This window comes from Kangiella japonica, assembly GCF_039523535.1.
GTDB lineage: Bacteria > Pseudomonadota > Gammaproteobacteria > Enterobacterales > Kangiellaceae > Kangiella > Kangiella japonica.
The window spans coordinates 1-43552 of record NZ_BAAAFM010000008.1; the positions used below are offsets into that span (position 1 = coordinate 1).

Genomic DNA, 43552 nt, shown 5'->3' on the forward strand with positions numbered 1-43552 from the left:
GCGGACAAGTCAGCAAACAAACATAGAAAGAAAAGCGTGCTGAATACTGCAAACATCTTACTTACAGATTTATACTTCTTCTGCCAAATTATTAAGACTTGTCGCTTCCTAGCGGAAGCAGGTCAAGCTTAACATTGTTCCTGACAATGTTATGCACTTCCTCCCTCTGTGGAGGTCGTATCCAAAAGTTTTTGCTTGGCGACCATAGAGAGTTGGAACCACCTGATCCCATGCCGAACTCAGAAGTGAAACGACTCATCGCCGATGGTAGTGTGGGGCTTCCCCATGTGAGAGTAGGTCATCGCCAAGCGCTTAACACCAAAGCCCTAGCAGCAATGCTAGGGCTTTTTTGTTACTTGTTCGAAAAGCTAATACCATATTACTTGGGCTCTCGCTGATATTACTCCTGCAATATCTAGCACTTCCACCATCCCTGGTGGTCGTACCACGGGCACTTCCGCTGGGCGTGTGATAAATTTGTCTGGAGTAAATTTGGTTGGACTTTGGCCCGCCTGAAGGCTTAGTGACAGGATGTCGTGCATCATTATAGGTCATACCCTATGGGGCAGACTGTCGCCATACCCTAAAGGGCACGTGAGCGCTTATACCAAAACCCCAGGCGATGGTTGGGTTTTTTTTTATGCCTTTTCGAAAAGCTAATATCATATTACTTGGGCTCTCGCTGATATTACTCCTGGTAATATCTAGCACTTCCACCATCCCTGGTGGTCGTGTGACAAAGTTGCGTCGAGTAAATTTGGTTGGACTTTGGCCCGCCTGAAGGGTGAGCGACAGGATGTCGTGCATCATTATAGGTCATACGCAAGGGGGCAGACTCTCGCCATACCCTAAAGTGCACGTGAGAGCTTATACCAAAACCCCAGCCGAAAGGTTGGGTTTTTTTATGCCTGTAATTTATTACAGTTTGTCATTTTAAGCTTATATCAGTTAATTGTGCTTCTAGATAAAGAATTGTAACGGATAGATTATTGATTTTTATGCTATATTTAGACTTTATCTAAATGAGGGGTTATGTCCATGAGTATTTCCATTTTTGATCTTTGGTTAGCTATTATATTGAGTGGTTTATTTGCTTGGATTGCAAGCGCAATAATTCACATGGTTATTAAGTATCACAATTCTGACTATAAGCGGTTGAGTGATGAGAATGCTGTCTCAGACTCTTTATCAAAGTCTGCAGATAAGGCCGGTCTTTATACATTGCCTCATTGCGCAGATTTTAATGAAATGAATGATCCTGCAGTTCAGGCAAGATTTAAAAAAGGTCCAGTTGCGATTGTTACTATTTTTGAAAAGGGTTTACCTCCGATGGGGAAGCTTTTATCTCTTCAATTTTTGTATTTTGTTATTGGTAGTTTCTTGATAGGTTATATTGGTACGATTGGGTTAGCTCCTGGTGCAACTACGTTAGAGATATTTAAATTACTTTTTGTTACTGGCTTTATTTGTTATGGATGGGCCTCTATCCCTTATAGTATTTGGTTTGGCCATCCCTGGCTTGTCACTATCAAGTACCTTATCGACTCGGTTATTTACTCTGTTGTAACTGCTGCGACTTTTTGCTGGTTTTGGCCTTAAGTAATTATATCCCTTTCAAATGAACATCCTATCGCGTGAATTATGGGAAGAATAAAGGAAGTTATAACCACTTTACTCCTACTTAGTCTTGTGGCCTGTTCAGATCCATTTTTAATGCCGGTGGATGATCAAAGGGTTGCCTCAGAAGATGGAAGTGTGTGTAAAAAAAGCGCGCCTTTCAAGACAGAAAGATATGTTGGCTATTCTTATGCGACCGGTGGCTCATGTAACCTATGGAAAGGACGGCTTTATAATGATAGTAATTACACCATTAAATGTGACAATTTTATAGGTGGAGTGAAAGCTAACTCTTTATATGCTTTGAGCAAGGAGATTACAGAAGTTAAAAATATAGGTTTTATGTTCGGGGATTTAAGTTTTGTATGTGCGGAGTGGGAGCTAGAACCGTATGTTAAGAGTCATTTTTTACAAGAGGGTTATCAGTTGCTCATAAAAATGTCACAGGGTATCCACTATATCGCTCTTAAAAATACAGGCTCTGAAGGCAAGCATTGTTTGATTACTAATGAACATCAAAGTCTGATCTATGATGTAGCTGTTGCAGCAGGTGAACATTCAAGCTGGCTTAAAGCTCCCGACACAGATTATTTTACGCGGTGCAGCGAGTTATCCCTTTAATTGAAACCAATAATATACTTTTTTTATGTCACATATTCTTAATTCTTTACGTCTATTTAAAAAAGGATAAAGTGGAATTATTTTGTCATTTCATCAGAACTGTTCTAAAAAGGTCATTAAAAGGGCTCAGAGTGGTGATAAATTTGCTTTAACGCAAATCTATCACTGCTATAAGCAACCGATCTTTAATTTGGCATTTCAGATGTTAAGAGATGAACATAGAGCTAATGATGTGCTACAAACAGTGATGCTGAAGATGATCGATAGTATCGTATCTCTATCTGATAGTAATAAACTGAATGGTTGGATGAAGCGAGTCTGTTATAACTCGATTATTGACATTATAAGGGCAAATCAGCGCTTTGATACTGTATCTGATGATGTTGTATTTGACTATTCCGCGAAAGAGTCCCTATCCATTATCAATAGCGATCACTGGGACTTAGAATATTATCTTGACGTTCTAGACGAGCGGGAAAGGCTTGTTGTTTGGCTTTACGCTGTTGAAGGCTATAGCCATAAAGAATTATCTAAAAAAATTGGCATTACAGAGCAAAACTCCCGTGTGATTTATAGTAGAGCCATGAGGTCTTTGAAACAATTGGTTAGAGAGCAAGAGGTAACGAATAGTAGAGCAGGTGCCAGAAATGAGTGAGCATACAGAGCAACAACTTAGAAGTACGTTAAAGTCGGAGCTATCAAGTTCTAATATTTATCAACCTAGCTCTGAACAGGATGCTATTTTTCAAGAAAACTTAGCTCGCTTGTCTAATAATGGCTCAACTAAAACTTCTAGAGTTAAGCACCCTTGGTATATCGCAGTCATGCTTTTGATAGTTATTGGTTTTGCAGCGATCATTGGTCAAAATTATATCGGTACAAGTCAAGTTAGTAATAGCGACATTAGCTCCAATAATGAAATGTCCATACCTGAGCTTATAGCGGCTTCTAATCACTTAGAGATAGAGATAGCAAATATAGAGTCTAACCATAATAATCCATTGCACCATATTGAAATTTTGAAAGTTCGAGAAGATATTGTCGAGTTAGATAAAGCGATTAACCAACTTTACCAGTCAGGTCTTACGTCTCCAAATGATGATATTCAGGCGCTGTGGCATAAAAGACTAGAATTGGCGAGATACCTTAAAGGTCTTTATACAAATCAGTATGTTATGGCTAGGATCTAGTATGAAAAAAAGCTTTTTACTTTTCGTTTTTATATCACTACACGTGCTTAACGCTCAAGCGTCTGAGTTATCAAATCCAAAAAGCCAGGCATTGCTGGCTGATATTCGCATGGATATTAACGACTCTCTGTCTCGTGTTATGGATATTGAACGCAGTGATTGGACTGTGTTACTTAGAAAGCCTGAGGATAGTTATATTTCACTAGGAATTATTCTTGAGCCATCTTCTAAAACTGTCCTTTCTGTATCATCCCATGGACTCGGTTCTACCTTAGATCTAAAGGTCGGGGATATACTTTATAGCATGTCGATAAATGGAACTTCCTACAAAAATAATCTTCAAGAGCTTAAAGCCAGTGGAGGTGACAAAGTCACTGCTTTAGTAAAAAGGGGGGATAAAGAAATTGAGCTTGATACAATTATTCGTCATGAAGTTACGCCGCATTGGCAGTTATTCGCTAGCCCTCATAACAGTTTTCTCGATGCTGAAAATAATCAGATAAAGACTCAACAGTTACAGTCTGCAGCTTCAATTAGCATTTTGAAAAAACTGCAAGGCCGTATTAATTCAATGCTCAGTGATATCCAACGCTTAGAAGCTGAGTCCGATAACCCCGACTTTCATTTAGATTTATCTCAGCGAACTAAGCATGAGACTCGCTTCGGAGTCACTATTGACCGCACTACTAGCCAGGTCATACGGGTGGATGAAGGTAGTAATGCCGATTCGCTAAAGCTTCAGCCAGGAGATTTGATAAAAAATATCAAGGTCAATGGCAAAAGCGTGAAAAATGTTTCCCAATTAACCCTTATCGATGGCGACAATCTAGATGTTAGTGTTGAGCGAGACGGCCAGTTGATAAGCTTAACAACACAAGCTAAATCGAATGCGCTACCTGCGTGGAGGTTTTTGGTTGAAAGAGACCCTGAATATCCTGACTCTGCATGTGGTGTTGTTACGTTATTACTAACGCCCCGTATATCTGAGGACATTTACAATGTCGAGGCAAGCCAGCTTGACGGAGATAACATTATCTCCAGCAAAGTAATTTTTAAATTAAAGGCTGGTTCTCATTCCTTTAAACTGTATGACAAGATTCCGTCAGATAAGGTAGTTTCAGACTTCCGAAAGCGTAGATCTTATAAAATTGGTAAAACATTTGTAGTTAATGTTGAACCTAATAAAAGATACTATTTGGCTTCGAAATTTGATCGTACTAAACGTTGGAAAACGCGAAATGGTGAATACTGGGAGCCGATGGTCTGGAAAGTAGAAGACTACGAGTGCTCCTTAGACTAAGAGCACTCTTTATTAATAGCCGTAGTTTTCTAGAAGCTCTCTATGCAAGAAATGCTTTTGCTGTGTCGATAATTTTATTCTTAGAGAATAAAAAATGTCGCTTTTTCCCACCCACCTGTTGCCATAAAACTGCGCTTCTAATAGCTGACAGGAGCAGGGCACGAATTTTTGACTGGTTGCCCGCCTGCTGTAAGTACTGGCTACTACCGGTCACTTGAATTTTTGTTGGGTAAGTTGAAATAGTATCTTTATAAATATGCGCTAGCTGCTCAATCAGATCGTGATCGATTTTTTCTTGATACTCATAAAGTCGATTTGCTTGGCTTACTCTAGATGCCATCACCTGTTTCATATTAGAGTCTGCTAAAAATCGTTTTTGTAAACTAATTACTGAAACTAAGTAGCGACTCAAATCGGCATCTGTGCGAGGGCCTGACAATAGATCAATTAAGGTTTGAAAGCCAGTATTTAGATATTTATGGCTTCCATATACAGCCTCGGTGCTATCCGCTTCTGTTTTTAAGATGCTAACAAGCATGGTTTCCATATCGACAGGATCGGTTTGGCCGGTTCTTGATATGTCTTTTACGCAGTTGATAGCCTGACAAACCCCCGCCAACGCTATTACTGAGTCTGAAAAATTATAGTGAGTCATATTATTTCTGTGTGCTTTCTATTATGCCGCCACCTAGGCAAATATCACCGTCGTAAAAAACGACAGATTGACCAGGGGTGACAGCTCGTTGTTTTTCGTTAAATGTAACCAGCCACTCGTCATCTCCTTGACGGCTAACTGTACAGCTAACGTCTGCTTGACGGTAGCGAGTCTTAGCTGTGCAGCTGAATGTATCAGCTGGAGCTTCTCTTGCTACCCAGTCTAGTTGCTTTGCTGTTAGCGACTTACTCATTAAAAGCGGGTGCTCGTGACCTTGAGCTACGATAAGGACATTTCTTTCTAAATCCTTTTTAGCCGCAAACCATGGTTCTTCCGGCGCATCCTTCAAGCCTCCAATGCCCAAGCCTTTGCGCTGTCCTAGTGTGTGGTACATAAGTCCATTATGTCGTCCAATCATTTCACCTTCTGGAGTTTCGATATCTCCTGGCTGGGCAGGCAAATACTGTTGTAGGAAGTCGGTAAATTTGCGCTCACCAATGAAGCAAATTCCAGTACTATCTTTTTTCTCAGCAGTGACTAAACCTTGCTCTTCAGCGATTCGTCTTACTTCTGGTTTTTCTAACTCCCCAACTGGGAATAGTGTGCGTCCAATCTCTTCATGACCAACCGCGTAGAGGAAGTAAGACTGATCTTTGTTGTTATCTACGCCGCGCAAAAGAGTCGCTTTGCCATCTTTTTGACCACGACGTACATAGTGTCCAGTGGCGATATAATCGGCACCAAGTAATTTAGCGTAATCAAGAAATGCTTTAAATTTGATTTCTTTATTACACATAATATCAGGGTTTGGTGTGCGCCCAGCTTTATACTCAGCCAAAAAGTGCTCAAACACATTATCCCAGTACTCGGCAGCAAAGTTTATGGTGCGCAGCTTAATATCAAGTTTATCGCAAACAGCCTGAGCGTCGGCTAAGTCCTCAGCCGCAGAGCAATACTCGGTATCATCATCTTCTTCCCAGTTCTTCATAAACAAGCCTTCAACTTGATAGCCTTGTTGTTTAAGAAGGTATGCAGAGACTGAGGAGTCAACGCCACCAGACATGCCGACGATGACTTTGGTGTCTTGGGGGGCTTTATCGTGTCTATTCATAATATTTATAGCTGGTCGTACAGAAAGTTTAAGCTTTGCTGCTGTAATAAATCTTCATCACCGCTGTAATGCAGGGCGTTTAAAGGGAAGCGGTAGCCATTCAAGTAGTCTTGTAAGCACTTGACGATTAAGCCACTTCTATGGGCATTAATGCACTCGGTAATTTCTTGCAAGTCCATCCAGTGCGCGGCGATAATATCGGGGTCTTGTGGCTCAGTTTCAAGGTTTCCATTAATAGAACCAGTAAAACAAAAGCGTTGGTAGTAGTTCCCGTTACTGGCGGGGTTTAAAGTGTAGATTCCCACCAAGCCTTCTGGTTCAAAGTCTAGCCCAGTTTCTTCTTTGACTTCTCGAATGATCGCTTGCTCAATGCTTTCGTCTGGATCAAGGTGTCCAGCGGGTTGGTTAAACGCAATTCCGCCGTTTGAAGTATGTTCTTCAACCATTAAGAATTTGCCCTGTGATTCAATCACAGCTGCAACAGTGACATGGATTGGAAGCATATTGAAACCCTGATTCGAATAATCGCGTATCATAGCTTATTTGTGGCTTTTACTGAACCTTTTACCGCCTTTAAACTTCGCAGAATGATGCCTTTGGCTCTTCGGACTCTCGACTTCAATGACCTGATATTCGCCTGGACTAAGATCGTCCAGTGACCATGGACCTATTTGGGCTCGTATTAAGCGCAGAGTAGGGAAGCCAATCGCCGCTGTCATGCGACGAACCTGCCTGTTTTTACCTTCCCTGATGGTCAATTTTAGCCAAGTGTCAGGTACGTTTTTGCGTTCCCTCACAGGAGGGTTGCGTGGCCATACGCTAGGAGCTTGCATGATTTCAGCTTTTGCCGGTTTGGTTTTGTACTTTTGAATCGTTACACCGTGGCGAAGAGGCTCTAAATCGTCATCGGTAGGTGCACCTTCTACTTGGACCCAGTAAGTTTTCGCCATTTTATTTTTGGGATTAGCGATTTGGTGCTGGAGCTGGCCATCATCGGTTAGCAGTAGTAAGCCTTCGGAATCTTTATCCAATCGCCCAGCTGGGTAGACTTTCGGAATATCAATATAGTCAGCCAACGTAGAATCGCCTGGCTCTCCAGTAAACTGGCACAAAGTATTGAAGGGTTTATTGAAAAGTACAAGCTGACTCATGCAGTGATTAATAAATGTACGATTTGAATATGATGAACTATTGTAACGGACTATAGAAACAGTTTCATGGAAATCAGAAATAAAGATGCAGTATTGGGAATGCAGGATTTATTGTTTTCGCGTATAATGTCGCGCACTTCATTCATAAAGACATGGCCAAGGTCGATATGGCGTGTCGAAAAATCTGTTTGGATTGCAAAGACTCTTAGGAAACTGTATGACAACATCAAAGATTATCTATACTCACACTGATGAAGCGCCAGCTTTGGCGACTAAGTCTTTCTTACCTATTATTGAAGCATTTACAAAGGCTGCCGGTATCAGTGTCGAAACTAGCGACATTTCATTAGCTGGCCGTGTGATTGCGAGCTTCCCAGAATATCTTAAGGAAGAGCAGCGTATTCCTGATGCGTTAGCGCAATTAGGCGAAATGGTGAAAAAGCCAGACGCTAACATCATCAAGTTACCGAACATTAGTGCTTCTATCCCACAGCTTAAAGCGACTATTAAAGAGTTGCAGGGTAAGGGTTATGCACTTCCAGATTACCCAGACAGCCCTTCGACTGATGAAGAGCGCGATATTCGTAGCCGTTACGACAAGATCAAAGGCAGTGCTGTAAACCCAGTATTGCGTGAAGGTAACTCAGATCGTCGTGCGCCGAAGGCGGTTAAAAACTTTGCAAAAAAGAACCCGCACAAGATGGGGGCTTGGTCGAAAGATTCTAAATCACACGTTGCAAGCATGACTTCTGGCGATTTCCGCTCGACGGAAAAATCGACTACTTTAGACGCTGCAACTGAAGTGAAAATTGAGTTTGTTGATGACAATGGCGACATTACTGAATTAAAGCCTGCTTTCCCATTATTAGCTGGCGAAGTTATTGACTCTTCTGTCATGAGCAAAAAAGCTTTGATGGACTTCTTGGCAGAGCAGGTCGCTGAAGCTAAAGAGCAAGACGTCTTGTTCTCATTGCACATGAAAGCGACCATGATGAAGGTCTCAGACCCTATTATTTTTGGTCATGCCGTTAAAGTATTCTTTAAAGATGTTTTCGCAAAGCACGCTCCTGCTTTAGAGCAAGCTGGCGTTAATGTTAATAACGGTTTTGGCAATTTAATCAGTAACTTAGATAAGATACCTCAAGATACACGTGAAGCCATCGAAGCAGATATTAAAGCAGTTTATGAGCAAAACCCTGAACTTGCGATGGTTGATTCAGATAACGGCATCACGAACTTACACGTTCCAAGTGATGTGATCATTGATGCTTCTATGCCTGCAATGATTCGTAACTCAGGTCAAATGTGGGGCCCAGATGGCAACCCTAAAGATACCAAAGCGGTAATCCCTGATAGCAGCTATTCTGGTGTTTATAAAGCGACTATCGATTTCTGTAAAGAGCACGGTGCTTTCGACCCAACAACAATGGGTACTGTTCCTAACGTTGGCTTGATGGCGCAAAAAGCAGAAGAGTATGGTTCACACGATAAGACCTTTGAAATTCCTGCTAATGGTTCGGTTCGAGTTGTTGATGCGAATGGCACAACATTGCTAGAGCACAAAGTAGAAGAAGGCGATATCTGGAGAATGTGCCAGGTTAAAGATGCCCCAATTCAAGACTGGGTGAAACTGGCGGTTAACCGCGCTCGTTTATCAGACACTCCTGCTGTATTCTGGCTAGACAAAGATCGCGCTCACGATGCAGAGTTAATCAAGAAAGTTGAAACTTACTTGAAAGATCACGATACAGACGGCTTAGAGCTACACATCATGTCGCCAATTGAAGCGACTGAGTTTACTTTAAAGCGCGTAAAAGAGGGTAAAGATACGATTTCTGTTACGGGTAACGTACTTCGTGATTACCTAACAGATTTGTTCCCAATCTTAGAGTTAGGAACAAGTGCGAAAATGCTATCGATCGTGCCGTTAATGAATGGTGGCGGCTTGTTTGAAACAGGCGCTGGCGGTTCTGCGCCTAAGCACGTTCAGCAGTTCATGAAAGAAAACCACTTACGTTGGGATTCGCTTGGTGAGTTTCTTGCGTTAGGTGTGTCGCTTGAACACATGTATGAAAAGAATGGCAACGAAAAAGCTAAAGTTTTAGCCGAAGCATTAGATGTAGCGACTGAAGCGTTATTGCTTAACGGTAAATCTCCATCGCGTAAAGTGAACGAGCTTGATAACCGTGGTAGCCACTTCTATTTAGCAATGTATTGGGCACAAGAGCTTGCTAAGCAAGACGCAGATGCAGAGCTTAAGGCACACTTTGGCAAGCTTGCTGAAGAGCTTTCTAGCAATGAACAAACCATTGTTGACGAACTGAATAAAGTTCAAGGCCAAGCTATGGACATCGGTGGTTATTACTTTACTGATGAAAAGCTTGCAGCTGATGCTATGCGTCCAAGTGCAACTTTAAATAAAGCACTTGAGCTAATTAGCTAATTCAGACTGTTCTGATTGAAGGCGCCGAAAGGCGCCTTTTTTTGTGGCAAGAACAATTATCCTAAGAAACTCTTAAGTGCTTATAAAGTTGGTTAGTACAAAGATGTACTTTTGTACTTGATTAATTATACTGGTGTTTTTTTGGACTAATCGTTGATAGGCATGATGATTGATTTACGAAGTGATACGGTAACCCAGCCGACAGAGGCCATGCGTAAGGTTATGGCGAAGGCATCTGTTGGAGATGATGTGTTTCAGGACGATCCGACCATTAATAAGCTCGAAGAAAAGATGGCTGAGATGTCGGGGAAGGCTGACGCGTTATTTGTGCCTTCTGGAACTATGTCGAATTTAGTAGCTCTTTTAGCTCACTGTCAACGAGGTGAAGAGTATATCGTTGGTCAAGATTATCATACTTATCTGTATGAAGCGGGCGGTGCGCCGGTTTTAGGCAGCGTGGTGCCGCAACCGATATCAGTCGAGCCCGATGGTAGTTTGGATTTAGGCAAAGTCGAGTCGGTTATTAAAAAGGATGACTATCATTTCGCTAGAACTAAGCTGCTGTGTCTTGAAAATACTCATAACGGTAAGGTGATATCGCTTGAGTACATGAAAAAAGCGTATGACTTTGCACAATCAAAAGGACTTGGGCTACATTTAGACGGTGCCAGGGCCTTTAACGCGACGGTTGCATTGGGCTGTGAACTCAAAGATTTGGCGCAGTATTCCGACTCAATATCAATATGCTTATCTAAAGGTCTAGGAGCTCCAGTAGGCTCAGTCTTATGTGGCGATAAAGATACAATCAAGTGGGCGCGTCGTTGGAGAAAGATGGTCGGTGGCGGTATGCGTCAAGCGGGCGTTTTAGCCGCAGCTGGTATTTATGCGCTGGATCATCATGTAGATCGTTTAGCTAAAGACCATGCTAAAGCAAAAGTGTTAGCCGAGCGCTTGTCTCAGTTTGACGAGCTAGATGTGAAGCCAGAATTAGTGCAGACGAATATGGTTTTTATAAAAACGAAATTAGAAACAGCGCAACAGCTTGCGGACTTTCTAACAGAGAAGGGGATTATTATTATTCCGAGCGAATCCATGCGTTGGGTTATGCATCTTGACGTTTCTAGCGATCAGTTAGACTTTGTCTGCCAGCAAGTTAAATCATTTTTTAATTCACGCCGTTAGAACTATCTAAATGCATCATTTTTGCACCTAGCGTTAAGTAGCGTAATTGCATAATGGTGCGTTGTTTTAAGGCTTCTCTCTCAGAAGCCTCTAAATCTAGTGAGTCGGCACCAGCATTGAAAACAAGAGTAACCAAGCCTTCTGCTAGGGTATAAGCCTCTAGAGGGCTATAATCCGCCTCTTGGGCCAAGTAATCACTTAATTCTTCTTTAAAATGACGAATTTCTCGAGCGACGGCATCTCTAAAGGCTGGCGATATTCCTGTTCTTTCACGCAACAACAATCTGAAAATATTAGGGTTTGTTTCCACAAACTCCATAAACGTATCGACAGAGGTTTGAATCACGCTACCTTTTTTCTCAATACGGCTACGGGCTTTACGCATCAGTTCACGCAGGGTAATGCCGGACTCATCGACTAAGGTTAGGCCTAAAGCTTCCATATCGTCGAAGTGGCGATAAAAAGAGGTCGGGGCGATGCCAGCCTCACGTGCAACTTCTCGAAGACTCATCATTGAAAAGCTTTGATCAGCAGACAGGTGCGCGAGCGCGGCCTGAATTATGGCCTGTCGGGTTTTTTCTTTCTGTAACGCACGTGTGCCTAGCATTGTGTCAAATCTTTATAGTTGTAATATCCTCCTAGTATAGAAAACAATACCTTAAGTGTACAGTTGTACGCTGAATTGCAATTGACTAATTCAGAAGTTATACTGTGCTCAGATTTAAGCGTACATGTGTACGCTGTTTTAAAGAGGTATATAAATGTCAGAAGCACAAGTCCACGAACAACAGCCACAAAAAAAAGGGCGTTACATTTGGACTAACATATTATTTTTTGGTATCAGTTTTCTAATTGCTGCCACCGTCGTGCCATGGTACGGCTTCGAGTACGGATTTCATTGGTCTACTTGGCTATGGGCAGTAGGTCTGTGGCTATTCTCAAGCACCTCAATTTCAATGGGTTATCACCGACTATGGTCACACCGAGCTTTTGAGGCTAACGGCTTTTTGCGCGGAATATTGGCCTTTGGTGGTTGCTTAGCGTTGCAAAACAGTGCGTTGCATTGGTCATCTGATCACCGCATCCACCACAAGCATGTGGATCATGATGAAAAAGACCCCTATTCAGCGAGTTTAGGTTTTTGGCATTCACATATCGGTTGGATTCTAAAGCGTCGTAATGAAACACGTTATGATGAGCAGTATGCTCGTTGTCCTGATTTAAAGCGCGACCCGATTGTCATGTTCCAGCATAAGTACTACTGGTTATTAAGCGTTGGCGCGAATGTATTGATTCCAGCAATCCTAGGTTTAGCTTACGGCTTATTCTGGGAAATGATGTTGGTAGCTGGTGTGTTCCGCTTAGTATGGTCACATCACTTAACGTTTTTCATAAACTCGTTAGCGCACATCTGGGGTTCACGTCCTTATACCGAAGAAAACTCTGCTCGTGATAACTTTATTTTAGCAGTGTTGACTGGTGGTGAGGGCTATCACAATTACCATCATAAATTCCAGTCTGACTACCGTAATGGCATCAGCTGGTGGCATTTTGACCCTTCAAAATGGTGGATTAAAGCGCTGAGCTGGATTGGTGTGACTAAGAATCTTAAAGTGGTAAGTAACGAGAAAATTGAAAAGGCTCGTGCTGAAACTTTATTATTAAGAGCAAAGCAAAAAGCCGCTCTTATGCCTAATGCGGAAGAGATCTTGCAAAAATTACATCACGAATATGATCAACTTGTTACGCACATTTCTGAGTTCTACGAAGCTAAGAAAGTGTGGCTTGAGTCTAAAAAAGCAGACTTGGCGCATGAAATAGCTGAAGAGAAAGCTCATTTGATTGAAAACTACGAACAGTTCAAGCTGAAGCTAGAAGAGCAAAAGCTAAACTGGATGAAGTTAGCTAAGCAGTACGCTTAATCAGAGTTTTAGAATAATAAGTGTTAATAAAAAGCCCAGCTATTGCTGGGCTTTTTGATTTAGAGGTCAGTACAGTTACTGATCTAAATACTTCTCTGCATCTAGAGCAGCCATACAGCCTGTACCGGCTGAAGTCACTGCTTGACGATAGACATTATCAGAAACGTCACCTGCAGCAAACACACCTTCGACGGATGTCGCAGTAGCGTTACCTTGTAAGCCACTCTTAACCTGGATGTAGCCATCTTTCATTTCTAACTGACCTTTGAAGATATCCGTGTTTGGCTTATGACCGATAGCAATGAAGACACCTTGTACTTCGAGTTCTTCAATGGAGTCGTCCTGCGTGCTTTTCATGCGAAGACCTGTAACACCCATCTCATCACCAGTAACTTCTTCAAGCGTGCGGTGCCAGTGTAAGACGACATTACCATTTTTAGCTTTTTCGAATAGCTTGTCCTGAAGGATTTTCTCCGAGCGAAGTTCGTCACGACGGTGGATAAGGTGAACCTCACTAGCGATATTCGAAAGGTATAGTGCTTCTTCGACTGCCGTATTACCACCGCCTACAACAGCGACTTTTTGCTGTTTATAGAAGAATCCATCGCATGTTGCACAAGCGGAAACACCTTTACCCATAAAGGCTTCTTCAGACGGTAAGCCCAAGTATTTTGCGGAAGCGCCAGTACAGATAATCAGCGCATCACAAGTGTAAGTGCCACTATCGCCTTTCAGCGTAAATGGTTTGTTTTTTAGATCGACCTCATTGATGTGATCAAAGATCATCTCTGTACCAAAGCGCTCTGCGTGCTTTTGCATACGGATCATAAGGTCTGGACCTTGAACACCTTCGTTATCACCAGGCCAATTATCGACGTCTGTGGTGGTGGTTAATTGTCCACCTTGTTGAAGACCTGTGATGATGGCTGGCTCTAAGTTTGCTCGAGCGGCATAAACAGCGGCGCTATAACCGGCTGGGCCTGAGCCTAGAATTAAACATTTAATATGGCGAGTGTCGCTCATTGATCAAATTCTCCGAAGTTCTTTAGTTTTTCCTACAGTTTGTGCCTAAATTGTAGGTATTTGTAAGCAATAAATAAACCTTTAATTGATTACCATAGTCTATGGAGTCATAGAGCCCTAACTTCAAGTAATAAAAGGTGTTTATGTGTCAGTTAATGCGTATTCGCATTGCGAGTAATGCAAATACGGGTTACTCTAAATCTACATTCATCATTTGTATAAATTATGAACACAGAAAGAGACAGCAATCATCAGGATAGTGAAAAGGACATTGATCAGGTGATTCAACAGGTTGCCAGCGATATCTGTTTGTATGGCCTAGATGCGGAAAAAGTTAAAGAAATCTGGCTCGATGCATTATTGCGTCAAGTTGCTGATAATGAACTGGAAAGACAGGCTCATTAACTATTTTATTAGGTTAGCAGGCTGATTGCTGTTTAGCAGAGTACTCCGCCGACTTTTTGATAATTTCCTGTAAAATGTCAGTATCCACATCGGCAAGCTTATTGATATATAAGCAAGCTTTACTGGTTTTATGCTTACCAAGACGTTCAAATAATTCAGGGAATTGATGAATCCCAGCCATTACGTACAAGGTTAAGTTTTGCTTTCTCGGGGAAAAACCAACAAGGAAAATATCACCTTCGTGACCACTTGCATATTTATAGTGATATTCTCCGAACCCAACCATGCTATCGCCCCACATTTTAGCTTCAAACCCTGTTTGTTGTTGCATCATTTCTAATAGTTCGAAGGAATCTTTTCTTTTTTGCTCAGGTTCAACTTGATTTAAGAACTCAATAACAGATTTTCCAGTTGGTTGAGTTTTGTTCTCTTTTTTAGCCATAGTTTTGTCCTTGTGAAGAAGGGGAGAGTGCCTGCTTTATTAAGTCCAGCATAGCGCTAGCATTTTTATAGTCGACGGGTATCTGGGTTAAAGTATTGTTATTCTGCAAAGTTAGTGAAGGAAAGCCATTAGCGGATAGCTCTTTATAGAGCTGAATTTGGTTTTGTAGTTCTTGTTCAGTTTCAGAAGATATTATATCGTCATGAAAAGCGTCTAAGTCTAGTCCTAACTCCTCGGCTAACTGTATATGCGTGCTAGTGTCCGAAGGGTTAAGGGCTCGTAAATAGTATGCGCGCTGCAATCCATCAATCATTGCGATTTCTTTTCCTTGGTTCGAAGCGGCGATAACAGCCCTGCACGCAGGGTAGGTCGAGCGACGAGGAGTGCATTGTTGCCAAAAATCAAAGTTAAACGTCGTGCCCAGAAGATTGTGTATGCGTTTCCAATATTGTTGTAAAGTATCCTGTAGCTCTTGGGGCATAGGAACGTCGCTATCGGGAGCTAATCCACCTAAAACATACTGAGTTTCAAGCTTAGTTCCAAACTCCAGTTTTAATTGTTGTTGGAGTTGACTCCATGTCGGGGTAAAACCCCAGCACCAACTGCACATAGGGTCATGAAAATAAAAGAGTTTTGTGGTCATAGCTAAATCGTAAAAGTTACATGAATTTATAAAATAATACTTTACATCCCGTCAGTATATAGTATTCTAAGCCGGCTGGTTAAAATAACAGCTATTACGAAAGATACATATGTTCGATGCTACACCAAAGTTCGCTAAAGAATCACTTCTTTGACTTGCTTAATTCGTACCCTCGCTATTTGTTATCTAAGTTAGTGCCGTTTTTATCTCAGTAACACCTGCGTAAGTAACCCATAAGGGGTTTACAGCGCAAACATTAATTTTAAGCAAATTAGCTTTGGAGAAATAACATGTCAAAAGTAACTGGTACAGTTAAGTGGTTCAACGAGTCAAAAGGTTTTGGTTTCATCGAGCAAGAAGCAGGCGAAGACGTATTTGTACACTTCCGCGCTATTCAAGGTGACGGTTTCAAAACTTTAGCAGAAGGCCAACAAGTTGAGTTCGAAATCGAGCAAGGCCCTAAAGGCGCTCAAGCTGCTAACGTTACTAAAGTATAATTATACTTTAAGCGTTTTATAAAAAAGCCGCTCAATTGAGCGGCTTTTTTGATCCTGCTTTTCTCTTATTTCTTGCTACTAGAACTAATATATAATCCCTTCATGGCTTTTCTTTATTTCTTCAAATAACACCTAGAACTTTCAGATACCCATCAATCCTTTTGTATCGGTTTTGTATGAATTTAGTATCAATCTGTACAAAATGAATGCCTGACACAGATATATATTTATTTATGATTAATCTAGGAGGTGTGTTGTCGGTGAGTTTTTGCCTGCCACGACACAAGATTATTCGGTTTCTGTGCGACATACAGTTTTAGGGGGAGTGTATGAATAAATTGCAATTTTATAAATCATTAGGGGTAGTTGGACTTTTTGTCGCTACCAGTATGAACTTGACGGTGCATGCCGCTGAAGATAATAGTTCAAGCCAAGCATCAGTGGCTAAAACGCAGATCTCGCAGCAGGTCGATAACGCGCTGACAAAGCAACAAGTTGTCTATGACTATGATGAGATGCTGAGCTTTGATGTGCAAGAATACCTTGCAGAAAATGCTCCGCATCTCGCGGATAAAGCAGAAATCATTTCACACTACGCGGGTTATTCATCAATAAGCCCTAAGCTATTAATTGCTTTAATGGAGCAGGAAAGTGGCTTAATTAGTTCATCGAAAGCTAGCAGCAACACAGCAAGACCATTTGGCATTCTTTCTAGCAAAGCAGGCTTTAGAGAGCAAGTTGAAGATATTAGCTCAAGACTTGCGATGGAGTTCTATAAAGGGCATTCCTACGCGCAAACAGGCGTCAACGAGAAGCAAACTACAGATCTTGACGCTGTAAAAGCTATCAAAGCAATTTTGGCACCTAAGTACAGTTCTAATGCCGATAGTGCTATGAAGTTCTCTCAAACCGCGCATGCTAAAGCAGTAATATCCGTAGGACAAACCTACAACAAATTATTTGGCGATGCCGATTCTAAGGTCAAGTCGAACTCTGAGACCCAGCAAAAGATCTCAAATATTGATGATTATTTTCAACTACCTTACTTGGTTGGTGAAACCTGGCGAAATGGTGGAACCCATACAAACAATGGTAGTGGTAGCTACCCTCAGTCGTCGCTAGACTTTAATGATGGCGGTCGCTGGGGTGATAACCTAAGACATATTTGGGTAACGGCAGCAGCGCCAGGAACGGTGAAATACCATTCATCATGCTTTATGGAAGTTATTCACGAAAGTGGCTGGTCTACAACCTATTATCACTTAGAAAACATCCAGTATGGCACCAATGCTACGGTTGATCGTAATACACGAATCGCTAATTATGCCGATACGAGAGGCCAAGCCTTGTGTAATGGTGGGCAATCCACAGGCCCACATTTACATTTCTCGCTCAAGAAAAATGGCCAATATTACCACTTAGATGGCGTTAAATTGTCCGGTTATAAAGTTGATGCAGGTCGCAATAGTTATGACAGTGATTGTAACTATTTTTGGTTAGAGCGTAATGGACAACGTTATTGCGCTTGGACTAATGTATACAACTATGGTGTTTCTGATGAGCCACCAGGTGGTGGTGATACCTACACAGGTTACTTAGATCATGGGGCGCAGGCTTTTGAACCTGATGGCAGCTATTTCTACTATAACGGCGGTACTATTGATCTATCCTTAACAGGCCCGTCTAACGTTGATTTTGACTTAGCCTTGTGGAAATGGATTAATGGTCGCTGGTACTCAGTTGCTGCGTCTACCACACCATATTCATCTGAAAGTATTAATTATCAGGCTGGTGCTGCTTATTACACCGTAAGGGTCAACTCTTACAGCGGGTCAGGTAATTACAGCTTAACAATTGATAAGTAATTTCAAGCAACTCTCAGTAAGTGTTTAAGCCGCTCCTAGGAGCGGCTTTTTTAATTGCTTAGAGTATGTTGAGTTCATTCTGTCTGGGCAGCCCAGATAAAATAAGTTAACCTATCCGCAAAAATTAAAGGAATTCTACATTATGAAAATTGCATACCATGCGGATGATGCCCTTGATGCACAGTTAATTTCAGATCTGCTAAATAACGGTGGTATCTTTGCGCAAGTTAGAGGAGCTGGAATGCAGGGCGCGGTCGGAGAGGCCGCTGCTATGGGAAACGTTAATGTTTGGGTAAAGGATGAAGACCTAGCTGAAGCAAAAGTTATTATTGAAAACTGGGGTAACGCATCGTTTGTCGATGAAGAGGATGCAGAGTTGTTTAAGGATGACGATGAGTTTTCTGTTCCGCAACAACAAGATCCAAGTCACTCAAGTAACACGGTACTCAGTGCCAGCATGTTTTTGATATTTCTGCTCCTTGTTTTAGCTGCTTTCTTAAAGATGTAAAAAAAGCCGCTTAAGAGCGGCTTTTTTTATAACACGATTATTATAAGGTTCTTATTATAAAGTATCGTAGCTGATTTCTAATGCGTCTTTAGGATCGACATAGTCGTAGCCTAAGTTATCGGCAACAGAGCGTTCAGTTACTTGGCCCTTATAGACGTTTAAGCCATTTAATAGGTGTGGATCGCTAGCTAGCGCTTCACGGTAACCTTTGTTTGCAATTTGAATAATGTATGGAAGCGTTACGTTATTCAAAGCAAAGGTTGAGGTGCGTGGAACCGCGCCAGGCATGTTAGCTACACAGTAGTGTACAACGTCATGCTTAATGAAGGTTGGCTCAGCGTGCGTAGTGGCTTTTGATGTCGCAAAACAACCACCTTGGTCAATAGCAACATCCACAAGTACCGCGCCAGGCTTCATTTTCTTTACCATTTCTTCGGTTACTAATTTAGGTGCTGCCGCGCCTGGGATTAGGACGCCACCGATAACCAAGTCTGCAGTTATTACTTCACTTTCTAAAGACTCTTGGCTTGAGAATAAAGTTTCAACACGTGAACCAAATTCTGCGTTTACACGACGTAAAGCGTCAACGCTTCGATCTAAGACGACAACACGAGCGCCTAAACCCACAGCCATACGAATAGCGTTACTACCAACCATACCTGCGCCAATCACGACACATTTTGCTGGTGATACGCCTGGTACGCCACCAAGTAACATGCCTAAACCACCACGTGATTTTTCTAAGCATTGAGCACCAGCTTGGATCGACATACGACCAGCCACTTCTGACATAGGTGCTAATAATGGCAAGCCACCATTTCTGCCTGTCACTGTTTCATAGGCAATACAAACGGCGCCAGATTTTACTAAGTCCTCAGTTTGAGGCTGATCCGGAGCAAGGTGTAAATAGGTAAATAAGATTTGGTCTTTACGCAGGAGCTTTCGCTCTTCCGCCAAAGGTTCTTTAACCTTAACGATCATATCTGCCTGGGCAAATACTTCTTCAGGGGTATCTAAAATGGTTGCACCAGCTTCGATGTAGTCTTCATCGGTAAAACCGATACCAGCACCAGCATTTGTCTCAACAACCACTTGATGGCCATGGGCAATTACTTCACGAACACTACCAGGAACCATGCCAGCACGGTATTCATGGTTTTTGATTTCTTTAGGTACACCGATCAACATAATATAGCTCCAAATTGACGGTTAAGTTGAACCCTTTTTGGGGGCGGTAAAAATCGCTATTATAGTGTTGTTTATACAGTTTTATTTGCTAAAGTTTGCCATTTCGTAGTATAAATAACTATATTTTCTCGAAAAATAACAGAAAAATTCTATGAAAGTTAAAAGTGGTAGTAAGCAAATTCTTGATCGAATCGACCATAGAATTCTTATGGAATTGCAGGCAAACGGTCGGATCTCGAACGTGGAGCTTGCTAAGCTTGTCGGCTTAAGCGCAACACCCTGTCTCGAAAGAGTTAAACGGCTAGAAAAAGACGGCTTTATCGAGGGTTATTCTGCGAAACTAAACCCCAAGAAATTATCTTTCTCTCTATTGGTCTTTGCTGAAATTAGACTGATCAATACTTCGCCTCATATGTTTACTGAGTTTAAAGAGGCGGTTTCTAAAATTCCAGAAATACTCGAGTGTCACTTGGTATCAGGGGATTTCGATTACCTACTCAAAGCGCGGGTTGGTGATATGCAGGCATACCGAACGCTATTAGGCGAAACCCTTTTAACATTGCCTGGGGTAAGAGCCTCGCGTTCTTACATGGTGATGGAGGAGGTTAAAGAAACCAGCGTGTTGCCGATTTCTACAAAAAACTCTAGTGATTAAGTATTTAAAGGATTTGTTTAACTATTGGCGTTTTTGCATTAACCTGCTTGAGATAGCTGAAACTTCGACTAGAATGGTAGCAGAGATAAATTAGGATATTACTTTGAGCACAACTAAAACAAAACAAGCTGCAACAAAAAAGAAAGATATTCAGTTAGATTCAAGAGCAATTCTTCGTAAAAGACTTAGTGAGGGCGGAATGATTATTCTCGTCACTATTGCTCTGTTTCTATTATTGGCTTTGTTGAGCTATAACCCTAACGATCCTGGTTCCTTTACTAATGGTAACGGCGACCCTGTGCGTAATGCTGCAGGTAAGGGCGGGGCATGGTTTGCGGACTTCTTCTTGCACCTATTTGGTTATCTCGCTTATTTAATACCACTTGTCGTGGCTTATTTCGGCTATTTGGTTTACAGCGAGCGCAGAGAAGAAGCGAGTCACCCAAAGAGTTTTTGGATCATTAAGAGCATCGGACTGGTAATCGCTATCATTGCTGGAGCCGGTTTGTTATATCAACACTTTGCTGATCGCTGTGTCGCTGGTTTAGAAGTTTGCCTACAGCAAATAGAGATCGTCTACTTTTCAGGCGGTATATTAGGTAAAGCCATCGTCAGCGCTATAATTGGTTCATTGGGGATTTATGGTACTACCTTAATCCTTTTGGCTTTGTTCTTGTCCGGCGTTACGCTATTTACGGGTATATCATGGTTAAAAATAATGGATTCAGTCGGTAGCTGGACCCTCAATAGTATTTCGAGATTTAAGGAATGGTACGCCAGTTTTAAAGAGAAAAGACAAGAAGAAAAAGACGTCAAGCAGGTTGTGGTTAAGCGCAAAGAAGCGATTAAACAGGACAAAACTAAGCGCGAAAAACGCAAGCCTGTCAAAATTGAACCTAAGGTAGCCTCTGTACCACCGAGTGCTAAAGTGGAAAAAAAGACACGCCAAAAGCCATTGTTCGAGGGCGCTGGCGAAGGTCCATTCCCGCGTATGGAATTGCTCGACGAGCCTGAACCACCAAAAAATCATTACTCTGAAGAATCGCTTGAGGCGATGTCCCGTTTAGTAGAATTAAAGTTAAAAGACTTCAATGTGGATGCTGAGGTAATGGAAGTTCACCCAGGCCCTGTGATTACACGATTTGAACTAGAGTTAGCGCCTGGCGTAAAGGTCAGCAAGATTTCTAACTTAGCCAAAGACTTAGCCCGTTCATTGTCAACTATCTCGGTTCGTGTGGTCGAGGTTATCCCAGGAAAAACTTACGTTGGGATCGAAATACCCAACGAAACGCGTGAAATTGTACGCTTGCGTGAAGTTCTTGCTTGTGACGAGTTTGAAAAGTCAAAGTCACCACTCAGCATGGCTTTAGGTAAAGATATTGCCGGTAATCCGGTGGTGGTTAACATGGCTAAAATGCCACACTTATTAGTCGCCGGTACGACGGGCTCGGGTAAGTCGGTCGGTGTCAACGCCATGATTATTAGTATGCTTTATAAGTCGCCTCCTGAAGACTTGCGCATGATCATGATTGATCCCAAGATGCTAGAGCTTAGCGTATATGAGGGGATTCCTCATCTTTTGTGCGAGGTGGTGACTGACATGAAAGACGCCGCAAATGCACTACGATGGTCGGTCGGTGAAATGGAGCGACGTTATCGCTTGATGTCTGCCCTAGGCGTTCGTAATTTAGCGGGTTATAACAAAAAAGTTAAAGACGCCATTAAAGCAGGCGAGCCCATTAAAGATCCATTATGGCAACCAACGGACGGCCTTGAAGAAGAGCCTCCAATTTTAGATAAGTTGCCTTCGATTGTAATCGTCATCGACGAGTTAGCCGATATGATGATGATTGTTGGTAAAAAAGTTGAAGAGTTGATCGCTCGTATTGCACAAAAGGCTCGCGCTGCAGGGATTCACTTAATCCTAGCAACCCAGAGACCATCTGTGGACGTTATTACCGGTCTTATCAAAGCAAATATTCCATCTCGAATTGGATTCCAAGTATCGTCCAAAATCGATTCAAGAACAGTGCTCGACCAAACAGGTGCGGAGCAGTTGCTCGGTATGGGGGATATGTTATACCTACCTGGTGGTAGCAATATTCCGACACGTGTGCACGGTGCTTTTGTGGATGACGATGAAGTTCACCGTGTTGTGGAAGACTGGAAACAGCGGGGCGAACCTGATTACATCGAAGAAGTGATTAGTGGCACTAGCGAAGTGCCTGTGCCTGGAATTCCTGGCATGGAAGGCGAAGATAGCGAGCAAGATGAACTGTTTGACCAAGCGGTTGCCATTGTCACCGAAAGTCGTCGTGCCTCAATTTCTGGAATCCAGCGTCGTTTGAAAATTGGCTATAACCGTGCCGCTAGAATGGTTGAAGCGATGGAAGCTGCTGGTATTGTGTCAGAGATGGGGAGCAATGGGGCTAGAGAAGTGTTGGCACCGCCCCCACCAAAAGATGACCTATGAGCTAACTTATTCGTTAATACGGCGTTATAAAATAATTAAATTTTGCTCATTTAGTTCACTAAACTCCGCAATTTAATTATTTGATGCCTTGTCTTAACATCACCGTTAACGCTCAAAGTCTTAGTATAGTAATATTAAGGTTGTAACCATTAACGCCGAATGGTTTTTATAATAGGCGTGTTTTATAAGCCAACAGTGTCGTGAGCTCATAAGTAAGGTCATTCTGAGCCGTGAGTACAAATCCCCCTGCTGGAACTCAGAAGCTTCCTCCAGTTGTAAATAGGTTCGCTTATTAAGTCATTATTCAGCCTTGGGGCTGTATAACAGTAAACAATTAAAAGCCTTTTGTAAGGGTAAACTATGAAATTTTTATTTGAACAGTCGCTGCGTATTTTGACTCTTGGCTTTAGTTTGCTGTTTGCAAGCTTAAGTGTACAGGCCGATGCAGCGCATAAATTACAAGAAAAACTCGACAATATCAGTAGTTATAAAGCGACTTTCACGCAAGAAATACGAGATGAATTTAACATCGTTTTGGATTCCTCGAACGGTTACTTTGAATTACAACGTCCAAAACAGTTTCGTTGGGTGGTGAAAGATCCTTATGAGCAGGAGATTGTCGCTGATGGAGTGAATTTGTGGCAGTTCGACCGTGATATTGAACAGATTAATGTATCGGGTCTAGGTGCTAGCTTAGACACGACACCTGCCGCTATTTTGACCAAAGACAAGGTCGATATCGTCGATGATTATAATGTTGCTGAAATAGCTTCTGACACGCCCAGTACCTCAATCTTTCAGTTAAGCTCTAAAGCTGAAGATGCTTTGTTTGAAAGATTATTAATAGAGTTCAATGGTGATGATTTAGTCGCTTTACAGGTTAGTGATAACCTTGGTCAAAGTACTTCGATCGAGTTCTCAGATGTAGATTTAGAACCAGAGTTCGCTGATGACCACTTTACCTTTGTCGTACCACAAGGCGTCGATGTCATTGATAATCGCAAGGAAGTGGCGGACAATGCTGATAACTAATCAAGCAATGTTTATTAACGTCAATGAGCGAACAAAATCAACTGTTTGACGACTCACAAGTCTATGCACCTCTGGCCGATCGTATGCGTCCTCAACGTATTGAGGATTATGTCGGCCAAGAGCACCTTCTTTCGAAAGGCAAACCTCTATTTCAAGCAATAGAGGCTCAAAAGCCTTTTTCTATGATCTTCTGGGGGCCGCCCGGAACCGGTAAAACAACCTTGGCTCGTTTGATAGCGAACACTTCTAACGCGCATTTTATAACCATTTCGGCCGTATTGGCGGGCGTTAAGGATATTCGTGCTGCAGTTGAGGAAGCTAAGCAATACCAAGCACAAGGCAAGCAAACCTTACTGTTTGTCGATGAGGTTCACCGTTTTAATAAAGCGCAGCAAGATGCATTCTTACCCTATGTCGAAAACGGAACCGTGACTTTTATTGGCGCTACCACTGAGAACCCATCGTTTGAGCTAAACAACGCATTATTGTCTCGCGCTCGTGTTTTTGTCCTTAAAAATCTATCCAATGAAGCTTTAAAACAGTTACTAGACCGAGCGATAAGTGATAAAGAGCATGGTTTGGGTAATCTAAACCTGAGCATTGAGCTCGAGTCCGCAGACATTCTGATTCAAGCTGCTGACGGTGATGGCAGGCGTCTACTTAATATCCTTGAATTGTCCTCTGAACTCGCTTTAGCGGACAATGAGCTGGCGCCAAAGATTAATCATAAAATTCTTGAGGAAACGCTCACTCAATCTTTGCGCCGATTTGATAAAGGTGGTGAGCATTTTTATGATCAGATTTCCGCCTTACATAAGTCAGTTCGTGGTAGCGATCCTAACGCCGCGCTTTATTGGTATTGCCGTATGCTAGATGGCGGTTGCGATCCCTTGTACGTCGCGCGAAGAGTGGTGCGCATGGCGAGTGAAGATATTGGAAATGCTGATCCACGCGGTTTGACTCTGGCGCTCAATGCGTGGGATGTCCAAGAACGCTTAGGAAGCCCCGAAGGTGAATTAACCATTGCACAAGCCATTCTATATTTAGCCTGCGCTCCTAAAAGTAACGCAGTATATAACGCTTATAATCAGGCGCGAAAAGACGTTAGCAATGAACCAAGCTATGAGGTGCCGATGCATATTCGAAATGCTCCGACGAGTCTGATGAAAGATCTTGAGTATGGCACTGGCTATCGTTATGACCATAACGAACCGGATGCTTTTTCAGCGGGCCAAGAGTACTTCCCTGAGCAAAAACGCCCAGTTGATTATTATCAGCCAGTTCCAAGAGGTCTGGAAAAAAAGATTGCCGAAAAAATGGCTTGGCTACAGCAACGAACTGACGAAGCGCGGAGAAGGAGATAGCATGAACTGGTTTGTGATTGGTGCTATTGGTGCCGGTGGTGCACTTGGAGCCATTGCGCGCTTTAAAATTCGTGATTTGTCTGAATGGTTGTTTGGTGATTATTTTCTGTACGGAACCTTTATCGCTAATGTTATCGGCTGCTTTATGGCTGGGTTTTTGATCAGTTATTGGCAGAGTGGACAAGTCTCCATGACTTTAAAAGAGGGCGTTCTTATCGGTTTTTTAGGTGCTTTGACAACCTTCTCAAGCTTTTCTGTGGAAACCATGACACTCCTTCAACAGCAGTTTTGGCTCAAAGCTGGCGTAAATATTCTAGGAAATTTAGTACTTTGCTTGCTTTTCGTGTTTGTTGGCGCTTGGCTTGGTGGTAGAATGTCGAGCTAAATCTTGACTAAACTCATAAATTCTAATGCTTGATCCAAAATTATTACGTAATGACATTGAAGCTGTAGCAGCAAACCTTGCTAAACGTGGGTTTGAATTGGACGTTGCTACTTACCAAAAACTGGAAGGCGAGCGTAAAAAGCTCCAGGTAGACACTCAAGAATTACAAAATGAGCGTAACACACGCTCCAAGTCCATTGGACAAGCAAAAGCCCGTGGCGAAGATATTCAGCCTTTACTAGATCAAGTTGCCGACTTAGGCAAAAAGCTTGATAGCGCAAAAGAGCGCTTAAGCGAAGTGATGACTGAGCTGGATGATATGCTGGCCGGCATCCCTAATATTCTAGATGAGTCAGTGCCTTTTGGTAAAGACGAGGATGATAACGTTGAAGTTCGTCGCTGGGGCACGCCGAAAGAGTTTTCTTTTGAACCAAAGGATCACGTCGAAATTGGCGAAGGTCTTGGTGGTATCGATTTCGCTAGCGCGGCTAAGATTTCAGCGAGTCGCTTTGTGGTTAAGAAGGGGATTGTCGCTAAATTACATCGTGCATTAATCCAGTTCATGTTAGATCTTCATAGTAAAGAGCATGGCTACGAAGAGATTTACGTGCCTTACATGGTGAACGCTGAAAGTTTAACAGGCACTGGTCAGCTGCCTAAGTTTGAGGAAGATCTATTTAAAGCGCAGGGTAAAAATCAAGATGGTAAACAGCTTTATATGATTCCAACGGCTGAAGTCCCTGTCACAAACATGGTGCGTGATGAAATTGTAGAGGCTGATGCCTTACCGATGAAGTTTACGGCTCATACACCTTGCTTCAGAAGCGAAGCAGGATCTTACGGCCGTGACGTTCGTGGATTGATTCGTTTGCACCAGTTTGAAAAAGTCGAGCTGGTTAAAATGACTAAGCCAGATGATTCGATGCAAGCTTTAGAAGATTTGGTTGGCCATGCCGAAAAAGTATTACAGTTATTAGAGCTCCCTTATCGTGTCGTCAATCTGTGTTCAGGTGACATCGGTTTCGGCGCGACTAAGACTTATGACATTGAAGTGTGGTTGCCGAGCCAAAATACGTATCGCGAAATTTCTTCATGCAGTAATACTGGAGACTTCCAAGCGCGTCGGATGCAAGCTCGCTGGAGAAACCCTGAAACAGGCAAGCCAGAGCTTCTGCATACACTAAATGGCTCTGGTCTAGCGGTTGGTAGGACTCTCGTAGCAATTCTCGAAAATTATCAGAAAGAAGACGGTTCTATTGATATTCCTGAGGTTCTAAAGCCTTATTTAGATTAAAATAACAAGCTGCCTCGTGCAGCTTTTTTTATGTCTGTTTAGCGCTAAATAGCTAAGAACTGCAAAGTTTTTCTTTAGTATGGGAATATTTCGTTAAGACTAATGGTAGACTGTTTCAATCAAAAAGCTTTTAATTAGATTGTATCTCTGACACATGACCTTATAGATTAAGGAATCAATGAATACTTTTAAAATAGTGTTTCAAAGACTAATTGTTACTCTAGCTCTGCTGCTTTCCCTTGTTATCGCAGTAACGAATTCTCATGCTGCTAGCTCAAATGACCCGCTGAACTTATTAAACCAAGAAAAAGACAGTGAAGAAGATACTGTGCCAAGCTTTAAAGATATGAGCAATCGTTGGTGGAACCAGTATCAAGAGATAGAAGATCCAAAAAAGTTTGAGAGTGAATTTGCAAAGTTTGTTGATAAGTTAGAAAAAGCAGTTACAGAGGTTGAGGGTGAAGAGCGCAGCGAGTTACTTGAAAGAGTTGCCATAATCCGAAACTTAGCACAAGAATACAAAAAGCTTCGTTATCAAAAGAAAGAAAGCTCGGATATCCCAGGGGAGCTGGTATTAAAAGAGACATACTCCGTGGAAGAGTATTTAGAGATTAACCAGTTAATCCAGCAAGTAGAGTACTTGCTGAGTCAAACTCAAGATGAAACTTCTCGAGTTAGAGAGAGTATAGAGCAAACCTCAGAAACGATTGATGTTTTAAAGGTTTCTTATCTTAACAGCGTTACAGGAAGCATTGAGCAGCTCGGCGTTGTCTTGAATTGGGTTAACAGTCAATTAAGTAAGGTTATTGAAGAAGAACTTCTGAAAAACCACGAAGCCAGAGAAGATAAACTTAATCAAGAATTATTGAGTCTCAGTGAGACGCTTGGATCTGCCAAACAGCGACTTGCCATTGAACCGTACCCAGAGGGTGCGCGTAAAGAGCTAATAGCTGAGAAAGATGAATTGGACGATGACCTCAAGCAGCTAAACCTTAAGCTTAGCCGCGATATTTCGGAAACCAGTATTGGTTTTACTAGTTATGAAATTCTAAAGCTTGATTTAGCATTAACTTTGCTTGCATATAATGAAGTCTTGTTAAAGTTGGAGCGTGCAAACGACCAGGAGAAACTTGCTAAAATCGCAGCTTTAGAGTCTCCTAAAGATGCAGATCTTGATGAGGTTAAATTGGCAATTGCCGATTCGGAAGAAGCGATTCGTTTAGCGGAAGCTGAAATTGTTAAAGCAGAGACCTTAGCAAGAGATACCTTATTATCGTCTGACATTGCATTACGTCAGCAATCCACCAAGGATATAAAGAAACTGCAAAAACTGTCAGATCAAAGGCGCCAAAAAGCTCAGCATATCTTACGGGCGATATCGGATGTTCGGGCAACTATTAGCGATAATCAGTTAATACTAGCAATGCTGACTGATATTGAAGATAAACAACAGACTGGGCTCAATAAGACATGGGATTCAGTAAAAGAGTTTACTGCTGATGCGTGGGATACCACTGTTCAGTTTGCCAATAAGCCACTTTTCAGTATTAATGAACGCCCGATTACCTTACTCCCGTTAATCCAGCTGTGCTTTATTATTCTAGTGGGGTATTTGGTTTCAAAGTTAGTGAGCTTCATTGTTTATCGTTTTGAGAAACGCCATAAAATAAAAAATAGTTCAGGACTGTACTTACTTCACCGTCTAATTCACTACTTAATTATTTTTATAGCAGCGGTGGCTGGTTTTAGTGCTCTGGGGCTAAACTTAAGTAACCTGACCTTGATTGCTGGTGCTTTATCCGTTGGTATTGGTTTTGGTTTACAGAACTTAGTGAGTAACTTTGTTTCTGGCTTAACCATCATGTTTGAAAAAACATTAAAGGTTGGTGATTATATCGAGCTAGAAGACGGTACTACTGGACAAGTTAAAGAAATTAAAACGCGAAGCACACGAATTAACACTAATGACAATATTGATGTGATTATTCCCAACTCTTACATGGTCACCAATATTGTTACCAACTGGACCTTAAAAGAGTCTACTAGACGCGTAAAAATTCCATTTGGTGTTGCTTACGGAACTGACAAAGATATTGTTAAAAAAGCGGCGTTGGAAGCTGCCACTAACGTTCAATACACCCTCCGAAACGTTCCAGGCAAAGAACCTGAAGTTTGGCTTACAGAATTTGGTGATAATAGCATTAACTTCTTGCTACTAGTTTGGGTCGCTCACTTTGGCGTTCGCAGACCGACGCGAATTAAAAGTATTTACATGTGGGAGTTGGATACCGCTCTTAAAAAATACGGTATTGATATTCCTTTTCCACAGCGCGATGTTCACCTTAATATAGTTAAAGATGGCGACAAAGATTCCAGTTCATTGCCGCTACAATCTATTACTGGTGAATCACTACCTACTAAAAATGATAACAGCAAAAGTAAAGACGACTAACAACAATTATAACCACTACAAAAGAGCCATAATATGAGGTCATCATGCGTATAAAAATATTATTCACATTAATTCTAATGCTATTAATGACGTCAGCGTCCAACGGGCAAGAGCTTAAAGCCTTTGTTGGGGGGATGCTGGTCGATGGTACTGGAGGCAAGATTATTCATGACAGCGTAATTTTGGTTAAAGGCGAACGTATTGTAGCCGTCGGCACTGAGAAAGAATTGCCAGTCCCAGAAGATTACCAAGTCATTTCGACAGAAGGGATGACTGTTTTACCGGGCTTGTGGGATATGCATGTGCACCTGATGATCAATGGACATTCCGATTATAAATACTGGGACAAAGCCTACATTAACAAGCTAGGAAGTGAAGTTATGCCTGCTTCTGCAGAGCAATTATTATTAGCTGGAGTTACGAGCGCTAGGGATTTGGGGGCACCATTGAAAGAGTCGCAGCAAATTAAAGAAGCGATTAATGGTGGCCAGTTAAGCGGCCCAAGAATGTTTATGTCTGGCCCATTTTTGCAGCATAAGCCATACCCTGGTACTGAAGCGTTTCGTTGGGGGATTTCTAGCGAACGTGATGCGCGGAATAAAGTTCGTAAGCTTAAAGAAGCGGGTATGGATGTGGTCAAGCTTATTGACCATGATGTTATGCCTTTATCGCATGCTAAAGCCGTTGTTGATGAAGCGCATAAGCTTGGTATGAGGGTAGTCGGGCATTCACATAAGCCCGATGAAATTAGAGTGGGTTTAGAGATAGGTATCGATAACTTCGAGCATACAGGGCTAACAACGGCGCCTGAATACCCTGAGGATATTATGACAATGCTTAAGGAAAGAACGGCGAAAGGCCGCATCAGTGGGGGCCCTCTGTACTGGACGCCTACAGTGGAAGGGTTGTGGAACTACGAATATGTTCGAAAAAACTCTGAAGAGCTTGATAATAAATGCTGGACGAGAGGTTTAAGTAAAGAGACAGTTGAAGATATTAAGCAGTCTATTCAACACCCTGAGCGACTAGGCTATATGCAGCTAACCCCAAAGAGAAAGCCTACACTTAAGAAAAAGTTTAACCAGCTTCGCAACAGTGGAGCTATTTTATTAGTGGGGACAGACAGTGGTATTCCGATGAAATTTCACTGTCAGTCCACGTGGCATGAGCTCCAGGTTTGGGTAGACGAGTTCGACGTTCCCGTGATGGAGGCTATCCAAGCGGCGACCTATTGGCCAGCGAAATTCATGGGGACTGACCAAGACTTAGGAACAGTTGTGCCAGGCAAGTATGCCGATATCATTGCTGTTAAAGGGGATGCCTTGAAGTATATTAACCTATTGCAACACGTAGACTTAGTCGTGAAGGGTGGAACTATTTATAAACAGAATGGTTTGCCAAAGGAAGAAAACTTAACACTGTCTTATCCTGAAATATGAGCTAGACCCTGCGTATTGAGGTATAAATTGGGGCTAACAAGGTGTATCGCATAACAATTTTATCGTTGTATCTAAGTAGGCTGAGTCAACCCTATTGAAACAACTTTGAACTGAAATTTTGAGGAAATAATGACCATTTTTTACTATATAGCTTCGGCAATCATCATTATATTAGCCGTTTATGCAGCTTTTTTGCTTATTCAGTTGAGGCGCCAGAAAAAACTATTGGGGTTGAAACAAAACGATTTTAGCTTAAATCATAGTGAGCAGATCGCTTCAGTTGTCGATAGCATTGTCTCTATTTCTAAAGCCATGCAGCAAGAGCAATGCCCAACGATTGAAGGCTGTATACGCCTAAAAGTTTTAATCGATCAGTTGAGATTGGATGAGGTCAATCGCAAGCCTTTTGAAGTTTTCTACACGGTTTATGATAAAACATCGCATATCCCGACCCATGAAGCATGGGGTAAATTAGAGAAACGTCAAAAAATGGCATATACGCTTGAAATGAATAAGATCGAAGTTGAACACCAGGAAGAGATTAAAAAGGCGGTTGATACAACCGTTGAAAAGTTTTCAAAAGCCAAAGAACCACTGTATACAAATATTGGCTCTTCTTAAATAAGAAATGGCGCACCCGACAGGAGTCGAACCTGTGGCCTTCGCCTCCGGAGGGCGACGCTCTATCCAACTGAGCTACGGGTGCTTTGTTTTAAAATTTTACTAACTACTTGAGCCTCTGCTTGCTTGCGGGCTCTGGGAGCTTCGCTCCAATCCAACTGTACCCTATCTCCTGCGGAGAAGGGGCAGACCCAGCTACGGGTGCTATGTTTTGTAAATCTTGCCTGAAACAAGTTTACTATTGCAACATTTTGTCGAAGCCGCTAAAAGCGCGGTATTTTGACAAGTCTTTCTTTCTTAATCAAGCTAAAAAGCGCAGGGTGCCTTTGCTGTTACAGCCTGCCCAGTCTTGGGATCTTTTATGGTTAATGATTCAGCATGCAGTAACAACCGTGGGGCTTTGCTTTCGGAGCCATCTTTCGAATATAAATTACAACCAAGAATAGGATGTCCAAGCTCTAGGCAATGAAGACGCAGTTGGTGACTTCGCCCTGTTATGGGGGTGAGCTTTAGTCTGGTTTGCTGTTTTTCTAGGTCGCGGCTTAGCACTTGCCATTCGGTTATGGCTTTTTTGCCGTCTTCAAAGTCAATTTTTTGCTTAGGTCTGTTCGGCCAATCTGCAATCATCGGTTTGTCGATAATACCGTTATCGTCTTCAACAATGCCATCAACTACTGCAATGTAATGTTTCTGAGTTTCACGATGTTCGAATTGTCGGCTTATTTCACGATGTGCGGCTTTGCTTAAGGCGACAACCATAACGCCTGAAGTGGCCATATCGAGACGGTGAACCACTGTGGCAGTATTGGACTTTGGATGTTGTTGCAGTCTTGTAATGAGGCAGTCTTTATTTTCTTCGTGGCGGCCTGGAATGGTTAGTAAACCAGCAGGCTTTGCAACAAATAAGAAATTCTTATTAGGCTTGATGATCCGAACTGGCGCCGCGCAAAAAGGGACAATATGGTAGTCTTTGTTGGACATGTTATGCCTTTTTCTGCGATGGCTTTCGCGCAACCATAAAGGCGCGCTTAGGAGCAGGATAGCCTTCGATTGTCAGGCTTTTATCCTGAGGATCGAGGTAATGCTCTAGTGATTGGAAGGTCATCCAGTCTGTCGCGCGTTGCTCTTCTGTGCTGGTAGTGGAGACGTTGGCAACTTGCACGTCGTCTAGGCCACATTTACGCATCCAGTTTTTAAGCATTCCCGTGGTTGGAATAAACCAAACATTGTTCATTTGTGCATAACGATCTTTCGGAATTAAACACTGGTCGTCGTCGCCATCAACAACTAGTGTTTCGAGAACCAGCTCACCACCAGGTTTTAGCAGATTTTTAAGGTGCAATATATGATCGATTGGGGAACGTCTGTGGTATAAAACACCCATAGAAAAAATGGTATCAAAACCTTGTTTATCAAGATTTTGAGGCATGTATTCTAAGCCAATTGGTAAGTAATGTACTGGGTAATCAGATAAGTACTTTTGCATGACCGCAAACTGCATGAGAAACAGTTGCGAAGGGTCAATTCCAAGCACCAGTTTCGGGTTTTGGGCTGCCATGCGCCAGCAGTGGTAGCCATTGCCACAGCCTACGTCTAATACGATTTTGTCATCTAGCGGACTAATATGGTTTTTGATGCGATCCCACTTCCAGTCCGAGCGCCATTCGGTGTCGATATGCTGGCCGAATAAGTGATAGGGGCCTTTTCTCCAAGGATGGAATTGCTTTAACAAATGCTCTAGTTGTTCAAACTCCGTATCCGACAACTGTGAGCGACTACCTATCGAAACCTTATTCGTAATGTCGATTTGATCAGGAGTAATATCAGGTAGTTGCTTTATAAGCTCTATCCACTGGGAAATATTGCCGTGGGTGTAATCCGCCATACGTTTATGAACGGCTTTTTTAAAACCATCAACCCAAGGGTGTAGTCGTGTATTGGCTATGGCATCGTAAGTATCATTAAAACTAAACATAAGTTCTCAAATCTATTTTACGGCTATAAAGGAAGCGAAGTTATAATGTTGAAACCAAGTATCGTATTGGCTAAATCCAGACTTTTGGAAGCGCGTGTAATGTTGCTCGCGCGTGTCAGGAATCAGGACATTTTCTAAAGCAGCACGCTTTTGTGCAATCTCCATGTCGCTGTAACCATTTTGTTTCTTAAAGTCATGGTGAATATCAATTATATGGGCATCCAGTTCATCAGAGCTCATGGTGAGCTTCTCTGAAAGAACAAGTACACCATTGTTATTTAGCCCTTGGTAAATCTTCTGAAGAAGTTGTAAGCGTTGACCGCGAGGCAGAAACTGTAAGGTGAAGTTCAGCACAACCAAACTCGCGTTTTCGAATGTCAGATCATTAATATCAGCTTCCATCACGTCAACAGGCATATCAAAGTTATAGCCAGACTGTATCAGCCGACAGCGTTCGATCATGGCGCTCGAGTTATCGACGGCAATTACCTTACAGCTGGAGTCGTTCACTGACTGGCGAATGGCTAGTGTTGCGGCTCCTAAAGAACAACCGAGGTCATAAATATTGGTATTTGGTAGAACATACTTTTTGGCAATTTGACCGATGCCATCAATAATAGCCGTGTAACCGGGCACCGAGCGTTTTATCATGTCAGGAAAGACTTCGACGACCTTGTGATCGAAGCTAAAAGAACTTACTTCTTCAAGCGGCGTTGCATAGATATTGTCTGATTTGCTCATATTAGTCAGCTAGTTGCTTAGTTGCTCTACACCAAAAGCGTAATTCTACTATAATAAGAACAGGTTACCATGATTTATTCGAAAGTAAGGCGCACTATGGATTCAATTGAAGCCGTGAGAAAGAAGATTGACCAATTGGATGAGCAGATCGTTCAGTTAATCGAACAAAGAGCTGAATTAGTTAACTCTTTAATAAAGCTAAAGCAGGAGCAGGGCGTAGCCGTTCGGGTTCCTGAGAGGGAAAGAGAGGTTGTGGCTCAGTTACACCAACGTCATGGCGACCATTTTACACTAGAAGAGTTACAGTCGATTTATCAGCCAATATTTGACGCCTGTGTGAGAATCCAGCTAACTGATTGATATTTTAGAGAATATATAAAAAAGCCCCCTAAGATAGGGGGCTAAAAATTGCGTCTCAAAATGAGAAGGAGATATTTTGAGATGCGAGCATACGGTTAGGGGGTAGTTAACCGTTATGCTCATGCGTACTTTAAATCAGCCGAAATTTTTATGCTAGACGCCAATTGTAACGGTTTGTAACAATCGTGACGTACATTTACCAAATCGATGGATTATCCCAACTAGACCTAGGTCACATTTTTTACTATCCTAACTTAAATTTTTAACTCAGAGTAATTGTATGAAAAATATACTGTTTTTCATGGGTTTGGCTTTGTTTGCATCCGTTGGGACTGGCACCAGTCATGCGGCTAAAAACAAAGGCTTATCCCTTGAAGATATCGCAAAGATAGAATCCGTAACTTCGGCCCAAGTTTCACCAGACGGTAAGTGGATCGCTTATACACAAAGTAAAAAGCGTAAACCTTATATTGATGATGACGGTCCTGCTTGGTCAGAGTTGTATGTAAAGCCTGTTGGCAAAGAAGCTAAGCCTTTTATCGTAGGCGAAGTGAATATTGGTTCGGTTCGTTGGTCGAGTGATAGTAGCCATATTTATTACATCGCCATGCGCAATGCGGATACTTTTGCTGGTGTTTACAGTATTCCAGTTGACGGTGGTGAGTCGCAGAAGGTCGTTAGTATCAAGAGCAACATCATGAGCTATACCTTGAATAAAGACAGCGACAAACTGGTCTTTATTGCTCGTGACGCAGCTCCAGAACACACTGAAAAACTTGTCCAAAAAGGTTTTCAAGCAAAAGTTTACGAAGAAGATGTTGCTGATGTTAAAGCTTGGTTAGTCAACCTTAACGACAAAGAAGCAGAGCCAAAGAAGCTTGATATCGATGGTGCTGTTATCAGCGCAAAGTTTAGCCCAGTCAATGATCAGCTTTTAGTTCAAACGTCACCATCACCGCGTATCGATGATGTTTACATGAAGAAGACCCTTCAAGTTGTTGATCTAAAAGGTAATGTGGTTGCCAAATTCAAAACTGAAGGTAAACAAGGCAAAGCCATCTGGTCAACGGACGGTCAGCACGTTGCATTCCTTGGCGCTAATGACTACAACGACCCAACAGCAGGTGCTTTATACGTCGCGAACGTAAAAGATAAGACTGTCTCTAAGCGTGTGAGTAATGATGAAAGCCACGTGATGGATCTCGCTTGGCACAATGACGATATTATTTATATCGAACACAAAGGCCTAGAAAGTCGCGTGGTTAAAGCTGCTTTCATGCGCCGCATTGCATCAATGCCGTTAGTAGATTATGGCAATGGTATTCAGCGCAGCTTGTCGGTGGCCAACAATGGCGCTGTGTATGTTTTAGCCGATACAGCGAAGCATCCGCGTGAATTGTTCGCGATTACAGCGGCTGGTATGCAGCGTTTAACAAACACCAATCCTTGGTTAGACGATGTTCAGTTAGCTAAGCAAGAAGGTTTTGAGTATGAAGCGCGCGATGGCTTAAAAATTCAAGGCGTTCTCGTTTACCCACTGAATTATAAGAATGGTAAGCGTTATCCAATGATTGCCTTCATTCACGGTGGCCCTGAAGCGCACCGCTCAAACGGTTGGAACACGCGCTATGCCGATCCAATTCAAGCTGTAGCGGCTAAAGGTTATTTCGCCTTTATCCCTAACTATCGTGGTAGCACCGGTCGCGGCGACGAGTTTGCTCGTTTAGATCAGCACGCTTACGCTGACCCAGAGTTTACCGACATTTTAGACGGTAAGTTTGCCTTAGTTGAAAAAGGCATGGTTGATGGCGATAAAGTCGGTATCACGGGTGGTTCATACGGCGGTTACGCAACGGCATGGTCTGCGACTAAGCTTTCAGAGCATTATGCAGCAGGCGTCATGTTTGTCGGAATCTCTAACCAGCTGTCTAAGTTCGGTACCACAGACATTCCTAACGAAATGCACGCTGTTCACGCTCGCGCGTGGCCTTGGGACGATTATCAGTGGATGTTGGAAACAAGCCCGATTTATCACGTGAAAAACGCTAAAACACCATTGTTGATTATGCACGGTGACTCGGATACGCGTGTTCATCCGTCACAATCAATGGAGCTTTACCGTTATATTAAAACATTAGGTCAGGCACCTGTTCGCTTAGTTTTATACCCAGGCGAAGGTCATGGTAACCGTAAAGCGGCAGCGCAATACGATTATTCATTGCGACTTGTTCGCTGGATGGATCACTACCTTAAAGGTGATGGTGGTGAACCGCCTTCTTATGACTTAAAGCACGAGAAGAAGTTAGAGGCAGAGCAGTCTGAGAAAGCGACTGATAAATAAGACATGACTTTTATGTGGCTAATTATCCTTATTAGCCACTTGTCTTTATGTTTTCAATAAACTCCGCAATAGTGTCGTTATGATAGTATTGTGGAGTTTTTTTATTGGGCAAATCAAACATGAGCATAGAACTATGGCAATTAAGGATTTAAAAGCCTTACTGGTGAACTTGCAGCCAATTTTGGATGAGCATGACTATGTTTTTTGCACGGCGGTTGCTGTTCCAGATGGCCTTAACCCGCTAGCAACATTTAGAGAAGGCGAAGGCATCAGTTTAATTTGTCAGAAAGAAGAGGCTGAAGCATCGGGGTTGGCATACGAAGGCATTTTCAGAAAGATAACGCTATCGGTGTACTCGAGCCTGGAAGCGGTCGGGTTAATAGCCGCTGTTTCTACAGCTTTAACCAAAGCTAATATTAGCGCTAACGTCGTCGCGGCCTACCATCATGACCATGTGTTTGTACCTGCCGATAAAGCAGCAGAAGCAATGGGTGTTCTTAAAGGGCTGGGTAATAAATCAGCTTAATGCTGATTATAAAGACGTCGATATTCAGAATGATAACCGCTGTCTATTGAGTGGACTTATTTAGACGGCCTTCTTATGTCGATAGAAGTTGCCGCTGGTTAAGAAGTTTAAAATATATTGCTTAACCTTTCTTTTGTTCATAATAAATGTATGGCCATGGTTCACAGTGATCATATCTTTCATCTCAGGCAATTTCGTATTTTCTACAGAAACCTTGCCATCGTGCTCAGATTTAAAAACGTGATTAAACCAAGGATCTGATGAACTTGTTCCCGCAATAATACCAACTTCAGTAGAGATTGGTTTCAGCTTTTCCAATAGTTCATTGTCCGTTTTATGCAGTTGCTGTCCCGGCACTCCCGTTGTCCACTTGTACCAAAAGTGTGCTCTGTATTTTTCGGCTACGTCAGATCCCTGGTTGGGTGGCGCTAGCATCACAATCCTACCGAGCTTTCTAATGCTGTGTTTTGAGAGGTAGTAGCGAACCAAAATACCGCCAAGGCTATGAGTGACGAAGTGAATCTTGGAAATTGAATGAGGGATATTAGCAAGCGCAGAATTAATGTAATGAATCGAAGAGCGTTCGACCTGAGAAACGGTGGATGGATAACTTTGATTATAGGTGAGGTAGCCTTTAGTCTTGAGATAACGCTCAAGACTTTTCATCGAGCGACTACTTCGCCCCATGCCATGAATCAGTATAACCGCCTCTTTTTCCAATAGTTTCAGTCCCTTATCAATGCATCTGGTCAGACGTCAGTGTATCAGCTTGGTTTTATTCGTCAAAGCGATAACAAATTGACTTAAATGTTAATAATATTAATTACAGGTATCTAATATGACTAAAATATTCGTATTTATGTTATTATCGGTGAATATCGTTCAGCTATTAGGTATTTAAATGCTAAAATCGTCACCAGATAAGCTAGATGCTATGGATAAAAAAATTCTTAACTTGCTGCAGCAAGAGGGCCGTTTAAGTAACTCCGAGTTAGCTAAGCGGGTTAATCTTTCGCCACCGGCGAGCCATGCGCGAGTTAAGAGGTTAGAGCAAGAAGGGTTCATTAGGCAATATGCCGCCTTAGTTGATCGCGAGCGTTTAGGCTTCGACAACCTCTGTTTTGTTGAGTTTAGCTTACAACTGCACAGCTCTGAACAAATCCAAGCCATCTTAGCCACCGTAAAATCTTGGCCTGAGGTACTCGAGTGTCACAACGTAACGGGTGAGTATGACTATCTGTTAAAAGTTGCGGTCGAAAACACTAGGGCTTTAGAAAGTTTTGTTTCGCAGAAGATGATTCCGTTAGAAGGGATCGCTAGAGTTCACACTAGCTTGGTTTTAAAGGAAGTCAAAAATACCAGCGCCATCATCCTCGCGGAATAGCTTTATAAATTACTCTAAGAGGTTTATGAGTCTATGAAGTCGTCGAATAAACAGTTGAAGCATTTAGAAACTCGCGCAATCCACTCTGGTCGTGTGGGCGATCCAAGTTTTGGTTCTTTAGCTACGCCTATCCACCAAACATCAACTTTTATATTTGATAATGTCGAGCAGGGTGCAAACCGTTTTGCTGGTGAAGAGCAGGGGTATATCTATAGCCGTTTAGGGAATCCTACGGTAAGAGAGCTTGAGCAAAAAATGGCAGCGCTCGAAAATACCGAGGACGCGGCAGCATTCGGCTCTGGCATGGGTGCGGTTTCAGCGACTTTGTTGGCGAATTTAAAGCAGGGAGACCACCTTGTCGCTTCTTCAGCGCTATATGGCTGTAGCTTCGCGCTAATTAATCACAAGTTCCCAGACTTTGGTATTGAGGTAACTTTTGTTGATATCACCGATGAGCAGGAAGTTGAAAAAGCGATTCAAGAAAACACGAAACTGATTTATTTCGAAACACCGATCAACCCAAATTTAGTTTGTGTTGATATGGCAAAGATAAGCGCTATCGCTAAGCGTCATAACCTACTTACGATTATGGACAATACCTTTATGTCACCTGTATTACAGCAGCCTAGCGACTTTGATATGGACTTGATTATTCATAGTGCGACTAAGTATTTAAACGGTCATGGTGATGTCATTGGCGGTATCGTTTGTGGAAGCGAAGAGCAGATTGGCCATATAAAAATGACGACTCAAAAAGACATGGGGGCGACTATGAGCCCTAACGACGCTTGGTTGATTACTCGTGGCTTAAAAACTTTGTCTGTGCGCGTAGAGCGTCATTGCGATAACGCGGAAAAGGTTGCCGACTATTTGGCGACTCACTCGGATATCGAGCAAGTCTATTACCCAGGTCTAAAAGACCACCCAGCACATTACTTGATTGGTACGCAGATGAAGCGTGCCGGTGGCGTTATTGCTTTTGAGGTTAAAGGTGGGTTTGATGACGCTGTGCGTTTCATGAATCAATTAGATCTATGCCACATTGCAGTGAGTTTGGGCGACGCAGAAACCTTAATTCAGCACCCAGCTTCTATGACGCACTCGACGTATACGCCAGAAGAAAGGGCAGAAGCTGGTATTAGTGAGACTTTAATCAGAATCTCTGTAGGTCTTGAGCATCATGACGACATCATTGCAGATCTTGAACAGGCGCTTAAAAGAATGAAGATTAAAGTTGCTTAGTGATTTTAAATTTTAAAAGCATTGATCCTTTGGCAACAAATATTGAATTATAAAAAATATTGAGTAATAAAAAAGCCCAGCATCAGCTGGGCTTTTTTGTACGTTTTATCTAGCGTTACAAGCTTATTTTGCTTGGAAACTGCTGTCGATAACTACACCTTCTTTTGTGATGTCGAAGCTGCTTTTTATAACGCCATCAACATTTTTCATCTCAGAAAAAACTTCTTTTTGCTGTTCAATCATTTCTTTTTCGCTGCCGTAAGCGTTATCAGCAGCTGAAGCCATCATTTGCTCAAGTAGACCCATGTACTTTTTAAAGTCCATAGAGAATGACATGATGCCGTTTTTCTCTAGACTACCGTTGCTTTCGACGTTGTCGATTAAGCCATCAGTATTACCCATTAGTAACACTAGGTCGTTACCGCGTAGAGCAACTTTAGCGTCTGCACCCATACCAGCTTGAATTGATTGTGGCTCGCCACCGTCTTCAAGTTGTAATTGAGCTAGCTCTGGAGCATACATACCCATAGACTGAAGTAGGTTCTTTGGCTTTGCAGCTGTAACCGTAATTAACATTTGGCTATCTTGCATAAACGCCATTGGGTTACGCTCCATGTTAGCCAAAGCGTCTTCTTTCATGTCTACAATGCTGAAACCAACACCTTTGATACCAGCAAACATACCAGACATCATGCCAAGCATCATTGGGTTAGACTGACGTAAGCCCGCTTGCATTTCTGCTAGTGGAGGACACGTGAAGTCTTCTTTCGTTAAGCTTTCCCAAACGGTTGTGATTGTTGGAACAAGCTGATCCATATCAAGACCAAGACCAAAGCTCATAACATAGTCATCTTTAGCAACGTTGTCAGAAATATGACCACGCATTTGGCCTAATGTGTCTAAAAGGTCACCGTTAGCGCCTTTAAGAACCATTTTGTAGCTAGCGTTGTTGCTGTCAAACTTAGTATAGCCAGCAGAAAGGATAGGCCAGTTACCAGTCAAAGCTGTAAATTCTGCGTTACAAGCTGGAGTCTGGATGTCCTGCATATCGTTACCAGCGCCATAAGCTACTTGAAGGTCTTGTAAGCTTTTACCAAAAGCATTTGCGCTTGGGTTAGTTAGACCGTCAACAATCGCAAGGTTGTCCATCATAAAGATCGAGTAACCTAAGTAACCATTGTCAGAAGCTAGTTCATTCAAAGCACCACCTTCTAGGATATTCGTAGCAGGCTTCTCGCTAAGAGTCACTTGTAAGTCTTTAGCATCTTCAAGCGCAGTGTTAACTGTCATGATTGCTTGGTTGTCGTTAATAGCGATAACCATAGTTGGAACTTGCTCGTCATGGTTGTCTAAGCGGTACTCGCGGTACTCAACACCATTAACAGTGTTCACTTTAGCGTTTACAGAGTATTCTTTTTCAAGTGACGAGATAACCTTAGCAAAAGTGTCAGAACCGTCTAATTCCATACGCGCAACAGGAAGTACACCTACAGTGTAGATCGCCATGTTGACTTCGTTGCGTAAGCCAAGTTCTTTGACAGATTTGTTTTTAACTGCGGTTAGGTATTTATCATATAAACCAATCAAGATACGACCTGCGTCTGGAGCATCGCCAAGGTCTGATTTAATTTCGTTAATACCTGAGCCCATCAATGCAGAGGTGTCGAAGCCCATTTTGCTGCTCATTTCTAATGTTTTAGCAAAATCTAGTGGCTCTACGCTTCCTGCAAAGAACACGGTGTCAGCTGGTACATATTCCAATACGGCATTTTCGCTAGGTAAAGAATTGCCACCCAATAGATCGACTTTTCCTCCCTTAAAGATATATACCCCTGCTGCAATAGCAACAGCTATTACAATAATTATTAGTAGTTTTTTCATGCTAATCCTTCTGTGTAGTAGTTGTGTTGGTGGCCTGTTAATGCTTTGCGATTCGTTTTACTGGTATCTAATGCGTCTTGCCACCAAAAGTAAATGGCAAAGCCCAGCAGACCAGTGCAAATTATATGCTATGGAAGGTAATTGACCAATGAATTTTATGTGTCTATCACTTAGAATGGGTAATAAAATGTTTCAAAGGTAACAGAATATGAGCAATTCAGAAGTCACTAAGACACAAATAGTAGAAAAAGCGAACGATTTACTCTTACTTATTGAAAAGCAAAAGGAATTATCTAAAGAGGAAACATTAACTTTAGCTAAGCTAGAGCTCATCATTGAGTCTCGGCTCTTCAAGCAAGATGCTGAAGAAAACCCTGAAGAGTATTTGATCGAGCGTTTTCAGGAGCGTTTATATAACTTTGAACGCGAATACCCCTCTCTAAGCAGTTTTATCCGTAGGATTTCAAATAGTTTAAGTAATATCGGTATCTGATTGATTTTACAATAAATATCATGGCTCGCATTGCTTAAAATAAAGCGAGCCATTTACAATTTGTTACCCTAAACCGCCTTTTTACACATTAATTCGCTAAACCTTTTCCCCACATTGCCTCATCTTAAATAGTGTACTAACCACTTTATTGATGAGGAACCCAGCATGAAACACCTATTAACGACCAGCCTTTTCGGCATTATGTTAACTCTTGGCAGTGCTAGCGGCATGGCACACTCTAATGATTTAGTTTGTGATGCAGACTTTGCTTATAACATTGATGTTAAAAATAACGAGCTAAGCTTTTCCACTCAGGGACAACAGAAGGTTTTAATCTTGGGGAAAGAGGCAACTCCTGTACAAGAACTGTATCTTGATGGTAATAAACAAGCCCTTAACGCCGAGCAGCAAACTTTGTTAAAAGAGTACAACCAACAAATTCGACAACTCTTACCTCAGGCTGCTGCAGTAGCCAACGAGGCAAGCGCGATTGCAGTGGATGCTGTGGCTAGCGTGACCTCTGCTTTGCTACATGACAATCCTGATAAAGCCGAAGAGTTCAGGGCTAAAGTCGAAAAGCTTTCAGCTGGCCTAAGACAACACATTAGCCAGAACCACCTTCGCCCTGAGGGTATCGTGGAATATATTGAAAGCTCAAACTTCGAAGCTGAGTTCGAAGCACTAGTCAAAAGTGCCGTGGCTGACTTTATGGAAAACAATGTAGGCGAAATTATTGCAGCAGCTTTAGGTGGTAACGAAGACAAAGTTAAAGCTTTTGAGCAACGCATGGAGAAATTTGGCGAAGAAATGGAGCAGCAGTTTGAAGCTCGTGGAGAAGCGCTCGAAAAGCAAGCTGAGAATCTGTGTCATTTGGTCAAAAATATCGATCTCAAAGAAAGCGAGCTAGTCAAAGCTTTTGCTAAGTTTGACGATTACCAGTTAATCACCGATTAACTGGTTAAGGTGGCTTATTATAGAGCGAGATAGCCACAGTCGCTAATGCTCCTTCGCGATGACGAGTTTTGTTAATACTTCGTCTTTGCGAGGTCACGAAGTGGCCGCGGCAATCTCCTAAACACACTTACGAGTATGGCATTCGCTACTGAATTGCTTTGCGATTACGAAGTAGGG

At 42.3% G+C, this 43552-nt stretch carries 42 protein-coding genes, 1 tRNA gene and 1 rRNA gene; 29 read left to right on the forward strand and 15 right to left on the reverse strand.

The annotated features are described in order from the left end of the window. Positions 1-194 precede the first annotated feature (194 nt). The 6 genes from rrf to ABD128_RS09215 all read left to right on the forward strand — a co-directional run bounded on the left by rrf (position 195) and on the right by ABD128_RS09215 (position 4728). Positions 195-310, forward strand: a 5S ribosomal RNA gene (gene rrf / locus ABD128_RS09190). A gap of 728 nt (positions 311-1038) precedes the next feature. After that, positions 1039-1599 carry a hypothetical protein gene (locus tag ABD128_RS09195; protein ID WP_343989457.1) on the forward strand — a complete coding sequence of 187 codons (561 nt, stop codon included), beginning with the start codon at positions 1039-1041 and terminating at the stop codon, positions 1597-1599. A gap of 42 nt (positions 1600-1641) precedes the next feature. Then, the gene (locus ABD128_RS09200) at positions 1642-2238 is read left to right on the forward strand and encodes a hypothetical protein (RefSeq protein ID WP_343989459.1); all 597 of its coding nucleotides are present in this window, start codon (positions 1642-1644) and stop codon (positions 2236-2238) included. 82 nt (positions 2239-2320) lie between these two features. Then, a complete protein-coding gene (locus ABD128_RS09205) occupies positions 2321-2893 on the forward strand; it encodes an RNA polymerase sigma factor (protein ID WP_343989461.1) in 573 nt (190 codons plus the stop codon). Continuing rightward, positions 2886-3428 carry a hypothetical protein gene (locus tag ABD128_RS09210; protein ID WP_343989464.1) on the forward strand — a complete coding sequence of 181 codons (543 nt, stop codon included), beginning with the start codon at positions 2886-2888 and terminating at the stop codon, positions 3426-3428. The genes ABD128_RS09205 and ABD128_RS09210 overlap by 8 nt, the downstream gene beginning before the upstream one ends. A gap of 1 nt (position 3429) precedes the next feature. After that, positions 3430-4728, forward strand: a complete 1299-nt coding sequence (locus ABD128_RS09215) for a hypothetical protein (protein ID WP_343989466.1) — start codon at positions 3430-3432, stop codon at positions 4726-4728. Positions 4729-4768: 40 nt separating this feature from the next. Here the strand turns inward: ABD128_RS09215 and hflD are convergent, their stop codons facing one another. From hflD to ABD128_RS09235, 4 genes are read right to left on the reverse strand one after another with little or no spacing between them, the layout of a single operon-like run. Further along, positions 4769-5383: a high frequency lysogenization protein HflD gene (hflD, locus tag ABD128_RS09220; RefSeq protein WP_343989468.1), complete on the reverse strand. Its 615-nt coding sequence runs from the start codon at positions 5381-5383 to the stop codon at positions 4769-4771. 1 nt (position 5384) lies between these two features. Next, positions 5385-6494 (reverse strand): tRNA 2-thiouridine(34) synthase MnmA, encoded by a 1110-nt coding sequence (mnmA, locus tag ABD128_RS09225; RefSeq protein WP_343989470.1) that lies wholly within the window; start codon positions 6492-6494, stop codon positions 5385-5387. A 5-nt stretch (positions 6495-6499) separates the two neighbouring features. After that, the gene (locus ABD128_RS09230; RefSeq protein ID WP_343989472.1) at positions 6500-6997 is read right to left on the reverse strand and encodes an NUDIX hydrolase; all 498 of its coding nucleotides are present in this window, start codon (positions 6995-6997) and stop codon (positions 6500-6502) included. Positions 6998-7033: 36 nt separating this feature from the next. Next, positions 7034-7645: a pseudouridine synthase gene (locus tag ABD128_RS09235; protein ID WP_343989474.1), complete on the reverse strand. Its 612-nt coding sequence runs from the start codon at positions 7643-7645 to the stop codon at positions 7034-7036. Positions 7646-7862: 217 nt separating this feature from the next. Between ABD128_RS09235 and ABD128_RS09240 the strand changes: the two genes are divergently transcribed. Further along, a complete protein-coding gene (locus ABD128_RS09240; RefSeq protein WP_343989476.1) occupies positions 7863-10088 on the forward strand; it encodes an NADP-dependent isocitrate dehydrogenase in 2226 nt (741 codons plus the stop codon). Between the two features lie 165 nt (positions 10089-10253). Next, complete coding sequence (gene ltaE, locus ABD128_RS09245) at positions 10254-11270, forward strand: low-specificity L-threonine aldolase (protein ID WP_343990470.1); 1017 nt, start codon at positions 10254-10256, stop codon at positions 11268-11270. On the opposite strand, the gene fabR is transcribed toward ltaE, so the two are convergent. After that, the gene (gene fabR / locus ABD128_RS09250) at positions 11254-11877 is read right to left on the reverse strand and encodes an HTH-type transcriptional repressor FabR (RefSeq protein WP_343989478.1); all 624 of its coding nucleotides are present in this window, start codon (positions 11875-11877) and stop codon (positions 11254-11256) included. The genes ltaE and fabR overlap by 17 nt on opposite strands. A gap of 154 nt (positions 11878-12031) precedes the next feature. Here fabR and ABD128_RS09255 point away from each other — a divergent pair, with 154 nt between their 5' ends. After that, positions 12032-13192 carry a fatty acid desaturase gene (locus tag ABD128_RS09255; RefSeq protein WP_343989480.1) on the forward strand — a complete coding sequence of 387 codons (1161 nt, stop codon included), beginning with the start codon at positions 12032-12034 and terminating at the stop codon, positions 13190-13192. A 75-nt stretch (positions 13193-13267) separates the two neighbouring features. Here ABD128_RS09255 and trxB read toward each other — a convergent pair whose 3' ends face one another. Then, on the reverse strand, positions 13268-14215 hold the full coding sequence (gene trxB / locus ABD128_RS09260) for a thioredoxin-disulfide reductase (RefSeq protein ID WP_343989482.1): 948 nt from the start codon (positions 14213-14215) through the stop codon (positions 13268-13270). Positions 14216-14440: 225 nt separating this feature from the next. Here trxB and ABD128_RS09265 point away from each other — a divergent pair, with 225 nt between their 5' ends. After that, positions 14441-14620, forward strand: a complete 180-nt coding sequence (locus ABD128_RS09265; protein ID WP_343989484.1) for a hypothetical protein — start codon at positions 14441-14443, stop codon at positions 14618-14620. 13 nt (positions 14621-14633) lie between these two features. Here the strand turns inward: ABD128_RS09265 and ABD128_RS09270 are convergent, their stop codons facing one another. Together ABD128_RS09270 and ABD128_RS09275 are read right to left on the reverse strand one after the other, a co-directional pair. After that, on the reverse strand, positions 14634-15062 hold the full coding sequence (locus tag ABD128_RS09270) for a DUF1801 domain-containing protein (protein WP_343989486.1): 429 nt from the start codon (positions 15060-15062) through the stop codon (positions 14634-14636). Beyond that, on the reverse strand, positions 15055-15705 hold the full coding sequence (locus ABD128_RS09275) for a DsbA family protein (protein WP_343989488.1): 651 nt from the start codon (positions 15703-15705) through the stop codon (positions 15055-15057). The genes ABD128_RS09270 and ABD128_RS09275 overlap by 8 nt, the downstream gene beginning before the upstream one ends. A 290-nt stretch (positions 15706-15995) precedes the next feature. Between ABD128_RS09275 and ABD128_RS09280 the strand changes: the two genes are divergently transcribed. The 3 genes from ABD128_RS09280 to ABD128_RS09290 all read left to right on the forward strand — a co-directional run bounded on the left by ABD128_RS09280 (position 15996) and on the right by ABD128_RS09290 (position 18575). Continuing rightward, entirely contained in the window at positions 15996-16202 is a 207-nt protein-coding gene (locus ABD128_RS09280) for a cold-shock protein (RefSeq protein WP_110201784.1), read from the forward strand. Between the two features lie 329 nt (positions 16203-16531). After that, the gene (locus ABD128_RS09285; protein ID WP_343989491.1) at positions 16532-18067 is read left to right on the forward strand and encodes a M23 family metallopeptidase; all 1536 of its coding nucleotides are present in this window, start codon (positions 16532-16534) and stop codon (positions 18065-18067) included. Between the two features lie 142 nt (positions 18068-18209). Continuing rightward, positions 18210-18575 carry a putative signal transducing protein gene (locus tag ABD128_RS09290; RefSeq protein ID WP_343989493.1) on the forward strand — a complete coding sequence of 122 codons (366 nt, stop codon included), beginning with the start codon at positions 18210-18212 and terminating at the stop codon, positions 18573-18575. A 54-nt stretch (positions 18576-18629) separates the two neighbouring features. On the opposite strand, the gene ald is transcribed toward ABD128_RS09290, so the two are convergent. After that, a complete protein-coding gene (gene ald, locus ABD128_RS09295) occupies positions 18630-19763 on the reverse strand; it encodes an alanine dehydrogenase (protein WP_343989495.1) in 1134 nt (377 codons plus the stop codon). Positions 19764-19914: 151 nt separating this feature from the next. On the opposite strand from ald, the gene lrp reads away from it, so the two are divergent. From lrp to ABD128_RS09340, 9 genes are all read left to right on the forward strand, one after another. Next, positions 19915-20418 (forward strand): leucine-responsive transcriptional regulator Lrp, encoded by a 504-nt coding sequence (gene lrp, locus ABD128_RS09300; protein ID WP_343989497.1) that lies wholly within the window; start codon positions 19915-19917, stop codon positions 20416-20418. Between the two features lie 148 nt (positions 20419-20566). Continuing rightward, the gene (locus ABD128_RS09305) at positions 20567-22891 is read left to right on the forward strand and encodes a DNA translocase FtsK (RefSeq protein ID WP_343990473.1); all 2325 of its coding nucleotides are present in this window, start codon (positions 20567-20569) and stop codon (positions 22889-22891) included. Between the two features lie 360 nt (positions 22892-23251). Next, the gene (gene lolA / locus ABD128_RS09310; protein WP_343989499.1) at positions 23252-23923 is read left to right on the forward strand and encodes an outer membrane lipoprotein periplasmic chaperone LolA; all 672 of its coding nucleotides are present in this window, start codon (positions 23252-23254) and stop codon (positions 23921-23923) included. Between the two features lie 23 nt (positions 23924-23946). Beyond that, complete coding sequence (locus ABD128_RS09315; RefSeq protein ID WP_343989501.1) at positions 23947-25287, forward strand: replication-associated recombination protein A; 1341 nt, start codon at positions 23947-23949, stop codon at positions 25285-25287. A gap of 1 nt (position 25288) precedes the next feature. Next, positions 25289-25672 (forward strand): fluoride efflux transporter FluC, encoded by a 384-nt coding sequence (locus ABD128_RS09320; RefSeq protein ID WP_343989503.1) that lies wholly within the window; start codon positions 25289-25291, stop codon positions 25670-25672. A gap of 25 nt (positions 25673-25697) precedes the next feature. Next, positions 25698-26966: a serine--tRNA ligase gene (gene serS, locus ABD128_RS09325; RefSeq protein WP_343989505.1), complete on the forward strand. Its 1269-nt coding sequence runs from the start codon at positions 25698-25700 to the stop codon at positions 26964-26966. A gap of 178 nt (positions 26967-27144) precedes the next feature. Next, on the forward strand, positions 27145-29418 hold the full coding sequence (locus ABD128_RS09330) for a mechanosensitive ion channel domain-containing protein (protein WP_343989507.1): 2274 nt from the start codon (positions 27145-27147) through the stop codon (positions 29416-29418). Positions 29419-29462: 44 nt separating this feature from the next. Continuing rightward, complete coding sequence (locus ABD128_RS09335) at positions 29463-30857, forward strand: amidohydrolase family protein (RefSeq protein WP_343989509.1); 1395 nt, start codon at positions 29463-29465, stop codon at positions 30855-30857. Between the two features lie 129 nt (positions 30858-30986). Next, positions 30987-31478 (forward strand): DUF2489 domain-containing protein, encoded by a 492-nt coding sequence (locus ABD128_RS09340; protein WP_343989511.1) that lies wholly within the window; start codon positions 30987-30989, stop codon positions 31476-31478. Between the two features lie 8 nt (positions 31479-31486). Here the strand turns inward: ABD128_RS09340 and ABD128_RS09345 are convergent. The 4 genes from ABD128_RS09345 to cmoA form a co-directional block, all read right to left on the reverse strand. Continuing rightward, positions 31487-31563: transfer RNA gene (locus tag ABD128_RS09345), tRNA-Arg, on the reverse strand. Positions 31564-31784: 221 nt separating this feature from the next. Continuing rightward, positions 31785-32459, reverse strand: coding sequence for a pseudouridine synthase (locus ABD128_RS09350; protein WP_343989513.1), 675 nt, complete (start codon positions 32457-32459; stop codon positions 31785-31787). Position 32460: 1 nt separating this feature from the next. After that, a complete protein-coding gene (gene cmoB, locus ABD128_RS09355; protein WP_343989515.1) occupies positions 32461-33453 on the reverse strand; it encodes a tRNA 5-methoxyuridine(34)/uridine 5-oxyacetic acid(34) synthase CmoB in 993 nt (330 codons plus the stop codon). 12 nt (positions 33454-33465) lie between these two features. Then, positions 33466-34194: a carboxy-S-adenosyl-L-methionine synthase CmoA gene (gene cmoA, locus ABD128_RS09360; protein WP_343989517.1), complete on the reverse strand. Its 729-nt coding sequence runs from the start codon at positions 34192-34194 to the stop codon at positions 33466-33468. 96 nt (positions 34195-34290) lie between these two features. Between cmoA and ABD128_RS09365 the strand changes: the two genes are divergently transcribed. The 3 genes from ABD128_RS09365 (at position 34291) to ABD128_RS09375 (ending at position 37421) form a co-directional block, all read left to right on the forward strand. Further along, entirely contained in the window at positions 34291-34554 is a 264-nt protein-coding gene (locus tag ABD128_RS09365; RefSeq protein WP_343989519.1) for a chorismate mutase, read from the forward strand. 280 nt (positions 34555-34834) lie between these two features. Beyond that, positions 34835-36895: a S9 family peptidase gene (locus tag ABD128_RS09370; protein WP_343989521.1), complete on the forward strand. Its 2061-nt coding sequence runs from the start codon at positions 34835-34837 to the stop codon at positions 36893-36895. 133 nt (positions 36896-37028) lie between these two features. Continuing rightward, positions 37029-37421 (forward strand): ACT domain-containing protein, encoded by a 393-nt coding sequence (locus ABD128_RS09375; RefSeq protein WP_343989523.1) that lies wholly within the window; start codon positions 37029-37031, stop codon positions 37419-37421. 60 nt (positions 37422-37481) lie between these two features. Here ABD128_RS09375 and ABD128_RS09380 read toward each other — a convergent pair whose 3' ends face one another. Then, complete coding sequence (locus tag ABD128_RS09380) at positions 37482-38141, reverse strand: esterase/lipase family protein (protein ID WP_343989525.1); 660 nt, start codon at positions 38139-38141, stop codon at positions 37482-37484. A 181-nt stretch (positions 38142-38322) separates the two neighbouring features. Here ABD128_RS09380 and ABD128_RS09385 point away from each other — a divergent pair, with 181 nt between their 5' ends. Continuing rightward, complete coding sequence (locus tag ABD128_RS09385) at positions 38323-38805, forward strand: Lrp/AsnC family transcriptional regulator (RefSeq protein WP_110201765.1); 483 nt, start codon at positions 38323-38325, stop codon at positions 38803-38805. Between the two features lie 33 nt (positions 38806-38838). Beyond that, the gene (gene megL / locus ABD128_RS09390; protein ID WP_343989528.1) at positions 38839-40047 is read left to right on the forward strand and encodes a methionine gamma-lyase; all 1209 of its coding nucleotides are present in this window, start codon (positions 38839-38841) and stop codon (positions 40045-40047) included. A 123-nt stretch (positions 40048-40170) separates the two neighbouring features. Here megL and ABD128_RS09395 read toward each other — a convergent pair whose 3' ends face one another. Next, entirely contained in the window at positions 40171-41928 is a 1758-nt protein-coding gene (locus tag ABD128_RS09395) for a hypothetical protein (RefSeq protein ID WP_343989530.1), read from the reverse strand. Positions 41929-42136: 208 nt separating this feature from the next. Between ABD128_RS09395 and ABD128_RS09400 the strand changes: the two genes are divergently transcribed. Beyond that, positions 42137-42421 (forward strand): DUF4404 family protein, encoded by a 285-nt coding sequence (locus ABD128_RS09400; RefSeq protein WP_343989532.1) that lies wholly within the window; start codon positions 42137-42139, stop codon positions 42419-42421. A 165-nt stretch (positions 42422-42586) separates the two neighbouring features. Beyond that, positions 42587-43375, forward strand: a complete 789-nt coding sequence (locus ABD128_RS09405) for a DUF2884 family protein (RefSeq protein ID WP_343989534.1) — start codon at positions 42587-42589, stop codon at positions 43373-43375. The last annotated feature ends 177 nt before the right edge of the window (positions 43376-43552 follow it).

Excerpts from the sequence above, each read along its gene's own strand:
- ABD128_RS09320 (WP_343989503.1), top strand. The coding sequence starts at position 25,289 with ATGAACTGGTTTGTGATTGGTGCTATTGGTGCCGGTGGTGCACTTGGA.
- ABD128_RS09335 (WP_343989509.1), top strand. The coding sequence starts at position 29,463 with ATGCGTATAAAAATATTATTCACATTAATTCTAATGCTATTAATGACG.
- ABD128_RS09370 (WP_343989521.1), top strand. The coding sequence starts at position 34,835 with ATGAAAAATATACTGTTTTTCATGGGTTTGGCTTTGTTTGCATCCGTT.
- cmoB (WP_343989515.1), bottom strand. The coding sequence starts at position 33,453 with ATGTTTAGTTTTAATGATACTTACGATGCCATAGCCAATACACGACTA.
- ABD128_RS09230 (WP_343989472.1), bottom strand. The coding sequence starts at position 6,997 with ATGCTTCCAATCCATGTCACTGTTGCAGCTGTGATTGAATCACAGGGC.
- ltaE (WP_343990470.1), top strand. The coding sequence starts at position 10,254 with ATGATTGATTTACGAAGTGATACGGTAACCCAGCCGACAGAGGCCATG.
- fabR (WP_343989478.1), bottom strand. The coding sequence starts at position 11,877 with ATGCTAGGCACACGTGCGTTACAGAAAGAAAAAACCCGACAGGCCATA.
- mnmA (WP_343989470.1), bottom strand. The coding sequence starts at position 6,494 with ATGAATAGACACGATAAAGCCCCCCAAGACACCAAAGTCATCGTCGGC.
- ABD128_RS09240 (WP_343989476.1), top strand. The coding sequence starts at position 7,863 with ATGACAACATCAAAGATTATCTATACTCACACTGATGAAGCGCCAGCT.
- ABD128_RS09265 (WP_343989484.1), top strand. The coding sequence starts at position 14,441 with ATGAACACAGAAAGAGACAGCAATCATCAGGATAGTGAAAAGGACATT.
- ABD128_RS09285 (WP_343989491.1), top strand. The coding sequence starts at position 16,532 with ATGAATAAATTGCAATTTTATAAATCATTAGGGGTAGTTGGACTTTTT.
- ABD128_RS09365 (WP_343989519.1), top strand. The coding sequence starts at position 34,291 with ATGGATTCAATTGAAGCCGTGAGAAAGAAGATTGACCAATTGGATGAG.
- ABD128_RS09275 (WP_343989488.1), bottom strand. The coding sequence starts at position 15,705 with ATGACCACAAAACTCTTTTATTTTCATGACCCTATGTGCAGTTGGTGC.
- ABD128_RS09385 (WP_110201765.1), top strand. The coding sequence starts at position 38,323 with ATGCTAAAATCGTCACCAGATAAGCTAGATGCTATGGATAAAAAAATT.
- cmoA (WP_343989517.1), bottom strand. The coding sequence starts at position 34,194 with ATGAGCAAATCAGACAATATCTATGCAACGCCGCTTGAAGAAGTAAGT.
- ABD128_RS09235 (WP_343989474.1), bottom strand. The coding sequence starts at position 7,645 with ATGAGTCAGCTTGTACTTTTCAATAAACCCTTCAATACTTTGTGCCAG.
- ald (WP_343989495.1), bottom strand. The coding sequence starts at position 19,763 with ATGTTGATCGGTGTACCTAAAGAAATCAAAAACCATGAATACCGTGCT.
- ABD128_RS09255 (WP_343989480.1), top strand. The coding sequence starts at position 12,032 with ATGTCAGAAGCACAAGTCCACGAACAACAGCCACAAAAAAAAGGGCGT.
- ABD128_RS09195 (WP_343989457.1), top strand. The coding sequence starts at position 1,039 with ATGAGTATTTCCATTTTTGATCTTTGGTTAGCTATTATATTGAGTGGT.
- ABD128_RS09340 (WP_343989511.1), top strand. The coding sequence starts at position 30,987 with ATGACCATTTTTTACTATATAGCTTCGGCAATCATCATTATATTAGCC.
- ABD128_RS09405 (WP_343989534.1), top strand. The coding sequence starts at position 42,587 with ATGAAACACCTATTAACGACCAGCCTTTTCGGCATTATGTTAACTCTT.
- ABD128_RS09270 (WP_343989486.1), bottom strand. The coding sequence starts at position 15,062 with ATGGCTAAAAAAGAGAACAAAACTCAACCAACTGGAAAATCTGTTATT.
- ABD128_RS09330 (WP_343989507.1), top strand. The coding sequence starts at position 27,145 with ATGAATACTTTTAAAATAGTGTTTCAAAGACTAATTGTTACTCTAGCT.
- ABD128_RS09215 (WP_343989466.1), top strand. The coding sequence starts at position 3,430 with ATGAAAAAAAGCTTTTTACTTTTCGTTTTTATATCACTACACGTGCTT.
- ABD128_RS09350 (WP_343989513.1), bottom strand. The coding sequence starts at position 32,459 with ATGTCCAACAAAGACTACCATATTGTCCCTTTTTGCGCGGCGCCAGTT.
- megL (WP_343989528.1), top strand. The coding sequence starts at position 38,839 with ATGAAGTCGTCGAATAAACAGTTGAAGCATTTAGAAACTCGCGCAATC.
- lrp (WP_343989497.1), top strand. The coding sequence starts at position 19,915 with ATGAAAGTTAAAAGTGGTAGTAAGCAAATTCTTGATCGAATCGACCAT.
- ABD128_RS09210 (WP_343989464.1), top strand. The coding sequence starts at position 2,886 with ATGAGTGAGCATACAGAGCAACAACTTAGAAGTACGTTAAAGTCGGAG.
- ABD128_RS09375 (WP_343989523.1), top strand. The coding sequence starts at position 37,029 with ATGGCAATTAAGGATTTAAAAGCCTTACTGGTGAACTTGCAGCCAATT.
- ABD128_RS09395 (WP_343989530.1), bottom strand. The coding sequence starts at position 41,928 with ATGAAAAAACTACTAATAATTATTGTAATAGCTGTTGCTATTGCAGCA.
- lolA (WP_343989499.1), top strand. The coding sequence starts at position 23,252 with ATGAAATTTTTATTTGAACAGTCGCTGCGTATTTTGACTCTTGGCTTT.
- hflD (WP_343989468.1), bottom strand. The coding sequence starts at position 5,383 with ATGACTCACTATAATTTTTCAGACTCAGTAATAGCGTTGGCGGGGGTT.
- ABD128_RS09315 (WP_343989501.1), top strand. The coding sequence starts at position 23,947 with ATGAGCGAACAAAATCAACTGTTTGACGACTCACAAGTCTATGCACCT.
- ABD128_RS09280 (WP_110201784.1), top strand. The coding sequence starts at position 15,996 with ATGTCAAAAGTAACTGGTACAGTTAAGTGGTTCAACGAGTCAAAAGGT.
- serS (WP_343989505.1), top strand. The coding sequence starts at position 25,698 with ATGCTTGATCCAAAATTATTACGTAATGACATTGAAGCTGTAGCAGCA.
- ABD128_RS09290 (WP_343989493.1), top strand. The coding sequence starts at position 18,210 with ATGAAAATTGCATACCATGCGGATGATGCCCTTGATGCACAGTTAATT.
- trxB (WP_343989482.1), bottom strand. The coding sequence starts at position 14,215 with ATGAGCGACACTCGCCATATTAAATGTTTAATTCTAGGCTCAGGCCCA.
- ABD128_RS09200 (WP_343989459.1), top strand. The coding sequence starts at position 1,642 with ATGGGAAGAATAAAGGAAGTTATAACCACTTTACTCCTACTTAGTCTT.
- ABD128_RS09400 (WP_343989532.1), top strand. The coding sequence starts at position 42,137 with ATGAGCAATTCAGAAGTCACTAAGACACAAATAGTAGAAAAAGCGAAC.